Raw genomic sequence first — 57,671 nt, forward strand, 5'->3', positions numbered from 1 at the left:
GTAGCTTTTTAAGAGAAAAACTTTGAATTTTAGTCTCTAAAGCTGTGGCTCTCCAACCTACGCAGTTTAAGCTTTTTGGCGCTAACCCAAGTGTATTGCTATATAACTGTTGACTGTTAATTACAACTGAGGGACTCTTAGTATGTCACCCAACCAGATACAGGCAAAGCAACAAACTGAGAGTCCCTGAGTTTCAGAGTATGACGATCGCTCGTCTACATCTAGTCAATCCCGATTATTATGAAAGGGAGTTGATTACGTAGTCGAGAAGAGAGCGGAACTCAACCAACGCTTGAGGAGACAAGTCACGAGGAGAGCAAGCGCGATCGCGAGTGAAAGTCAACGCGGTAACATAAGGAGCTGTGGGCAGACCCAAAGAGCGATAAACTTCACGAGCACCTGCAATACCCCACTCATCCAGAGGACCAGTACCGCCCACAACTAAGCTATAGTTGATCAAGCGTAGGTAGTGCGTGATGTCGCGGAGGCACTTGTCTTTCTTAACTTGAGTGTCGCCAGCTTCACCTTCTTGGGTTAAGTAAGGATATTTCTTGAAGGCAGCATCATAAGCTTCTTTAGCTACGGCATCGATACCAGAAGCCAACTTTTCAGCAGCTTCTAGACGAGCAGTAGCACGCTGAATGCTACCTTGAACGGATTCTAAATCAGAGGTGCTTGGAAAACGACCTGCTGCATCGGCAGATCCAATAACCGTAGTGATAACTGATTTCATTGCTTTTTATACTCCAGATTAGATTTGATCGGGTTTTAATTTCAGTTTGCTTGGCTAATAGCCTTTAGCCATGAGCAATTAGCTCAGAGCAGAAATAACGCGATCGAAGTAGCTAGCAGCTTCAGCAGCTAGAGCAGAGCAGTCGCCTTGAACAACTTCCAGTTTGCGGAACTTTTTACCACCGTTAGCTTCAGTGTTGGTATTGGTGATGTGAGCGACGCTGATCGCTTTCAATATTTGGAAAGCCCGTACAGAAGAGCCAGTAGGTACGCCCAAAGCTGTGTAGGTTTCTTTCAGACCGTTCAAAGCCCGATCATCCAATACGGAAGGATCACCAGCCAACAGCGCATAGGTAACATAGCGCAGAACTATTTCAGCATCACGCAAGCAAGCAGCCATCCGGCGAGTGGGGTATAAGTTACCACCAGCTTGAATCAAACCTGTGTTTTCAGCAGCAATACCAGCGATCGCATCTGAAACTGCACAGCTAGCGTTGCTGGCGATCGCATTCACTGCATCAAGACGTTTGTTGCCTTCAGCAATGAAAGACTTAAGGGCTGCTAAGTCAGTACCACCGATAGGAGCGGTTTTGGCATCAGCCGCAATTACAGCTCTAGAAAAAGCATCAAGAACCATGAGTTCTCCTTAATATTCACAAATGGCGGATATTATTTCTGGCATCTCTCAATCAGAATTAACTGTGAGTAGCCAAACAAAAACATAGGGGATTAATAGTACCCTAGTCTTTACTATGAGAGACAAAGTAATAATCTGTAATATTTATCTTGGGCATTGGGCAATTCGATTTTGGATTTTAAATTTTGGATTAAATTTCAATTCTTTAATTCAAAAGCGTTCGACTGAGCGCTCACGCCGAAGTCTAAAATCTAAAATTCTTGCTCCCCCTGCCCCTCTGCCTCTTGTTCCCTATGTCCAAAAAATTAAGACTTACGCATTTCAATGGAACTCTGTCACTGCGTAAGTCTTAAGGAACGTGGATTAAATAAAATGCAAAACTTCATCCTGTCTCTAGCCTCCCTCTCCAATATATCGGAGAGGGATTGAGGGTGAGGTAAGCCAGGGACATAAATTATATGTTATTGAATTCTTATTCTTAAGGAAAGGATATTCTGTTTTTATTTGATCAAGCTTGTTTTAGCAGATGTTTGACCAAATTATCTTTCACCATCATCTGACGTAAAACTTCTAACAAAAATTCCTGAGCCTCTTCTTGACTCAAATTCTGTACCTGGTCTCTCAAGTTCTTTAAGCGAAACTGTTGCTCTAAGGTTAATTCGATTGGGAAATCCATTATTGACTCCTCGGATTGACTGAATCGAAGGGTATTTATTGTTACTGCTAGTGCGAACGCGTAGTCTGTCATATACATCGCTCCTTACCAGTATAGCACTGAGATATTAAACTGTCTACATTGTCAAGCTATATGATATCGTCACAATAAAAGTTTACAATTTACTAAAAATACATTTACCTAACCCTTTGTAGGGAATTTATTGAAGCTGGCCGCTAATGGCTGTAATGTTTAGAATGTTTATATACCAACAACTGTAAAAAGAAAAACAAGGTAAACATCATCCGCAGGAGTCATAAATAGGAGTCAGAAGATTGATAGACGCAATGGAATTTTTTCAACTAAGTGCAGGTAAATGGCGATCGCAACGTGCAACTCATCATCTGGCGTTCAAGCGCTCAGAGACGGGAGAATCGGATATACAGGTAGAAACTCTGGATGCCGATCATCCAGAAATCATTGAACTGTGCCAGTATCATCAGATTGACCCCAGCCTTTCAGTCGGAGGGTCGCGTGTGCGTTGGCTAGGCACAATGGCTTGGGATAGAGAGGGTGAGGATAACCATCAGGGGAAAACCATATTTGCGATCGTGCCTGATGGCGATAACCCAAGGGCTGGCAAATTACTCCGCGAAAGAGGCTACGCCGAAATTATGCCTGTAGTCGGTCTTTTTCACATGGATGATGAAGATGGACTAGTGTTGACAACCGAATACGAAACAATGAGTTCCATTGAGCGATTCTGGTTCGCCAGCCCAAATATGCGACTGCGAACCAGTACAGTCAAACGGTTTGGCGGCTTCAGCACTGCATCATTTTGTACAGAAAGCCGCATTGAAACTTCTGTTGAGGTTGCCAGCACAGAAGAAGTAACAGAAAGACTTGGGGAGGATGTTCGGGAAAAAACACAGTTTTATTCCGTTTTAGGCTGGTGAATGATCTCAAGCAGACCGATGCTTTTACTCGTGGGCGAGATTATCTTTATCTGGTACAGGGGCTAGCCCTAGAACCGGGGATGGTGGATGTGTTTGATAACTTGCGCGATCGCATCCCCATTTGCACTTGGATCGGCGAGAATATTAACACCGTAAACGCTCAGATCAACACCTATCTAGAAGTTTGTCATCAGTGCTTTCATCCCCAAGAGCGTCGTCACATCCAAATTTTTGCAGTACCTATAGCTCAATCCTTCGGCATAGATGGTCTGTGCAACATTCTCACAAATCCAATCACCATTTTGATAGATGTCGGTCGAATTGCACCTAGAGACTGGTTTGGTGTAGTCGTTCATGAATACGCCCATGCCCATCTAGGAGACTTTGGTCACAATCAACAGTTTGCTAGCATCCTATCTCATCTATGTTTAGGACTGGGATTGGAACCACCCTATTGGGAGGGAGGGATGGAAGCAACTTTGCGTAGTTGGCCTCACTGTAAGTCAACCATAGATCCCCTGGAATTTTGGATAGGTCGCTGATGGGGCAGGGGGCAGGAAGCAGGGTAAGATGAGGGAGAAGAATTAATAAGCTATGCCCAATACCCAATGCCCAATGCCCCATTTCTCATTAATTTCTTTTCTTAAATGTTAAAAATTCTTGCTTCAGTTAAAAAAAGTGAAACTCAATCTCCTAATCTGAAAGATGTGAACAAAGTTTTTTAGTCATTTACATACATAGCCATTAATCTGGAAGCTCCACTCCCTTTATTGATTAGCTATTGGTTAAATCCAGCAGGCTAATATTTCTTTCTACGAATACTTCAATCACTCTTAGTTAAGTTTCGTGAAATTTTATCAGAATCTGAAGTTATGATACAACTACTCCCTTAATATGTGATTTAAAGTTGTTAACTTTAATTAAGAACATGGAGGCTTTAGAGTGGCAATTCCTCTGTTAACGTATGACCCTTCAAGTCAAAATCAGCGTGTAGCTGGATATGAAGTACCGGGTGATGAACAGCCCAGGATTTTTAATACAGACAATGTACTTTCTCCGTCAGATTTAGGTGATCTGATCGAAGCAGCATATCGTCAACTTTTCTTTTATGCTTTCGCAGCCGATCGCGAAACATATTTAGAGTCCCAACTCCGTAATGGACAAATTACAGTGCGGGACTTTATTCGTGGGTTGGTTCTTTCCAATACCTTTAAGAAAAGCTTCTACGACCTCAACAATAATTATCGCTTTGTTGAGCAAGTAATTCAGCGCGTTCTAGGACGCGACCCATACAACGAGCGGGAAAAAATCGCTTGGTCAATTGTAGTCGCTACCAAGGGTATTGTCGGCTTTATTGATGAAGTTCTCAACACTGAAGAGTACCTGAGCAATTTTGGATACTCTACAGTGCCCTATCAACGCCGTCGGATACTGCCATCTCAATCTGAAGGTGAATTGCCATTCAACATTAAATCTCCGCGATACGAAGATTACCACCGTGCTAAACTGGGTTTCCCCCAAATCATTTGGCAGGTCGAAGTACGCAGATTCCTTCCACAAGAGCAAAAGCCCAAGGCTGGAGATCCATCTCTGTTCTTAGGTATGGCACAAAGTATCAATGCAAGTGGCAATACACCACAAAGGATCTCGTCATTCAACATCGATATCGAAAAATCTGTACCTTATCGGCAACTTGCTGGAATTAGGTAACGATTTTTGGTTGGCGGCGGCTACTATATCGCTTTGATCATTTTATAGCGTGCATAAGTCTTGGGTTATGTAGAAGTTTCATTTAGGTATAACTAGTGAAACAGACTCTATCCCATGTCTAATGCACGCTAGTTGTTTGTTTAGATGCACGTCTTAGCTCGACTTTATCCATTTTTGCGCTTAGGCGATCGCTATTGCTGAAACCTTTGTGGGACAGTAGTTTTACTTTTTTAACTTCATCAAGAATCTGTGACGTGGAAAAAGTATTTGCGAAAAAGCCAGGGTTTTTGCCGGATAAATAAAACCGAGTTCTTAATTTTGGATAAAGTCGAGCTTAGAAGTTGTTTAAAAAGTGTTTCGCTGTGACTTTAGGCACTTTGCCTAACTTTCTTGCCCGATCGCGGCTTAGTAGATTTGAAACTAAGTAAAGTCACATTTGAGTAGAATCAAATAGTGCCAAGGGTTTCTCATGCTGTGGCTGGATGGGGAAAATGGCTAAGAATCCTATAGAAACTAGAAGGAAGAAGTACTTCAAACTCAGTTCACAAATTGCTCAGTTGGATAATGCACAATTGCGTTCTCTGTTTGACAATAGTGAATCAAATGAGTCAAGCACGGGTTGGGGGATGAATCACGCCATCGTCCTTGGCGAATCCAAGGTGTTTGTGAAACGTGTTCCAGTTACAAATATCGAATTTGACAACCTGTTCTCCACCAGAAACCTCTATGATCTGCCAACTTACTGCAATTACGGCTTCGGTTCCACTGGTTTTGGAGTCTTCCGAGAACTTGTTACTCATATCAAGACGACCAACTGGGTATTGGATGAGGCAATTGCCAGCTTCCCACTGATGTACCATTATCGGATTATTCCCTTGAACGGGCAGCGTGTGGATGTGGATAGGTCGCGTCTAAAAGCTTACATGGAGTACTGGGGCAATAGTGCGAACGCCGGGAATTATATGTTAGATAGAGCGAACGCCAAGTATGAGTTAGTTCTGTTTCTAGAATACATACCGCATATTCTGGAAACATGGCTGCTTTTAAACCCGAACAAACTTCAGAAACCCCTGGATGACTTACGTACGACGATTACCTTTTTGAGGACGCAGGGAATCATCCACTTCGACGCACATTTTCGTAACATCCTCACCGACGGCGAGCAAATATATTTGACCGATTTTGGTTTGGTACTTGATAAGAGTTTTACGTTGACCAAAGATGAAGAGTCTTTCTTTAAGCAGAACATATTTTACGACTATGGCGAAGTCCTGCGGAATCTTAGTCACCTAATTCGAGCGCCTTATGATTTATGTTCGGAGAACGATAAATGCAGGATGATGGAAAAATATGGCATAAAAGAAGGCTTAAAACCTTATGAATTGAGGTCTATATTACTCAACAACATCGAGCAGATACATTCTGATGTAGACATGAAGTTAGATGAGTTCTATGTTGCCAGCATCGTCAAATACCGCAGCATAATTGCGCTGATGCAAGACTTCTTTTCTGATATGTGGGAAAATAAGCAGAAGGACACAAAACTTCGTCACGCAGAACTACTGCTACTGCTCAAAGAGACTGGGTTTCTTACTGGTACTCAAATCCACGGCGGACATGATTAAGACATTAAGGTAATTGCACTTTTGTCAAGAGATTGCACTTATCTAACAAAAATTGTTAGTTAAGTGCTTGAACGCGATACCTACGGTGAGCTACGCTAACGCACTTCACAACCAAAAACCCCGGCGTTAAGTACCGAAGTCAGGGCGAGATCGTTCCTCAAATCCGCCAGAACAAGAGTGCGATCACTTTTGAATAAAAGAACGTTAAAGTGTAGTTCGTCTTTTTAGCATCTCCAAAAGTTTTGTAAAGTGGGCGGGAGGAGTAGCTGTCACCTCAATCAACTCCCCAGATAGGGGATGCTGCAATTTTAGCCGCCAAGCGTGCAATGCTTGACCGGGCAAATTTACCCCCACTGAATGACCAGAACTATAAACTCGATCGCCAACAATTGGATGACCCATTTTGGCGCTGTGGACGCGAATTTGATGGGTACGTCCAGTTTCTAATTGGAAGTGAATTAAGGTGAAGTTACCAAGACGTTCTAGTACTTGCCAATGAGTGACGGCGACGCGTCCGCCTTCTTCAACGGGTATGATTGCCATTTTTTTGCGGTCTTGGGGATGGCGACCAATGGGCAAGTCTATAGTACCACTTTCAGTTTTTGGCGCACCGTAAACTACGCCTAAGTATTCTCGCCGTGCAGTTTTAGCTTTGAGTTGGGCTTGTAGGTGACGATGGGCAATATCTGTTTTAGCGATCGCGATCGCTCCGGTAGTATCCTTATCCAATCGATGGACGATTCCCGGACGCTGAACTCCGCCAATTCCTGGTAAATTGGGACAGTGAGCTAATAGCGCATTTACCAAAGTGCCATCTGGATGACCGGGCGCAGGATGGACAACTAAACCTGCGGGTTTATTGAGAATAAGTAACTGGTCATCTTCGTAGAGGATATTTAAGGGAATATCTTCTGCTAGTAGTTCTAAGGGTTGAACTTCTGGTATATCGAGAATAATGCGATCGCCTACCTTGACATTGATCTTCTTAGATGTGCAAACTTTATCGTTAAGTTGGACATTACCCTGTTCGATTAACTGTTGGATGCGAGAACGGGATAAATCTGGTAATTCTTGGGAAAGGTAACGGTCAAGGCGATCGCATGAAGTGTTGACGCAGTGTATTATACTCCCAAGGGGAAGCAAGCTAGGTGCAGCATCCTCCATAGGGAAAGACAAGCGATCGCTATTTTCTGGGATTTGTAAATTAAATTCGGTCACAATTGCTCTAGATTAATTCCCCGTTCTTTAAGTAAAGCGCGACTTTAGCTTGTTTTTCGGTAAACATCAAATCTGTTCTCTTACCCATTGTCGAAACCCTTTAAGTGCTGAACTCATTCCTGTGGTTCGCGCCATTTCCACAAACCGGGAAATAAGATCAGTTATAGAAAAATTAGGAAATGTGGGGCTTGTGAGAGACTTTACATATTGTTCACCTTGCAGAAAGCTAATTTCTAGATTTTTGCTTTCATATTGCCAAATTTCAGGGACTCTTAACGCCTGATATGCACTAATTTGGGTTTTAGAGGTGACATCAATTTCAATCGCCATATCAGGACGAGGATCAACTGTTAGGTCGATCATGTCTTTCCCGATCATTAGCTTATAGTTTTGAATATAAAAACAATCATCAGGTTCAATACCTGCACTTATATCTTTTCGCTTAAAGGTGGTTGAACCTAAAGACTCCCAATTCAGATTGAGTTCATCTAGCAAGGCTTTCACTAAGTCTCCGATGATTACCTTAGCTCGTTTATGTTCTGGTAATGGAGCCATAATTTCTAGCGTTCCTTGGCTGTATGCTACTCGACTCCCACGATGCTCTCCTAACTCGTTGAGGATTGCTTCAAATACTTCCCAACTCACATCTTCCAGTATTATTCTTTGTCCTGCTGGAACTCGAATTTGTTTGAGTTGAAGAGTAACCATAGCATATCAGTTGTTAAATAATTTCATTATGAATCAAACCCCTGACTTTTCATCTCTCTTTCTCCGCGTTCTCTGCGCCTCTGCGGTTTGTTCTTCTAAATCTATAACTTCTTGCGGCAACTCAAATAAACCATCTTCCCCAGCTTCAAAATCAATCACCTGATACACAGCATCAATATTTAACTCACCATAAACGTGAGGAAATAATTCGCCTATTTCAGCAGGTTCATAGCGAATTTCAGCTTGGACTTTATCATAATTAATAAAAAGCAGTACCAATTCTTTTTGATTATCAAAAAATCTATTTGCAACTTTGAGTATTTGCGTTGATTTTGAACAGTGCATAAAGCCTTCACTATCTAGCGAATCAGTGCGATAGCTACCGAGTATTTTCGCGTCTTCCCATTGTTGGCGTTTGGTGATGTGGAGGATAGTGTTCATGTTACTTCTATCATTTTGCGAATATCATCTAAAGGCGATTCGGGCTTAACGGCTTCATCAGAACAAAATTCCAGATATAATGTATATTTATTTGTGGTGACATTTGAGATATTTATTTGCATTTTCAATTTTCCTTTCTGCCAGCCTTTACCGGTAATTTTAAGTATCTGGCAATCTATAATCAAATTCAATTTAATTTCATCTATTTTGATAATCTCTTGACTAAGAGATATTTCCTTTAAAAATTCAGAAATTTGAGTGGTAGTCTTTTGAGTCATGTGATCAAAAGCACTATGACGTTCCCACTTGCTGCAAATCTGTTCCCGAACTAATTCCTTTAATCTGCTGACTTTAAAAGTGTCTTTTTGGAAGAGTACAACATCATCGTCACAGTCTAGAGTAATGAATTGATTATTCATTTGAATGTAGTTAATTCAGAGTGGACAATACCTACTTGATAATTTCAGCTTATTCTGGAATTTTGTTGACATCAATATGACTTACGCTCTGTACAAATTAACCATAATATATATTACGTAAAATCAACGTTTCAGCCACCCAACACAACCCTGATTTGGTCGCATATTGACTGTGTTGGATGTTACAGCTATTTTCATGTAAATAGACCACGCAGTAAGAGCACAGCATTGCTGTGCCCCTACGACAGATGTGGTTCAAATACTTGAATTATGCTGTAAATATGGCTTAAAAGCCCAAATTTCGTATAGTACATATGTATGATGCGTAAGTCCTAATCAAGTTAGTGAATATTAATCCTAGTAGTTAATGTAATTTAGTAAGTGTCTGCATGATAGTTTAAACTAATCAACTATCTTACTCCGCAATTATTAAAATTATTCCAGTGATAATACTTATATTTTAGCTACTAAAGATAATCACTTTACAACATCATTCTTGAAAATATTACGTAGGCAGGCAGAGTTTTTCTCAGTGCCTTTGCGTGAGGTTATAATTTCATAGATTCGGCGGAATACAAACATCTGGCGCACATAACCCCAGAAACTCTAGCGTTGTCACCTCAAGAGTATTTAAATCTACGCGGCGGATGGCATGATTATTGGTATCGGCAATATATAAAAAAGAAGCGATAGCGAAGCGCTGCTGCGTTCGCGGAGCGTCTCGCAGAGAAGCGCAGATCGCACTCAATCCCGAAGGTTCAAAAAAGCGGCTATTCTTACCTTGTCCATCTTGTAAACCAACAGTACCATCTCCCAAAACTGTTTGACAATTGCCACTAGGACTAACTAATTTAATTTTGTGATTATAGGTATCTGCTACCCACAGATAATTCTGAGCGTATTCCACTCCTAAACAGTGTTGTAAACGGACATCTTCACCTTGTCCATCTACATCACCAAAACCAAATAAATCCGCACTACCGCAAACGGTTCGCACTTGGTACGGTTTTACAATTCCCACACCGCGAATTGAACTAACTTCACTGTCAGCAATATATAATTCTTGCCCATTATTAGTAATACCGCTAGGTTGAGCAAAGGCAGATTCGATAAGTGAACCATCAATACACGCTTCTGCACCACTACCAGCATAAGTTTTGATGATGCCAGTTTCTAAATCCATTTGCCAAATTTGATGCAGTCCAGCCATTGCAATAAACAGGGTATTTCCCACCTTTACTAAATCCCAAGGAGAATTTAGCGCAGTTTCTAAACCAGCACCGCCATGAGGACGAATATTGCGGCTTTGTTCACCAGTTCCTGCGATCGCTTCCACTACTTGACGCTTTAAATCAACTCGCCGCAAGGTATGATTGTCTGTATCAGCAACATAAAGAATCTGATTTTCGGGATCAAATGCCATTCCCTGTGGTGCAAAAAATTGCGCTTCGTGAAAAGCACCATCAGTTAAACCTGATTTTCCAGTACCAATTAAATGTAGAATTTCTCCGTCGAAGCTACTCATAATCAGGCGGTGATGTCCTGAATCAGCGATGAATAAACCTGTTGGAGTAGCTAGAACTTTACCAGGAAAAGCTAGAGGTGTAATTAATGGTTGGCGCTGTTTTTCTAAAGTTAAGCTGAATTCTTGAAAATTAATTGTGCCTTTGTCTTGGTGTTGCTGAATTAACTTTTGAATCAACTCGTCTAAAGTGTCACGATTTGCTTCACCAGAAATCTGACCAATCACGTAACCTTCTGGATCAATAATTATTAATGTAGGCCAAGCACGTACAGCATACTCTTCCCAAATCCGAAAACCATTGTCAACTACAACTGGATGTTCAATGTCATAGCGCAGGATAGCTTGGCGAATATTTTCTGTTTCTTTTTCGTTGTCAAATTTGGCAGAGTGAACGCCGATAACGGTAAGGCTATCTTTATATTTTTGTTCTAAATATTTCAGGTTTGGCAGAATATGCAGACAATTGATACAGCAGTATGTCCAAAAATCTAAAATTACCACTCTACCCTTGAGTTTTTTAATAGACAAGGGTTTATCGGTGTTGAACCAAGAGTAATTTTGCGGTAATTCTGGCGCTCTGACACGGGGAATCATAAAGTATACTTTGCTCTTAGAGGATGTTTATACCAATTTTTTGAAATAGACCGATGAAAAATAATGATATATTACCGTGTGTTGCTACTAGAGACTTAGACAAAACCAAATCTAAGTTTAATTGCAGGAGAGTTAAATATTTAACCAGTAAATATGAAGTCAGAAACCCGCAATGTATTATTACAAGCTTACGCACAATTACAAGAAATCATTGATGAGTTGTATGAAGCTCATGACAGAGCAATAGCAAACAATGATTTTGATGATGCTAGCTTGCTGGCTAGTAGAGCAGATATACTTTATGAAGAAGCCTAAAATTTGGAAATTGTGATTTCAGAACAGGAGCAAAGATGAAAACAATTGAAGAATTAAAGACTCGTATTCAGGAACTCAGTAAACAAGCTGTTGAACTCATACAAAAAGCATCTGAAGTATATTTAACTAACCAAGAGCAAGCTAAACAGTTCAGGCAACAGGCAAGAGAAGCCAGTAAGCACTGCCAAGTATTGATATAAGAGTTAAAACGCCAACAAGTTTAAAGCTAAAAACTGGCTAGTCTTGAGAAATGCCAGTTTCTAACTTTCAGGAACCGCATAAATTAGAAATGTTTTTAGCGTTGCACCCCACCCCTTAATCTTTTAAAAACTTGCTTGCGATCGCCACCTCTGATCTGTGCTATTACCAGAACCGTTAAATCCAGATAGTTCACAATCGAAAAGTTGCAATGGCGCACCATTCGCTGTGCCAGGATCTCCAGCTACAGCAATGCATTTATCGGATTAAGCAAGGCAGCTTATCTGTTAGTACCTGTTGCCCATACAGGAACATCATAACTTGTATAAATTACCAAGTTTCCATCATCTTGAACTTGGAGACGACAATAAGAACCAAGCCCATTTGTATTAGTTGCCCACACAGGGCTTCCATCATATGTATAACTGACTAAATTGCAGTCGGTTTGCATGATGGTGTAGTCAACAGATGTGTTAAGAATGTTTGATGCCCACAGAGCAGTGTTGTTATCATTATCATAAAGAACAAAGTTTCCATCAGATTGCTGTATAGCTTCAAATTCCCCATCAGGTGAAATCAAGTATTGACCAGCGAATAAGTATTCGCCTGTATTAAGGGTAGATGTACCAGTACCCGCTAGAGCCTTGTTTTGTTGAATAAGCAACGTAGCTTGTGATGAAATTGCAAATGCTGTTGTTAAACCTAGAATTTTTGAGAGTTTAGATAATTTCACAAACCTACCTCCAATAAAGTTCTTTTTTCTGTAAACACTGCTGAAATGCGATCGCGGTAAAATCGCGCAATTAAGTAGTCCTTACAAAACAGTGCAGGGACGAAAAATATTCCGCTTTGAGGTTCAAAACAAAAAACAACGACCAAGAGAACATTACAGGTTATAGATGTTAACCTTGGTGTTTTGAGGCTATTATTAAAGTCTTAATCAACTTCCAAGTACAATATGGTTCAGTTAAGGCATCATGTAAAAATAAGTTGTACAAAATTTATTTGAAATAGCCTGCTAAGTCTAGCTTTCACATAAAAATTGTTCAGGTTATTTTTACAAAAATTTTAAGGCTAAGACTCTTTGTCAAAGTCAATTTTTTTAACCTATACGCAAAGCGGCTTGCCGCAGACTACCGCCATCTCTACCAGAGGCTGACGCCAACGCGCAGCGTCTCGCAGAGAAGGACGCAAAGAACGTAAAGAGAAAGAAGAAATACTTAACTGAACTGTATTAGTTGCTAGTATACTGTTAATTGCTATTTAAGAAATGAACTTATAGAAAAGTTACACTTTGAAAGTACTTGAAAAACTAACTAAGTAGGTAGACTCAAATAAACCGAACTATGTAACGAAATGTAAAATACCTAAAACTCTTGCAATTGCTTCGTTTGACTCAGTTTTACTCGCAATGACATAGTTAGAAATTTTTCCACCCACCTACTTACTACGAAGTTATCAGCTTGGATACAACTAGCCAAAATCCAAGCTGAACGAGGAAAAATTACCGATCGCATTCCGCACAATTAGCTTTAGCTAATCCTGATTGGTTTGCAGTTCATATCTGCTGTGAATCCGGACAAACTATCAGCTATGGGGATACATATTGCACCCCACCCCTTAATCTCTTAAAAACTTGGTTCCAATCGCCACCTCTGATCAGAGGACTCACCAGTATTGGTAACTCCAGATAGTTCGCAATCATAAAGTTGCAATGTAGCACCATTCACTGTGCCAGGATTTCCTTCTACATCAATGCATTTGTTGGATAATTGATTTCTAATAAATCCTCCATCAATGTATTTCCACTTCTGATCTGTAGGGCTACCAGTATTGGTAAATTCAGATAGTTCACAATCAAAAAGTTGCAATGGCGCACCATTCGCTGTGCCAGGATATCCAGCTACATCAATGCATTTATCTGATTAACCAAGGCAACTTATCTGTTGGTACCCGTTGACCATACAGGAATATTACCACTTGTATAAATTACCAAGTTTCCATTATCTTGAAGTTCCAGACGACAATAAGAAGCACGCCCATTTGTATTAGTTGCCCACACAGGGATTCCACTATATGTATAATTGCCTAAATTGCAGTCGGTTTTCATGATAATGTAGTAAATATATCTGTTAAGAATGTTTGATGCCCACAGAGGAAAAGGAGGGTTCTTACTATTATCATAAAGAACAAAGTTTCCATCATATTGCTGTATAGCTTCATATTTCCTATTAGGTGAAATTAAGTATTGATTAGCGAATAATTCTTCGCCTGGATAAAGGATAGCTGTACCAGCACTCGCTAGAGCCTTGTTTTGTTGAACAAGCAACGTAGCTTGTGATGAAATTGCAAATGCTGTTGTTAAACCTAGAATTTTTGAGAGTTTAGATAATTTCACAAACTTACCTCCAATAAAGTTCTTTTTTCTGTAAATACTGCTGAAATGTGATCGCGGTAAAATCGCGCAATTAAGTAGTCCTTACAAAACAGTGCAGGGACGAAAAATATTCCGCTTTGAGGTTCAAAACAAAAACAACGACCAAGAAAACATTACAGGTTATAGATGCTAAACTTGGTGTTTTGATGATACTATAAATATAAAGTCTTAATCAACTTCCAAGTACAATATGGTTCAGTTAAGGCTCCATGTAAAAATAAGTTGTACAAAATTTATTTGAAATAGCCTGCTAAATCTAGCTTTAACATAAAAATTGTTCAGGTTATTTTTACACAAATCCTGATGCTAAAACTCTTTGTGAAAGTCAATTTTTTTAACGTAGACGGAAAGCGGCTTGCCGCAGGCTACCGCCATCTCTACCAGAGGCTTCCGCCAACGCGCAGCGTCTCTCAGAGAAGGACGCAAAGAACGTAAAGAGAAAGAAGAAATACTTAACTGAACTGTATTATTTGCTAGTATACTGTTAATTGCTATTTAAGAAATGAACTTATAGAAAAGTTACACTTTGAAAGGATTTGAAAAACTAACTACTACGAAGTTATCAGCTTGGATACAACTAGCCAAAATCCAAGCTAAACAGGGACAAATTAGCGATCGCATTCCGCAATTAGCTAAAGCTAATCCTGGTTGGTTTGCAGTTCATATCTGCTGTGAATCGGGGAAAACTATAAGCTTTGGGGATACAGCTTGTGTGTTCCCGCTAATGAGCGTGATTAAGACATTCTCTCTACTTTATTTACTAGAACATTTAGGAGCAGAAAGAGTTTTTGGGTGGGTTGGGGTAGAACCATCGGATGCACCCTTTAATTCTTTAGAACAATTAGTTAGCGATCGCGGACGCCCCCGCAACCCAATGATTAATAGTGGGGCAATTACCCTCGCTGAGAAATTACCAGGAAAGGACGCAAGCGTTCGCACTTTATTATTTTGTCAATGGCTCAACCAATTAGCAGGTTGTCAACTAAGGTTAGATGAAGTCATGCTGGCTTCGGTGCGATTAACCCGCTCAAAAGCCAATGAAGCGATCGCTAATTATCTCGCCGAAACTGGCCATCTAGAAAATATTGAAATAGCACTTGACACCTACGAGCAAATATGCTGCCTGTCTGGGCGAGTTGAAGATTTAGCCCTGCTAGGAAAACTCCTAGCTTGCGAAAATGGCTGTATATCAGCACAAAATCGCCGGATTGTCAAGGCTGTAATGTTAACTTGTGGACTGTACGAAGCTTCTGCCGAGTTTGCAGTCAGAATTGGTTTACCGATGAAATCAGGGATTGGTGGTGGACTTGTAGCAATAGTACCAGGTGAGGGAGCGATCGCTTGTTACAGTCCTGGGTTGGATAATATCGGAAATCCTGTAGGTGCGATCGCATTTGTTGAGGCTTTAGCGCAAGAGTTGCAGTTGAGTGTTTTTGGTTAATTCTGGTTTTTCTGGATCGCGAGGTGTTGATTCAGGAGTTGGCGTAATTATTTCTGGCGCTGGAGACTGAATAATCTCTGGCAGCGTCGGTGGCAAACTAGGAGATGGTGCAATTGTTACTTTTGGAGTCGGTGTCTTGCCCGTCTGACGGTTAAAAAATCCGCCAAATCTAGGTTTTGTTGGCTGAGGCGCAACTTTTTCCGGTAACGGCGTTGATTCAGGAGTCGGCGTTATCTCTGGCTCTGGTTCTAGTGTTGGCGTAATTATTTCTGGTGTCGGAGACTGAATAATCTCTGGCAGCGTCGGTGGCAAACTAGGAGATGGTGCAATTCGTGCTTCTGGATTGGGGACTTTACCCGCCCGACGGTTAAAAAATCCGCCAAATCTAGGTTTTGTTGGCTGAGGCGCAACTTTTTCAGGTAACGGCGTTGATTCAGGAGTTGGCGTTACCTCAGGCTGTGGTTCGGGTGGTGTCGGTGACAAACTGGGAAATGGTACAGCAGTTGGAACTTCTAATTTTGGTTGTTCTGGCTGTGTTTTGGATTCTTTTGCAACTTCGGTTTCAGGAATGGGCTGTTTTTCTACCGTTGGTTGTATTTGGGGTGTTTTTTCAGCAGATGGCGTGGGTGCAAGTTTATAATTCGGGTCTACAATGCCCCGCACCTCATCTGCTGTGAGTTCTCCTCTGGTAATTCTCGACAGAGTATCTTTACCATTTGGCTGGTAGTCAATCACTCTGACTGTGGTATTAAAGGCATTTTTGAGAGGATTTCCCTGGTTATCGAGAAATTCCAGTTTTACCCAGTTTTTACCTGGACGGAAGCCTTTAAGATAAACTGCTTGCCAGCGATCGAAAATAAAGCTTTCACCATTAATTGTCGAGCGGATGCGCCAATCACTGAATTCGTCTTTAGGGTTTTCCTTCCCAACTAGGTGCAGGGGCGCGTTAGTTAGATAAAAGTCTAGTAAGATTGGTTCCGCTCCGTAGGTGCTTTGCGGACGGCTGTAAGTTAGCAGAGGTAATTTGCGATCTGGGTTGTTGTCGTCGGTTTTGGTGAAAACGTGAAATGTTGTCTGGGCATAAGCGCCCTCATTCTTAAAGCTTTCATGCCAAGGACGGGAGGCAAAGACGCGCAGGGTATGAGTACCTGGAGACACATCTGGCAAAGCCAAGGGCTGACTCAGGTCGTAAACCGGTATATAAGGTTGATTATCCAGAATTACGTGTAAATGGGGACCAAGTTGTAATTGTGGATCTTTAAATATTGGTAGATCCTTAACCTGAAAACTGGCTGTGACTTTGTTATCTGGGAAAACTTCATCAGGTTGTGGAGTCACAATTGTCACTTGTGGCTGATAAACTTCCAAGATCGGACGCAGTTCTTGGATCACAGATGGTGGGGAAATTTCCGAAAATTGCTTTGAAATTTGAGAAATCTGTGGAGGATTTTCTCTATAGCCAGTAGATACTTCCTGGCTATCGGCTTTCTCGCCACAACTGATCAAGCTTAATATCAGCACCAATGTCATTACCCACCTGAGAATCGGGAACCTCTCAGGGAGGAGCTTCTCTAATACCCTTTTCTGCCACGAGTTCATGTGTTGCACCCAGTGATAGTCTTCGACAATTGACTAGATTATTTTGGCTCAAACTGTCCATAGGGAACTATAGCCCAAAAGGTGAAATCTGCCTCACATCCCAGAAGTTTTGCTGTATATCTCAGCAAATGTACAACTTATTCTTAAAACCCCGCTTCCATTCCTCTCCTCGAAACGGGGAGAGCTTTTGATTCTTGCTCCCCAACGCTAGTACTCCGATTACCCAAAATCCTCCAAAACCTCACCCTGTCCTATCTTCAATCCCTCTCCTTACTAAGGAGAGGGACAGGTTTTACGTAGTAAAACCAGGGTGAGGTATCTCAGAGCATATGAGACTTAACCGTAAATGGCCTCACCAATGACTTGTGTGTACACCGTAGCCAACACTAGTAGGGGAGCGCCAGTGCCCATACGTGTCAACTTAAGCGCAAACCCTTTTAAAACCTCGTTTAAAACCTCGTTTAAAACCTAGTTTCCAGCCTCTGGCTGGAAATGCTGCTCCTGGCGGCTCTGCCGCCAGCAAGGGAGGCGGAGCCTCTAGAACGGCATTCCCAGTCGGAGACTCTTAACGAGACAATCTAAAAGCTGCTTCTAGACTGGCTTTCACGTTAAGTTGACACCAATGGCCAGTGCCTTGGGCGGCGAGCCACTCTTGTTGCACCTGGCGTAAGGGGTAGGGATTAGATTTGAGAGAAAGTTGCACACGGCGTGAATCTTAGGAAATTCTAAAAAAATCATATCATTTACAACTTTTTACTTATAACAATTGAAATATGACATAAATATTCACGAGTAATAGCAGTAAAAGCTGGAACATCGGCTACATACAGCCAAACCATAAATTTTGCGATTTGTTACCCTTTGTAAATTAAATGGATAATCTATTGACTTTTGGACAAAAGGTTTGAAGGTAAAAGCCAGATTAGGCAGGAATTCCAGCCAGATTTGAGCAAGTTTGAATTATTGTTAAAATATCTCTAACAAAGTACAAGTTAAGACTCTATAATTCAACGAGAAACAACAATCCACATCGGGTCTTGATCGCGGCTTCAGTAAAATTCTGGAACATGTGATAATGGTTCATTTTGTGGTATTCATGATTCCTCATTCCTTATCAAGAGAGGAGGTCGAATGACAATAAGTCCTCCGGAGCGAGAGGAAAAAAAGGCAAGAGTAATCGTCGATAACGACCCGGTTCCAACCTCATTCGAGGCATGGGCAAAACCTGGACACTTTGACAGAACCTTAGCCAGAGGTCCCAAAACCACCACATGGATTTGGAACCTGCACGCACTCGCCCATGATTTTGATACACATACAAGCGATTTAGAAGACATTTCCCGCAAGATATTCTCAGCCCACTTCGGCCACCTAGCCGTAGTGATGGTTTGGTTAAGCGGGATGATTTTCCACGGCGCGAAGTTTTCCAACTACGAAGCTTGGCTAACGGACCCGTTGAACGTTAAGCCTAGCGCCCAAGTCGTTTGGCCCATTGTGGGACAAGACATTTTAAACGGTGATGTTGGCGGTGGTTTCCACGGTATTCAAATCACCTCCGGTTTGTTCCAAGTATGGCGTGGTTGGGGGATTACAAACTCCTTCCAGCTTTATGTAACTGCGATCGGTGGCTTGGTATTAGCAGGCTTATTCCTATTTGCCGGCTGGTTCCACTACCACAAACGCGCTCCCAAACTGGAATGGTTCCAGAATGTGGAGTCGATGCTGAATCACCACTTGCAAATATTGCTAGGTTGTGGTTCCTTGGGATGGGCAGGTCACTTAATCCATGTGTCCAATCCGACCAACAAGCTTTTGGATGCAGGCGTTGCTCTCAAAGACATCCCCTTGCCCCACGAGTTCATCTTGAACAAAGACTTGTTGACCGAACTGTACCCTAGCTTTGCTGCTGGTTTAGCACCTTTCTTCACCTTGAACTGGGGTCAGTATGCTGACATCCTCACCTTCAAGGGCGGTCTGAACCCGGTAACAGGCGGCTTGTGGATGACTGATATTGCTCATCACCACTTAGCGATCGCAGTTCTGTTCATCATTGCTGGTCATCAATACCGTACCAACTGGGGTATTGGTCACAGCATTAAAGAGATCCTAGAAAACCATAAAGGTCCTTTCACCGGTGAAGGTCACAAAGGTCTCTACGAAAACCTGACCACATCTTGGCACGCTCAGTTGGCTACTAACCTAGCCTTCTTGGGTTCGCTGACCATCATCATCGCGCATCATATGTACGCGATGCCCCCCTATCCATACTTGGCAACTGACTACGCTACACAGTTGTGCATATTCACTCACCATATGTGGATCGGTGGCTTCTTGATTGTGGGTGGAGCGGCTCACGCTGCAATCTTCATGGTGCGAGATTACGATCCAGTTGTGAACCAAAACAACGTGCTGGATCGGGTAATTCGTCACCGTGACGCGATTATTTCTCATCTAAACTGGGTGTCTATTTTCCTCGGCTTCCATAGCTTTGGACTTTACATCCACAACGACACAATGCGGGCATTGGGTCGTCCTCAAGACTTGTTCTCTGATACAGGGATTCAATTGCAGCCAGTATTTGCCCAGTGGATACAAAATATCCACACATTGGCTCCTGGTACAACTGCACCCAACGCCATAGAACCAGTTAGCTATGCCTTTGGCGGCGGTATCTTGGCTGTTGGCGGTAAAGTGGCGATGATGCCCATTGCTTTGGGCACAGCGGACTTCCTAATTCACCACATTCACGCCTTCACCATTCACGTCACCGTCCTAATTCTGCTCAAAGGTGTGCTATACGCTCGTAGCTCTCGTCTGATTCCAGACAAAGCTAACTTGGGCTTCCGCTTCCCCTGCGACGGTCCTGGTCGTGGCGGTACCTGTCAAGTCTCTGGTTGGGATCACGTATTCCTCGGACTTTTCTGGATGTACAACTCCATATCGATTGTAATTTTCCACTTCAGTTGGAAGATGCAATCAGATGTCTGGGGAACCGTAGATGCAGCCGGGAATGTGACTCACATCACTGGTGGTAACTTTGCCCAAAGCGCTATCACCATCAACGGTTGGTTGCGAGACTTCTTGTGGGCACAAGCTACACAAGTCATCAATTCCTATGGCAGCGCGCTATCTGCCTATGGTCTACTCTTCTTAGGCGCTCACTTTGTCTGGGCATTCAGCTTGATGTTCCTGTTCAGTGGTCGCGGCTACTGGCAAGAACTGATTGAGTCCATTGTTTGGGCGCATAACAAACTGAAGGTAGCTCCAGCAATTCAGCCTCGCGCTCTGAGCATTATTCAGGGTCGGGCTGTAGGGGTAGCTCACTACCTCTTGGGAGGAATTGCCACAACTTGGGCGTTCTTCCATGCACATATCCTTTCAGTAGGGTAGAAATCAGTTATTGAGTGCTGAGTGCTGAGTGCTGAGTCAAAACTCAGAACTCAGGACTCAGACTTCAGGACTCTAGACGCTGATACTTGATGGCTAAAGGTCAGAGGATTTGTTAAACCTATGGCGACAAAATTTCCAAAATTTAGCCAGGATCTCGCACAGGACCCGACGACTCGTCGGATATGGTATGCGATCGCTACAGGCAACGATTTTGAAACCCATGATGGCATGACGGAAGAAAATCTTTACCAAAAGATTTTCGCAACTCACTTCGGTCACTTGGCAATCATCTTCCTGTGGGCATCCAGCCTCCTGTTCCACGTAGCCTGGCAAGGTAACTTTGAACAGTGGATTAAAGATCCCCTTCATATCCGTCCCATCGCCCACGCGATTTGGGACCCCCACTTCGGTAAACCAGCGATCGAAGCTTTTACCCAAGCTGGCGCTAGCAATCCGGTAAACATTACCTACTCTGGTCTCTACCATTGGTGGTATACCATCGGAATGCGGACGAACGGCGAACTGTATAACGGTTCAGTGTTCTTGCTGTTATTCGCGGCGATATTCTTGTTCGCTGGTTGGCTGCACTTGCAACCCAAGTACCGTCCCAGCTTGGCATGGTTTAAGAGCGCTGAACATCGTCTAAACCACCACTTAGCAGGTTTGTTTGGTGTTAGTTCTTTGGCATGGGCTGGTCACTTAATTCACGTTGCTGTCCCCGAAGCTCGCGGTCAGCACGTAGGTTGGGATAACTTCTTGAGTACCCCACCCCACCCAGCCGGTTTGACACCATTCTTTACAGGCAATTGGGGTGTTTACTCTCAAAACCCTGACACTCCTGGACATATATTCGGGACATCGCAAGGTGCAGGAACTGCAATTCTAAGTTTCTTGGGTGGCTTCCATCCTCAGACAGAAGCTTTGTGGCTGACTGACATAGCTCACCACCACCTAGCGATCGCAGTTCTATTCATCATTGCCGGTCACATGTACCGGACAAACTTTGGGATTGGTCACAGTCTCAAGGAAGCCTTGAATGCCAAGAATTTCTTTGGTATTCCTGTTGAAGGTCCGTTCAACCTACCTCACCAAGGTATCTACGACACCTACAACAACTCCCTGCACTTCCAATTGGGATGGCACTTAGCAGCGTTAGGTGTTGTTACTTCCCTGGTAGCGCAGCACATGTACTCCATGCCTTCCTACGCATTTATTGCGAAGGACTACACAACCCAGGCAGCGTTGTACACGCATCACCAGTATATTGCTGGATTCCTGATGCTTGGTGCTTTTGCCCACGGAGCAATATTCTGGGTACGTGATTACGACCCAGAGCAAAACAAGGGTAACGTCCTTGAGCGTGTGTTGCAGCACAAAGAAGCGATTATTTCCCACCTCAGCTGGGTATCCCTTTTCTTGGGCTTCCACACCCTTGGTCTGTACGTACACAACGACGTAGTAGTTGCTTTCGGCACTCCTGAAAAGCAAATCTTGATTGAGCCAGTGTTTGCTCAATTCGTCCAAGCTGCTAACGGTAAAGTACTGTACGGTTTAGATACTTTGCTATCTAACCCAGATAGTATTGCTTACACAGCATGGCCTAACTACGCTAACGTTTGGTTGCCAGGCTGGTTAGATGCCATCAACGCTGGTACTAACTCCCTGTTCTTGACCATTGGCCCTGGCGACTTCTTGGTACACCATGCGATCGCTTTAGGTCTGCACACCACCACCTTGATCTTGGTCAAAGGTGCTTTGGATGCCCGTGGTTCTAAGCTGATGCCCGATAAAAAGGACTTCGGCTATGCCTTCCCTTGCGACGGTCCCGGTCGTGGCGGTACTTGCGACATCTCAGCTTGGGATTCCTTCTACCTCGCTACATTCTGGATGCTGAACACCCTTGGTTGGGTTACGTTCTACTGGCATTGGAAGCATCTAGGTATTTGGCAAGGCAACGTCGCTCAGTTCAATGAGAACTCTACATATCTCATGGGCTGGTTCCGCGATTACCTGTGGGCTAACTCTGCTCAGTTGATTAACGGTTACAACCCTTACGGCGTGAATAACCTGTCTGTCTGGGCTTGGATGTTCCTGTTTGGACACCTAGTTTGGGCTACTGGCTTCATGTTCTTAATCTCCTGGAGAGGTTACTGGCAAGAGTTGATTGAAACCCTTGTCTGGGCACACGAACGCACTCCTCTAGCTAACCTAGTTCGCTGGAAAGACAAGCCCGTGGCTCTGTCGATTGTTCAAGCTCGTGTAGTTGGTCTAGCTCACTTCACTGTTGGCTACATCGTGACTTACGCCGCGTTCTTGATTGCTTCTACTGCTGGTAAGTTCGGTTAATTCGGCTGCTAGTTTTGTAGTTAAGTAATAAAAATCCCCTGCCGCAAGGTGGGGGATTTTTTAATCCTTTCACTTTTAGGCACAAGGCAAAGACGCTGCTCAAGTTGTAAAAGTTTAATTCACTACAGCTTGGAAAGATGCTGATACACTACTTGACATAGCCAAAATGTAAACATGATTATGAAACATTAGTTATTAGTTAGAGGCTAGTGGAAAACAACCAATAACTAAACAAAGGAAAAAATCAATCAATATGACTCAAATAGATATAACCTCTGATGCTGAAGTAGCTCCACCCATTGCTATGCTACAAATGATTTCTGGCTTTTGGGTGTCACAGGCAATCTATATCGCTGCAAAGCTTGGTATTGCCGACTACCTCCAAGAACAACCCAAAACTGTCGAGGAACTGGCTGCAATCACCGAAACGCATCCACCATCTCTCTACCGCTTACTGCGTAGCCTTGCCAGTGTGGGTATATTTGATGAGGATGAAAACCGCCGCTTTACCTTAACGCCCTTAGCGGCAACCTTGCAAACAGATACTCCTGGTTCTTTACGTTTTTTTGCAATCTGGGAACTGGGACAAGTCCATTACTTGGGCTGGGGAAACCTGCTACACAGCGTCAAAACTGGCGAAATTGCTTTTGATGATGTCGCTGGCATGAATATTTGGGATTACTACGCTCAAAATGCTGAAGCTGGCAAACTCTTTGATCGGTCAATGACCAGTGTTACCGCTACAGTACTAGAAGCAATTATAAATAACTATGATTTCTCTTCATTTAACACTGTGGTGGATGTCGGAGGTGGACAGGGTAGTTTAATTACTACCATACTCAAAGCTAATCTAAAACTCAAAGGCATTCTCTTTGATGTGCCGAACGTAATAGAGAATGCAAAACCTCGCTTGCAAGGAGAAAGTTATGCAGAACGTTGCACAACTATTGCAGGAAACTTTTTTGAATCAGTACCATCTGGTGGTGATGCTTATCTGCTCAAGTTCATCATTCATGACTGGGATGATGAAAAATCCGTTGTGATTCTGAAGAACTGTCATCAAGCGATGCCAGAAGATGGCAAACTCTTGCTTTTTGAACAAGTAATTACCCCTGGTAATAACCTATCCTCATCCTTTGGCAAGCTAATGGATCTGAATATGCTGGTGATGACAGGTGGATGCGAACGCACTGAAGCCGAATATCGATCGCTTTTAGCAGCAGCAGGCTTCAAACTCACTCGCATCGTTCCCACTTCTTTAGCAATAAACGTCATTGAAGCAGTAAAGCTATAGGACTAGGGACTAACGCTCTCTGAAGAAACACTTGGCGTAAAGCTTATGTAGCAAGGGTTGCCTCAATCAAGTGATGGCAAAACTTTGTTATACTTCTCAAACTGCAATTGCTATTACTTTTTTAGTCAGGACTTACGTAAATAGAACTTGAAGATACTATAAAAATAAATGGAAATAAAATGCAATTCCAACAAAAAGCTATTCTCAAAGAAAATTGGTGGCTGATGTGGTGTAGTTTTCCTAACTTAAATTGGGCAAGGTTAATAACTTACGATGATTTATCCTCTGAGATATTAGATTGTGATGGTTCTAAATACACATTTTCTAATGAAGAAGAAGCACGTTACTTCTTAATGGAGGATGAATTCACCCAATTTGAATTACTTGATCAAGAAGATGAACAAGAACACGGTATCTCGTTGCGTCTCATACAGATACCAAAAGTAAAAAACGAAAAGGAATTAATAGAAAAAATGTATGTAAAACAAACCGAAATACGAAATGAACACTAAACTTGTTGAATCACTGTTGCAACTTATTCTATCTCTCTCTGATGAGGAGCGATCGCTGGAGCAAGTTTGTGCTGAGGAACGATTTTTTATCACCCTTGATTTAGATTTCTCTGATATTCGCCGCTTTCCACCAGGCACTCATCCTGGAATTCTACTATTGCGTTCGCATAACCGTAGCCGTCAAGCAGTTCTAGAAATTTTGTCTGGTGTTGTACAGGAGCAATCTTTAGAAAAGTTGAAAGGTTGTCTTGTAGTGGCAGACGACATACAGACGCGAATCCGGCGATCGCCTAAAATTAATCTTTAGTTGTCAGCAGTCAAAATATGGAAGAACTGCAAATCTCAGAAATAGAACCTACCTTTACAGCGCTTGTTAAACAATGGCGTGAAGAAACTTTTGGGATATCATCTACTAACCAAATGTCGATGCACCATGCATACCAGCAAATTATTGGTATGGGAAAACCTGTAATCCCACTTTTACTTAGGGAAATGGAAAAGAAATCTGGACACTGGTTCTGGGCATTAAAATCCATCAGCAGAGAAGATCCGGTTCCTCAAGAATATAGGGGAAAAGTAAACGAAATGACTAAAGCTTGGTTGGGGTGGGGTAAGCAAAGAGGCTACTAATTGTTCATCACTGCATCCAATAGCACATTTGCATCAAAGCGTACGACATCAGTGCAAGGTAGCCCAGTTTCTGCTATAGTTTGAGCGATCGCTTCTTCAGCCGCAGATTCATCTAGATGGGCTGTGTTAAGCGCTATACCCACTACAGGAACACTTGCAAAGGCACCACCAGCACTAGCGACAGTTTCATAAAGCCGAATCACTTCTGGTAAAGGTGGAATTAGTACATGAGGATGATTACGTACATGAACTTGTCCCGCCCGATGTACCAACACCAGTTGGGTTGGTTGCGAACCACGGATTAGGGGTAAAGTTGCTGTTGAACCAGGGTGTAGCAGTGAACCTTGTCCTTCAATGTGCAAGATGTCGTAGTTTTTGCCATAGCGCATGATTATTTGTTCCACAGCACCGGCAGCAAAGTCTACCCGCACGGCATCTAAAGCCACGCCGTCCCCTTCTAACATTACCCCAGTTTGACCTGTGGCGAGGAATTTAGAACGCCAGCCCCGCAGTTTTGATGCCCAATGTAACTCTAGGCTAGTTGACATTTTACCGATCGCCATGTCGGTTCCCACTGTCAACACCCGCCGACAAGGAAGGGTACGTGCTATCCCACTAGCAACACTTATATTAGCTGGCTCTTTCCGTACATCCCAAATTAATTGTCCTGGTTTGAGCAGTGCATTTAACTCCGGGATGTTTGCCATTGGTGTATGTAAACCATTCACCAGCGACATCCCAGCCTCTAGAGCGTCTTTGATTTCATGCCAGTAATCATCTGGGATAGCGCCACCTCCTGGGGCAATGCCTATTACCAAAACTTCTGGCTTATATTCCAGGGCTGCGGCTACCGATGCCACAATTGGCACATCACGCTTGATACCTGTTAATTCTGGTAGGGATTTCCCAGCACACTCGCGATCGATTACGGCTACGATTGGGGCTTCACTATAACGTAAAATTGCTAGCCCTGTTTTGCCGTGAGTCCCAGTAGTTCCTTCATGCAGCAAGATAGCTACTCGTTGATTAAGTGGTAGACGCACTGTATTGTACCCCCAAACCTGGTAAATCGTTTGGCAAAACTCTCCCTTCTTTTAGCAATGCACCCGTAAAAGGATCATCAATTAAGTTAAGGTGACTGTCTAAATCTAGATAATCAGCTAGTGGTGCTAGCTGTAATGCTGCTGTATTAGCTAGTGAACTGTCAGAATAGCAACCGAACATTACTTGCAACCGATATGCTCGCGCTGTATGTACCATTCGCATTGCCTCGGTTAGTCCCCCTGATTTCATCAGTTTGATATTAATGCCATCCACGTAGTTTGCCAAATCAGGTATATCGGAGCTTGTGAAACAACTTTCATCGACAAAGATGGGTAGAGGAGAGTGTTCTTTTAGTTTTGCTAAACTTTTTTCCTGCCCCCGTGGCAATGGCTGTTCTACATACTTTATACCTAAATCAGCCAGCCAATTGCACATGGCGATCGCATCTGATAAACTCCAACCCCCGTTAGCATCAACAAAAAACTCTGGTTCCGGTGCTTCTTCTTGCACTGCTAATAGCATTTTTTTATCTGCATCTATTCCATCTGGACTACCTAGCTTCACCTTGAAAAGGCGGACATCGGTAAATTGTAACCAGTCTCGCGCTCTAGCCCTGGCACCTTCAGGGGAATTAATCCCAATTGTGACAGAAGTCGGGACTATTTGATTGCGATCGAGTCCCCAAATTTGCCACAAGGGTAATCCGACGCGCTTACCGAGCCAGTCGTGCATTGCTATATCCAAGGCTGCTCTAGCAGCAGAAGGAACCTGAGTTTGTGTTAAAACTTGCTCAATTTGCTGTCGTTGTAAGGGGCTGAATGTTTGCAACAGTGGGATAACTTGCTCTAAAGCGTCTTTGATCCTATCAGTTGATTGCCGATGATTACCCACACCGAATGGCGATGCTTCCCCCCAGCCTTCGATGCCATCATGTGAGATCCGCACCCATACATTCGTTGTCTGTGCTGTTGTACCTCGACTAATGGTTAACGGAAATCTCTTGTTTACTGTAAATAAATTTATATTTATTTGCATACTTATTCCCCATATTATGTTATTGCAAAAGCCAGTGTAAGTTCAAAATTTAGATTATCGGATGTATCTGTTATACTTTTTTACATTCATTGCTTGACTCCTAAACTTTTTATCCAAAATTTTATTTTTTACTTAATTTATGACCAACTTAAAAAAATGGAAAACTTTAAAATCAAAAATGGTCTTAGATCATTACTGGTGTAAGGTAAGGCAAGATGAAATAGAATTGCCCAACGGTAAAATTATCGATGATTATTTTGTCAGTATTAAGCCTGACGTTGCGATGGTTTTACCTATTACTAGTAATAGAGAAATTATTTTCGTCCGGCAATATAGACACGCTGTAGGTGAGTTTTTGTTGGAATTGCCAGCAGGGAATTTTGATTCCACAAAAGAGAGTGCCGAAGTAGCAGCAATTAGAGAACTAAGAGAAGAGACTGGTTATATTCCCCAAGAATTTAGAAAAATCGCAACTCTATACGATAAGCCGAGTAAAGATACTAATCAAATACATTTATTTTTAGCAGAGAATGTGAACAAAGTTGGAGAGCAACAACTGGATATTACCGAAGAGATTGAAGTTGTATTAATTCCCGTTGAATCAGTTTTAGAGAAAGTCATTCAAGGAGAAATCTCTGTGGCGGGAAGTGTAGCGGCTCTTTTTTTAGGTTTAAATTTTCTAAATTGTTAATAATCTAAGAGTTAATTATTATGTTTGTCTTTACAGTGACTGCTGATACTTTCCTCAAAGTTAGTCAAAGTGAGTTAGCGGAACTAGCTGAAGATGAAAAACTTCTCATTCAAGCGATCAGAGCAACTAAATTTATTTATGGGGTTCTTCCTCCAGCTAAGAACCCCCTGCTCCCTTTCCTGTTCATTGACTTTTCACAGTATCTGGAAAACCTCCCCCCATTTTCCCTAAAAGGGGAGAATAGGGTTAGAGGAGATAACTCAGGGTAATTTCTAGCTTTCTGAAGTTTCCTGGGAGAACTTCTTATGGATAGTTCTAGTGGATTCCCCGTCAGCAGCTACCGTTATCAGATAGTCCATTAAACCATCTGAAAAGGGGAGACGTAAGTGGAAAGTACCATCGGGTTTGATTTTGATCGTATGACCACCAATGTTTACGGTTGTGTTTGGTTGGGTTGCTCCGTGAATAATTAACTCAGCATCTGCCACAAACCAAAAATCTCCCTGAGCATGACTGAAAATCCGAACATTAGGTGAACGGGCGATGAGTAACCAACGATCGCCATCAGCAATATAGCCAATTTCAACCATGTAGTCGCAATCGCTGACGGGAATAGCCACAAAGCGATCGCGTGCTACCTCTTCACATTCATACTGCTGGACAAGTTGGGGACTTTGATAACTCAAGTCAATCCCAGTTACATCGTATAGCCGCACTAACAATTGGGAGCCGCCCTGTTGTTGCAGCGCTTCGTTCTGAGCTTTGGAAATGTACCAAGAGACATAAGCCCACTTGGGAGTACGGGGTGTTACCACAATACTGCTCTCTTCTTCACTACTATTTTCTTGGGCATCTACCAAGCCAATAGCTGTTTCGCTTGTTAACGCTACATTTTCAACTGTGGGATCTGTTGTGGGATCTGCATGAACAGGACTGAAGACACGAACGATCGCGGAACGGGCGATAAGTAACCAGCGATCGCCATCAGCAATATAGCCAATTTCAGCCATGTAATCGCGATCGCTGACGGGAATAGCCACAAAGCGATCGTGTGCTGTCTCTTCACATTCATACTGCTGGACAAACTGAGGACTTTGATAACTCAAATCTATCCCAGTTACATCGTAGAGCCGCACTACCAATTGAGAGCCGCCTTGTTGGTGCAGCGCTGCTTTCTTAGTTTCTGAAATCTCCCAAGAGACATCAGCCCATTCGGGAGTGCGGGATGTTAGGACAATACGGCTCTCTTCTTCAACTCTGGGATCGGGATGAACAGGACTGAAGACACGAACGATCGCGGAACGGGCGATAAGTAACCAATGTTCGCCATCAGCGACATAGCCAATTTCAGCCATGTAATCGCGATCGCTGACGGGAATTTCCACAGAGCGATCGTCTGCTGTCTCCTCACATTCATACTGCTTGACAAGTTGGGGACTTTGATAACTCAAATCTATCCCAGTCACATCGTAGAGCCGGACTAGCAATTGAGAGCCGCCCTGTTGTTGCAGCGCTGCTTTCTTAGTTTCGGAAATCTCCCAAGAGACATCAGCCGATGTATCAGTATGCGGTGTGAGCAAAATACTGCTCTCTTCACCCTCAATGCCCAATGCCCCATGCCCCATGCCCTCTTCTTCTGCATCCCCCCAATCAATATCTGTTTCATCTCCAATCGGCAGATCATCAACTATCGGATCTGGATGAACAGAACTGAAGACACGAACGATCGCGGAACGGGCGATAAGTAACCAGCGATCGCCATCAGCGACATAGCCAATTTCAGCCATGTAATCGTGATCGCTGACGGGAATTTCCACAGAGCGATCGCGTGCTGTCTCCTCACATTCATACTGCTGGACAAGCTGGGGACTTTGATAACTCAAATCTATCCCAGTTACATCGTAGAGCCGCACTACCAATTGAGAGCCACCCTGTTGGTGCAGCGCTGCTTTCTTAGTTTCGGAAATCTCCCAAGAGAGATCAGCCGATGTATCTGTATGCGGTGTGAGCAAAATACGGCTCTCTTCATCCTCAATGCCCAATGCCCCATGCCCCATGCCCTCTTCTTCTGCATCTGGCCAATCAATATCTGTTTCATCCGCAAGCGGCACATCTTCAACTATCGGATCTGGATGAACAGAACTGAAGACACGAACGATCGCGGAACGGGCGATAAGTAACCAGTGTTCGCCATCAGCAATATAGCCAATTTCAGCTATGTAGTCGTGATCGCTGATCGGAATTTCCACAGAGCGATCGTGTGCTGTCTCTTCACATTCATACTGCTGGACAAGCTGGGGACTTTGATAACTCAAATCTATCCCAGTTACATCGTAGAGCCGCACTACCAATTGAGAGCCACCCTGTTGGTGCAGCGCTGCTTTCTTAGTTTCGGAAATCTCCCAAGAGACATCAGCCGATGTATCTGTATGCGGTGTGAGGACAATACGGCTCTCTTCTTCAACGATGGGATCGGGATGAACAGGACTGAAGACACGAACGATCGCGGAACGGGCGATGAATAACCAATGTTCGCCATAAGCGACATAGCCAATTTCAGCCATGTAGTCGCGATCGCTGACGGGAATTTCCACAGAGCGATCGTGTGCTGTCTCCTCACATTCATACTCCTGGACAAGCTGGGGACTTTGATAACTCAAATCTATCCCAGTTACATCGTAGAGCCGCACTACCAATTGAGAGCCGCCTTGTTGGTGCAGGGTTGCTTTGTTAGTTTCGGAAATCTCCCAAGAGACATGAGCTGATGTATCAGTATGCGGTGTGAGCAAAATACTGCTCTCTTCATCCTCAATGCCCAATGCCCCATGCCCCATGCCCTCTTCTTCTGCATCCCCCCAATCAATATCTGTTTCATCCGCAATCGGCAGATCATCAACTATCGGATCTTGGGATTCTGATGGCAAAGTGGTAGCCCAGGCGCCAATCCCTGCACCTGCTGCTAAAGCCGCAGCAGCAGCAAAATCTGTGGAGTCAGTTTCAGCAACACCTTCCCCAACAGTCGGCTCTGCTTGTGATTCCTCCTCTAGCAAAAAATTGAGAGTGGGTTCGGCCTCGTCCGCGATCACATTCAATGTATCTTCTGGGAATTCTGGCAAATCGAGCAGTGAGGCTGTTTCTGCCTCTGACGGTTCCACATCTGCTGCCAGTTCGCCAGACTCTGATAAAGGTAATTCATCTACTGAGGCTGTATCTTCAGTTGAGGTGATGCTCTCTAGCCAGTTCAATTCTGCCTGAAGTTCCTCATCTATCTGATTTTCACTAACTTCTGTGTCCCAATATCCAAAATCAGATGTTATTTCTGGCACATCTGGTAATTCCGCGAGTGGGGCTGTCACGTCAGCTGAAGGCAGTTCCACATCAGATGTCTCTTCTGGAAGATTACCCAGGTGAGGATATGAAGTATTTACTACAGCCGCCGGGGCTTCTATCTCCCATGCAATTTGATCAGACTCTGGAGGGTTTGTCTCCATATAATTATTTAGCTCGACTGTATCATCAATCGCGTATATTTCTGTTTCTTTGTTGTTAAAAGCAGACCAGGTAGTTGCCCCGATGCCCGTTGCTAGAGCCGCACCACCCGTTAAAGCTGCGGCTCCCAAGTTGTTATTTTCTGATCCATTATTAGCTACGCCTGATTTTGTGCCTTCATAGAAGTTAGAGCCGCCATTAGTTGCCTCTTGTACGAAATTTGATGTCCCCTGAGTAGCGTTCTCGGTCAGATCAGATTGTGTTTGAGCATAGATGTTGAAAGGAGTGCGATCGGGGGTTTCTTGCTCTTGAAAGTGCGATACTGGCTGCTCCTCAAGCATTGCTCCGTTACCATAGTGAGCTGTGCTGGCATTGAGTACCGCCGTTTCTCCATCTTCTGGACTGGGTGGATGAGGATTTGATTCTGGTAAGTTGTCTGTTTTCTCAGTAGGCAATGGGCGTTTTACCACAACCCACCATAGTAACCCTCCAGCTAGAGGAATAAAAAACAAAGGTAGCAGCAACCACAATGGTGTTTTCTTGTCTACAATTGGACTCTCTTGTGCAGGAGCAGCCACAAAGGGCTGTTCGCCAAATACAGAAGTAGTCGCACTAGGGGAAGGCGTAGCAGCAGGTGTCGTTTGGGCACTAGGGGAAGGCGTGAGAGCAGGTTGTAACACGCTGGCGGCGATCGCCTCTGCTTCAGTAGTTCTAGCTTGTTCTATAGCTTGCTGTCCTGGGGGTGCAAGGGTAAAGCCGAGAAAATCGACTATGCTTAAGCTGGGATTTTTTTTGTAAACGTAAACCAAAGGTTGCGAGAAGGGATATTTCGCATCATCTGGCAAGGCTTGATGTAATTGCAGAACTCGTACATCTTTCAGCTTCGACACCTGATTAGCTAATACATAGCTGATGCCGTCTTTGCCCAGTTGTTTGATAATTTCTGCGGTATTATCCTCAGTTACTTGGGTAGCATTGGGACCTGTAGCAAATTCACCAGTCTTGAAGGCTGGATAAGTGCGAAAAGTATTGCGAGTCTCACTAGTGTTCGGGTGATCGATTAACCGAATCTTCCCTGGAGGACCGCCCAGTTGTGACCAATTTGTAATTTGTCCCCGGAAAATCCGGGCGAATTGCCTACTCGTCAAGCTTTGCTTGAAAGGATTATCTGCACCAACCACGATCGCAATCTTCTCACGGCGCAAGCGAACTTGCTCTAGTCCTTGGGCTTTTTCTGCTGGTGTCAACCCACGCCCAATTGCTGCTATGTCAATTTTGCCATCTAGCAAATCTTTCAGTGCCGTACCAGTGCCGTTAGCAGCAATTTCAACCTTTGTGCCGGAAAACTGTTTTTCAAAACTTTCTTTCAGGCTTTGGTTGATTGCAGCCAAGCTACTTGAACCGTCAATCCGCACTGTCGCCCCATTCTGTACCGTTTGCGGCAGTGGAAAAGAGGGAGCTTCAGGTGTAGATTGTGCCAGCATCGGTGCAGATCCCACCAGAGTTGCTGCGATCGGGGTCGTAGCTAAGGCAACCCATAATACTAGTCTGACTATTGAAGTATCTTTTTTTTCTTGTTGCCACATATGCCCTTGATTAAAGTAAAAAATAGAAAGCCTGCCAATCCTAAATCGCAATCTTTTTAGAGATAATGGAGGAGACGCGCTAATTATACATCTGAGTTATCTTTACTTCTAATTCTTTCACCGCACTTATATTGATTTATACTTCTCCGGAGTTCGTATAGCATGATAATTTATACTCTAAATTGCCAAAGTGTGTTTACTATAAATTTTTCTAATTTATATTGCAACTTATACCAAGTTAGTAGCTTATGGCCACAATTATGAATTATTGAATTGCTAAAACTGGTAAAGTGTAGCAAATTCAATATTATTTAACAATATTATTTTCCGAGACGTAGCACTGCTACGCTTCTACAAGGGTTCTACATCTTTGAGATAACAATGACAATGTGGCTTATCAATTAGTGACTCCACCAAGGCATTTAGGGCAGTTGCAGCTAAAGCGCCACCTCCCAAAGTTCCTTCAACTGTAATAAAAGGTATCCCTTGTTGCATCAGTTGTCGCTTGGCGGCGGGAGCATGGCTAAAGCCAATGGGCATTCCAATTACTAATGCTGGCTGAATTTTCTGGTTAGCGATCGCCTCACAAGCTTCCAGAAGTACTGAGGGAGCATAACCAACTACCAGCACGCAACCCTGACTTACTTCATGCAATTTTTCTCGCCATTCTCGATGCTGCCAAAAGGCGAGTTCCGCCTCTGTGGCGGTGGTAATATGGGGATTATCAATCAAGGTTTCGATGTGGCATCCCAAGTGAAGTAATCGGGTTTGATCCAAAGCAGCCGCAACGGTTTGGGTATCGACAACAATTTGACAGCTTGAAGATAGGGCTTCTCGACTAGCAGCGATCGCATCTCGACTCAATTTGATAAAGGACACCAAACTGACATCGCCACAAGCCAAAACCAACTGAGAAATTAAGTGTTGTTCAATTTCCGAACGATGAGACAAATCAGGTAATAAACGTTGTAGCGATTCTGTAAAAGCTTCCGAATGTGTATGAATTTCGGCATCCAAGCCACTCCACAGGTTTTCCAATCCCCCCAATCCAGCTTGGGTTTCGACATCGAGTAATTTGAGTTGTGCCAAAACTTCCGCCTGGATAATTTGACAATGGCGATCGCGCCCCAATAATCCTTCTAATGCTGATGCAGTTTGCCGCAGTTGAGAAATTTGTTGCATCACCGCCCGATATTGCTGCTGGAGTTGTCCCATCAGGTTAACAGTTGTGTCGGCTTCTGGTTCCACCTCCAAAATTTGACGGATGTGGTTTAGCTGAAACCCTTGCTGTTTAAGTGCTACAATCCGTTGCAACCGGAGGACATCTTTTTTGGTGTAGAGACGGTAATTGCTACGCGATCGCACTGGTTGCGGTAGCAGTCCCAATTGATGGTAATGTCGCACCATGCGCGGAGTTAAACCGCCGCCTACCAAGTGCGTTAACTGCTTAATTGTTAGATCGCTGCTTTTGATTTCCACGAATTAGGGTATTAAAGAGGTTAATTATTGCCGAGGGGATATTTAAGAAAGGCGATGTCTGACGACAAGCCACTGCGTGTCTACGCTTTTAACTTAGCTTAGTTAAACTATCTGCTAGCTGATAATTTTTTCTGTATATTAGCTGCTTGGATGACGTTGTTGTTGCTCGTAAATACCTGAATACCTGGAACAACAGCATAATCCATGTCATGTGTGATAATTTGAATTTTCCCTGCTCCTGCTCTGCTAATAGCTTCGAGAAGTAGTAGGTCATAGCCATCAACAGCTTGAGTTTGGAATCTGTTTAGTGCTGCATCGGTTGTTGCATCATCTACTGTCAGATTAACAGGAACAGCAAGCGCCTTAACTTGACTCCAAGCTGACTGAACTTCAGCAACAACATTCATTCGTTCATTTAGATCATTATGGCGGTATTCCTTAAGTGGCAGATGACCATGAGACTGCATATAAATCTTATATTCAGTTCTCTCAATGATATGAGCAAGCTCTGCCAATATAAGTCCAGAGTAGGTTAGTGTCGCTCCATTTACAAGAGCTTGATTGAGATATGTTAGATAAATACTGACTTGGGAAGCGTTAGCACCAGATCCAGCATTTTTTGTATAAGTCTGCCAAAACCAGACGTTGGTATCTACAAGGAAAATATCATCCTGCTGAGGATTATCAGTTTTGATATCGATGATATCAGCTTGGATATTAAGGTTGACCACCATGCTTTAAAAAGTTGCAGCCTGCTCTGTGATTACTGCATCAACCGCATTACGAAATTGCTCATCGGAATAGTAATGCTTTGCATTGGCAATCACACGCTCAAGAACATTCCACCCCTCAGAACTTATAGCGGTGAACTCAACCAGTCGATTCAGGTTATCTGCTGGAATATCCTTCAACAGATGACCGATCGCCAAGTTGAAAAAGGGAGACGCAAAGACCTGAACTCCTGTAAAATCCAATTCTACACGGTTGCCAGAAAGCAGAACTGGATGAATCTGGTCATATACCTTCTGTCCACTCTCAGCGCTGATGGCGTATTTACCGACGAGATCAAAAATTTTGTATGCCATTCCTCTATCTCCCTCTTTAAAATAACCGCTTCTTAAGTTGATGAGCTTCAGTTGCTAGGCAGTAGCAAGATTCATCACACCGAATTGCAATATTAATCAGGGTTCCTCTAAAATTAGTACATTTGTTCTCATATATAATATTATCGCCTATATTGACATATCCGTCATTACTAAAGATTGTAAGGTTTCCATGATTTTTTACGATGAACTCCTGCAATAAATTTAAGCCTGCGCCACGGGAGATACTGTCTTGCTTGGTGCTATTTCCAGGCTCGAACGCCCACTGTAGAGCCTCATTAGCAGTCTTGTCTAAGTTCTGAGGTAGAGAGCGAACACTACTAGGGATACCAATACCAAAGTCGATGACTGTTAGATGAAGAAAACCAAGCTTGGGGTAGTGCTGACCGCAGCTGAACACCCCTACAACAGATTGACTATGATCAAATGCATTGAAATATATCTCTAAGACTCGCCCTGTAATTGCATCTTGTAGTCTTGGACTGATGTTGACCCAACCTTTGCCCAGCCAATTATATTTCAGGTAATCTGCAATAGGACTCATATCCTGCTGAAGATCATTCCGGTAAGGTATTGAGTTGCCATCCCACGGTTTCGTGTTAAAACCGAAATCATACAAGAAGCCATTCTGAGCTAAGTTCATCCGAATTTTGTCTGGAAGTGTATTCCAATCGAAAGCGAGAGAGCCGCCACGAGCTTCGACAAGACGGAATAGTCCCCCCAAAAAAGCAACGCCGTAGTGTCCCAAGAATTCGCAGTAGTGAAAATCTACCTTGATATTTAAGCAATCTTGGGGTAATTGCTCAATTTGATCCCTGAGTTTGAATAATTTCTTAAAATGATGGGGATTGTCATCAATCTTGCTTACATAAAGAATTAAATTTGGCTGGTTTTTAGTCTCTAAGAGCAAAATAACTCCGACTATTACAGATATTTATTAGTTATTTATATCTTGAACTTTAACACTGGTATCAACAAGATTTAGCACTTTTTGCGATCGTGGAGCGTGCCAGAGGCTATTGGTGTCAGAGCATTTTCCGGCTAAACCTTGACATTAACATTAATGTCAAGGTTTAAGGTAAAAGAGTCCCTGTTAATTCACCTCTGATGCTCTACCCCCAGCGTTTCACCCAATTCACCAGAGAACACGCAGATACCGTAGCCGCCCTTTTGTGTGGCTTATTGCTATTTCTCGGATGGTTCGCCTTGCATCTTGGTTGGTTGGGATTAGCATTGCTGCTGCTACCTGCTGCTTACGTGATTGGTGGTTACGAAAGTGCGCGAGAGGGATTGACTACTCTCTTCAAAGAAAAAGAACTCGATGTAGATTTGCTGATGATTGTGGCGGCGATTGGTGCTGCTAGCCTCGGCTTATGGCGAAGAGAATATCATTTAATTATTGATGGGGCAATTTTGATTCTGATCTTTGCCATCAGTGGCGCACTAGAAGGCTATGCAATGGCGCGAACTGAGCGGAGTATCCGCAGTTTGATGAGTTTGACACCAGATACAGCAAGGGTTTTGCATCAGGGAAGAGAAGCGGAAGTTTCCATCAGTCAGCTAAAAGTGGGTGATGAGATTGTCGTCAAACCTGGAGAACTAATTCCTACTGATGGGATAATTTTATCTGGTTACAGCACGCTCAATCAAGCTGCGATTACAGGCGAGTCTTTACCTGTAGAGAAAACAATCGGTGCAGAAGTATTTGCTGGCACCCTCAACGGCTATGGTGCATTGCAGATTAAGGTACACAAACCAGCCCAAAGCAGTTTAATTCAGCGTGTGATTCGCTTAGTAGAACAAGCGCAGACTGAAGCACCACCTTCGCAAGAGTTTATCGATCGCTTTGAAAAGGGATATGCCAAAGTCATTGTAGTAGCCGGGATATTACTGGCAACTTTACCGCCATTTCTTTGGGGTTGGGATTGGGAAACGACGATTTATCGTGCCCTTACTTTCCTAGTGGTGGCTTCTCCCTGTGCGTTGATGGCGGCAATTATGCCCACACTGCTTTCGGGAATCGCCAATGGTGCAAGACAGGGGATTTTGTTTAAGAATGGGGCGCAGTTGGAGAAAATTGGCAAAGTCCGAGCGATCGCATTTGATAAAACTGGTACTCTCACAACAGGACAGTTGCAGGTATTTCAGGTTATTTCAGCTAGTGAATACACTCAAAGAGATGTATTAAAAGCAGCAGCTAGTGTAGAATCATCTTCTGAACATCCCATCGGTAAAGCGATTGTGCAGGCGGCTGGTGATTTGGATTGGGTTGGTGCAACCCAAGTGCAAGCTATGCCTGGACAGGGAATTGTCGGAATTGCCCAAGAACAACAGATAATTGTGGGGAATGACCTTTTTGTGCAAAAGTATGTGACAAATTTACCTGAAGAATTGCGAGAAATGGCTCAAATTTTGGAGCAAGAAGGTAAAACTGTGGTTTGGGTAGCGAAGAACCCCACCCCACAAGCGAGGAGGGGAGCCGGAGATGTGATTGGTGTAATTGCGATCGCAGATGAAGTAAGATCGCAAGCAGCCGCAACCATTACCCGGTTAAAGAAACTAGGAATTGAGCAAATTGTCATGTTAACTGGGGATAATAAAGAAACTGCTCACAGTGTCGCCAAAGCAGTCGGAATTGATCGGGTGTATGCTCAACTTCTACCAGAAGATAAGCTGGATGTGATCCGTCATTTACAGCAACAATATCAAACTGTGGCAATGGTAGGCGATGGGATCAATGATGCACCAGCTCTAGCGCAAGCATCTGTAGGGATAGCGATGGGAATATCTGGTAGTGATGTGGCATTGGAAACCGCAGATATAGTACTGATGGCAGACAGGTTAGAAAAAATTGCCGTGGCGATGCATTTGGGTAGGCGATCGCAAGCCATAGTCAAACAGAATATAGTCGTAGCGTTGGGTTTCATAATGTTGCTTTTGGTGGGCAACTTTCTGGGAAATATTAACCTACCCATTGGCGTTATTGGGCATGAAGGTTCCACAGTGTTAGTTACCCTCAGTGGTTTAAGATTGCTCAAATAAACGACTCACCGAATTTACGATGTTTAAATTTTGGATTTTGGTGAAGCAGCGCGATTCCTGCTCCCTCTCCAAAATCAAGATTCCTGCTCCCTCTCCTTAATAAGGAGAGGGCTGGGGTGAGGTTTACGCTTTCTACGAAAGTGAGATGCTCCCTTTCTAATTTACATAAGGCGTAACATCGTAAATTTAATGCATTTCTCTTGAAAAAGCGAATTGAAACGCGAGAATAATTCTATTATCCAAACATCGTAAATTACTTGACAGAGCTAATGACTTGATTGCTGGGGTCAATCTAAAATCTAAAATCTAAAATTGATTGACGGGATCTGGAAAGTCAGAAAGTATCACAGACGACAAAACTTTTCTCAATCACCGCACCCAAGAAAACTTTTCGAGTTACTCAACACTGATAGGATTGATTCAAAGACTTGTGGAATCTGCTCTTCCTAAACAACCTAGACTTGCATAAATTACTATCAACAACTTGCGACTCACATCATGAACCGCTTTACCTCAATTTTTCTGGCCGGCTTGATAGCATCTGCTTCAGCTTTGGCTATTTCTCTAAAAGCTGATGCGAAAGCACCAGTGTCTTATCTTGCTGAGTTAGATAACTACAGCTATGATTATCATCGCAACGATGATGGTAACTACGAACGTGAGAGTCGTTACCACAGAGATGGTAATTATGACCGCGAGAATAACCTTCGCAACATTAATGACAATGAGCGCGAGCATTATCGCCGCTATGAGCGTGAGCATTATCGCCGCAATGAGCGTGAGAATTATCGCCGCAATGAGCGCGAGAATTATCGCCGCAATGAGCGCGAGAATTATCGCCGCAATGAGCGCAACAATAACCTTCGTTATCAACACGAGCAGGACTGGGGTCGTGGCTAATCCCTCGGCCTTCATTTACATTTAGTCCCTGAAATACCTCACCCTGGTTATGCTACGCAAAACCTGTCCCTCTCCTTATTAAGGAGAGGGATTAAAGATAGGACAGGGTGAGGTTCTTTTATTATGGGCAATTCAGCGGACATGATATGAGACTGATTAATGAATAGTCAACGGAGTTGTGAGTTTAAATTTTTGATGCCGTCGCACTTTGCTCTAGCTGTCTAATCCGCTCTATTTGCAGCAGATTCCACTCATCATCAGAATAGGGTGTGCTAAACCAAGCATCTAATATTTCTTTAGCGATCGCTTCTGTAGTTGCGCGTAAACTTAATACAAGGACATTCGCATGATTCCAGATGCGGGACCCGCGTGCAGTCTCGGCATCATGGCACAATGCTGCACGTATCCCAGAGACTTTGTTGGCGGCAATAGATGCGCCGGTACCAGTCCAACAAAAGACAATGCCCTCATCTGCTTGCTGGGTTGTCACTGCCAAAGCAACTTTACTACAGCTGAGAGGCCAATCAACTTCAGGATCATTCTCAGCTAGGGAACCAAAGGGTATAACTTCATGCCCACGCTGCTTAAGTTCTTCCAATATCCTGTCGGTAAGGTTGGTGCGTTCATCACTGCCAATAGCGATTCTCATGACTGTTCACGCTTTCCCTTTTAAAAATGTAAATTTATTCAAAATAGGGACTATTCATGCCAATATTTGCTTACTACATTGGTTTTTTTCACCAAATTACCTGATCACAAAAGTAGACAATAGTCTAGATTCCGACAGGAAGAAAACGGCGATGTCTCCAACATCAAGTCCAGCAACATAGGATTATTACTAGCCAAACAAATCAATATTACTAGATCAATTTGACCGAAGAAAGGCAGAGGGCAGTTATTGCTGGAGGCAGGAGATTTTAGAAAATAATTCTTCCCCCTGCCAAAAGGGTTTCAGAACAAGTAAATTTATTTATAACGATTCCTTCTGCCTCCTTAAAGTAAACATCATGAGAAAATGGGTAGATAGAAATTGAGTACGTCAAGACTTCGGACTAGGACTAGCCGCTTCATCAGGTGCAGGACTGATGGGAGCGCCATTGGTGAGGCTGAGAATACCGGAAACAACAATTTTGTCCCCAGCTTTTAGTCCTTCGATAACTTGATAATTATTCCCCTCAATAGCTCCCAATTTCACGGGCTTTTGTTGAGCTACTAAAGATGGCACTCCAGCTTTAGGGTTTTGTGTTGGTGCTTCAGCTTTAGGCTTTTGGGGCGGTGCTTCAGCTACAAACACAAAAGTCTCCCCACCCAAGCGAGTTACTGCTGTAACTGGAATTAAGATTCCTGGACCTTTATTCCAGATCACTTTGGTTTGTACTGACTGAAGATTAAGCAGTCGATTTCTCAAATTGCCAAAGTTAGCTTTCACCAAAACTGTCTGCGAATCTGAACTGGCATTTGGGGCGATAAAACTTATCTTACCCGTTGCTGTGGGTTGGCCTTGGGCATCCAGCATTTGCACGGGTAATCCCAAGCGCAACTTTCTGGCTTCATTTAGCGGAATGGATATATTCAGGTCTAAAGAGTCATTTTTGGTCAATGTGGTCAGCTGATCCCCTTGTCCCACATACTGTCCTAGCTTGACTGGGATATTACCAACAATACCTGTGAAAGGAGCTAGGACTTTTGTGTATTGCAGTTGGACTTGAGCCGACTGGACTTCAGCCGCTGCTTGGCTGACTTGCGATCGCCCTTGGGCAATATCTTCGGGGCGGTTGCCGTTCACCTGCTGCCTATAGTATTGTTTCTGTTGTTCTAAGGCAGCACCTAGCTGCTGGATATTTGCAGTTCTGCTTTTGCGGAGTTGCTCTAAGTTTTTCTGGGCTGCAACCAGCGCCGCTTCAGCACTACCTTTATTTTTGACGTATTCATCTAGGCTATCTTGGGAAGTTGCCCCTTCTTTTGTTAATTGTTCGTATCGCTTTGCTCGTGCTTGTGCTAACACTAGATCGGATTGGGCGGAATTAACTTGAGCTTCAGCCTGCTGAATTTGCTGTGGTAGCGATCCAGATACGGCATCTTGATATTTTGCTTGGGCTTGATCTAACTGGGCTTTGGCTTGGGAAACTATTTCTCTTCGAGTCCCGGCTTTGAGTTCGGCAAGATTTGCCTGTGATTGTTCTAGTGCTGCTTGTTTTTGTCGTAGCTGGGCTTGGGCATCATCAATTTGTAGACTAATAATTACTTGCCCTTGTTGAACACGGTTGCCCTCTTTGATGTTAATCTGGGTAATTCGCCCTCCAACCTGTGGCTTGATTGGTACAGACTGTGATGCCTCTAAGGAGCCAATAAATTGCGAACTCTCCTGCACAGTTTCACTTTTCACAGTTGCTAGCTTGACGGCAACTGCCGGTTGACTAGCCCCTGCTTCAGCACCCGATGGTGCATTGCTAGCATGACTAGTTTGCCACCAGCGCCAACCAAAACCAACACCTGCAACTAACAAAACGATTCCTAAGATTAGAGGCCAACGCCGCTTTTGAGGTGGCTTAGGCGATCGCTTTGGCAATGGTTGCAAGTCTTGACTAGAATCAGTAACCGCAGGCTGTTCTATTTCAACGGGAAGGCGAGAATCAGGGAACTCAGAATGGGTCATCATTTTCTCGTTTTGTGGATTTAAACTTGGGCAATCTACTTTTTTTCGCTAAAAAAACATTGAATTAATAGTTTTTTAGCCTTTTTTCTCTATGTTTGGTGACAAATATCTTTGGGTATTTGGGCGATCGCTCACAATGTCTAGCACCTAAAACGCACAAATATCCTCTATCCCTTTATGGTTAATTTGTACATTACTTAACTCCGAGCATTTTTCTAATTGTAATTTATAAAACATTTTTAGTCCGTATAAACCCAGTGCCTTAGCTCCGAGAGAAAGCACGGTTCATCTTGTTCTTGCAGGCGAATCAACTGAACCTACTGCCTGCTGCGTTGCAAACACCTTAGTTCCTGACTTTCCCAAGCGGGGACGAGTTTGTGCCGTCCTTGATGCTAAGTTTTCCATGAGCGTTTGCAAGCGGTTGCTTGCAGATGTAAGTGCTTGCTTGCATTATAACCACATAGAAGAAAATATTGATATAAGTTACAGATGAGTTTATCGCTCTTGAGTAGTAGTGAATACTGAATCTTAGGGAAGAGAAGCCTATGGAGCGATGCCTTCTCTTCTCTACGAGAGGCTACGCCAACAAGACGCTTCGCAAACGGCGGGCTACGCCTACGCTGATTAATTCAGATATATAGCAGTTCTCAATTGCATGGAATACAGCAGCCCGTCGCGTGGGCGGGTTTTCCGACTTGGGCGAACTGGTGGCGTACCACTCGTAGAGACATACCATTGCTGTGCCCCTACCATCTGTTGCATGCATAGACAGGGTACCAGAACTGCTTTATTAATCAAGGTTGCGAGTTTCATCGACTTATCCTCACCAAAAACGACGTGCAATCATCAATCAGTATCCTCTAGAGTCCTATTTTTGAGCAGTCTCAACTTCCTACACTTAGTTCACCCAATCGGTTGATTTTTAACTCACCCAAATGGGTGATTTAATTTATCCTAAATTAGGGTTTTCTTGTATGCCCCATGCCCTTCAACCATCGACAACTGATTTTTTAGAATTCAATTTCGGTAAAATACCCACAGTTGATTTTCGGTTAGCAACAATATGAGAAAATAGCCACTCATATCGATCAAGTGCTTGCTCCAAGGAATAGTTTTCTTCGGCAAACTGTCTTCCTCTGTTACCTAGCCTCGCCCCTAGAGCGGGATTAGCATACAAATCATGCACCGCAGCAGCCATTGCATCGGGTGATTCTGGCTCAACAATTATCCCTCCACCACTGAGTTGGATTGCTTTAGCAGCAGTACCAGTGGCGGGGACTGAACCCACAATCGGGCGACCACTCGCCAATAGCAGTGGTATTTTTGAAGGCATATTGAACGAAATCACATTGCGCTTTTGCACAATTAGGCCGACATCAGATCCTGCTAGCATTTCGGGTATTTTTTCTCGCGGCTGCAATGGTAGCAACAAAACATTATCGGCTCCATTTAATAGACAATATTCCTGCAATCTGTGCAATGCTATTGATTCGCCAACGATCACAAAGACAATTTCCCTGATATGACGTAAGCAAACTGCTGCGTCTATTACTGTCTCTAAACCTTGGGTTAGAGCAATGTTACCCGAATAAAGTACTACAAATTTCCCATCCAGTTGATGGCTACATATCCAGGAGTTGTTCTCTTTCGGTAAAGGGCGGATGAAATTTACATTCACCCAATTGGGAATACAAACGATTTTATTAACAGGTACTCCCTTATTCACTAAATTTTCACGAAACCCATCGGCGATGACGCTAATAGTGTTTGCAGTCCGATATGCAAATTTCTCTAGGGCTGCAAGAGTTCGGATCATCCACTTATTTTTCAATAGCCCAATATTCACCGCAGCTTCTGGTAGAATATCTTGCACATTCAGAACTACTGGGCAGTTGTATAACCAACCAAATATTGTTGCTGGTAACGTACCTAAAAGAGGTGGAATTGTTAAGATAATCACATCGGGACGTTTGCCTTTAAAGGCTTGGGGTAAGCTGGTGAAAACAAAGCTCAACTCCAATAAAAGCCGATCCACGAGGTTGGGTTTAGACCGAATCCGCAGGTAACTTCGTTGAATGGTGACGCCATTTTTATGTTCAGTAACGTACCATTTACCCCGATATCCATCGTAAATCTCACGCTGAGGATAGTTGGGCATTCCGGTAATCACCCGCACTTGATGACCTCGCTTTACTAATCCTTCTGCCAATTCAGTCATTAAGGGAGCAATTCCAATCGGCTCTGGATGATAGTTGTAGGAATAAATTAAAATCTGCATGAGCTATTTGTAAATTTTGTGAAGACAGCATGAAATGAGCGCATTTATTGCTAATTTCAGTAGGCGCTCTACTTTGATTATTTAATTTAGGTTCTGAGCAGGTGATTATTTTTTGAAATCACAATTGCAAGCAAGACTGTTTAAGACTTTTCTGGGTGGATTTTAACAGTTATTATTTATTAATTATTAGTTATCAATTAGCAATTATTAGTGTTCACTGATAATTGCTAATTGATTTAAGTTTATTATCATACGCCTGATAAGTTTTCACTAATTTCAAAGGAAATCTAATACTTAAATTTACACTTAGAAAATTGTAGCATTATATTTAATCTCGTGTAGCAAACCTACATTCCAGCTTGTAAAGTGGCACATTAAGTATTTTTAACCAAGTCATCAGTATTGGATTCAATGGTCAGCATCCTACTTTTTTGAGTAGTTCAAAAGCACGAACTTTTCAATACTAGTGTCCTGTGTAGCTTCGTATTTGAAGCTGTTATATTGCCTTTTTATACTTGAAATCAACAGCTTAATCTGGGCTATTGCCCAGCGATGCCTGTGGTGGTAACAGAACGCGGCCGTTGTGCGGGCTACGACTAGGCAATGGTAAAGGCGATTTTGGCGAAAATGTTTTTCATTGTGATCACTCGAATACTTGTGTTAATAGGTATTCGAGCGATCGCAAATCGATAAGTTTGAATGATCAACTCATCAGTTCACTGAACTATTGGGGCTAGAATAGAAATTCATTAAACTAAATTTGGCAACCTCTAACTAGGAAGCCCTACTTTCTAGCAAGAGGCTTGCTTTTTCTTCAAAGTTGAACCTAAACCCAACATCCCAAATGCCAGTAAACCCACGATAGAAGCAGGTTCAGGGACTTTGGATACTTGAATGGAACCAGAATTTTGATCTAGCGTTATTTCTTTTCCCTGTTGATTCACATCCTGACGTAATGCCAAAGAGTCGCCAAACCTTCCGTGCAAGAAATATTCTCCAATTACACCCGTTCCTCCTCCTATATCAAAGAGGCCAAACAATTTCTGAGTGGAAGTATCAAAGTTGAAAGTGAAGAACTGAGATTGTGACACTCCACCATTAACGGTGTTATAAGTTCCCAAAAGATTTTTAGATGGGTCTAAGAAAGAGACATTCAAGGATTGTAAAAATTTGGTCGCTCCACTACCACTTTCGGAAATAATTGTCGGTGCTGTAGCCTCATCGTAGCTGAATGAACCTACTGCTGAATAACCGGCATTACCTAGCCAGTTAAAGTTTAAATCAACAGCTTGGGCTGGGTTGTTAGTACCAGCAGCGATCGCTACACTAAGAGCAGTACTGGTTGCTGCGATCGTAGCAATTTTGGCGAAAATGTTTTTCATTGTTATAACTCCAGAGTTGATTGAAATCATGCAGATATCAATCTATAAACAAGACTAACTTTATGATAAAAAAATGTATAAGTAAATACTGCATTAAACTACGGTAGTAGTTGTAAAAAATTAATGAAGAGAAACACTTTTTTATGAAGTTTTAGATAAAATGTCAAATCTATCTAACAAACCTAAGCTCGACTTTAGGCATTAAAGATGTATCTGGCAAGGCTGACTAAAAATCACGAGCGATCGCCAGATAATAACTGATAAAGTTGAGCTACGCAAAGTTGAAAACAGTATCTTATGCCTGGGTTTCTATTAGAAGTTGGTACAGAAGAACTACCTGCAAGTTTTCTCAGTGATGCTTTAGTGCAATGGCAGCAGCGCATTCCCCAAAGCCTGGAAGCAAACAGCCTCAAGGCCGAAAGTGTCCAGGTGTACGGTACTCCTCGGCGGCTGGCGGTAGTAATTAAAGGTCTACCATCTCAGCAACCAGACCGAGAAGAAGAAATTAAAGGTCCCCCAGCCCAAGCTGCCTTTAAAGATGGTCAGCCGACAGCAGCAGCAGCAGGCTTTGCTAAAAAGCAAGGTGTGGAAATGGATGCGCTATTTCTTCGCCCCACTGACAAAGGGGAATTTGTCTTTGTTCTCAAAAAAATTCCCGGTCGTCCTGTGGCGGAAATTTTGACAGAACTTGTTCCCCAGTGGATTTGGGGTTTAGAAGGTAAGCGGTTGATGCGTTGGGGGAATGGGGATGCGAGATTTTCCCGACCAATTCGCTGGCTGGTAGCTTTGTTAGATGAGACACTGCTACCCCTAGAATTAGTGAATGGTTCTAAAACGATTAATAGCGATCGCATTTCCCAAGGTCATCGTGTCTTACATCCTGAACCTGTGACAATTGCCCAAGCTACTGATTATGTTACCGCCCTTAAGTCTGCTTATGTCACCGTTGACCCAGAAGAACGGGCAAATCTGATCAAAGAGCAAGTAAATGCAGTAGCAAAGAATTTAGGCGGGTATACAGTAATTTACCCCGATTTGTTAGCGGAAGTAACCAATCTTGTAGAATATCCTTCCACAGTTGTCGGTAAATTTGAAGCAGAATTTTTGGAATTACCAACTGAGGTAATTACTGAAGTCATGGTTACTCATCAGCGTTATTTCCCTGTATTCAAACCAGGTAGTTTTGAGCAAGAATTATTGCCTAATTTCATTACTATTTCTAACGGCGATCCCCAGAAATCAGATATTATTGCCGTCGGGAATGAAAGGGTAATTCGTGCCAGATTAGCTGATGGGAGATTTTTCTACGAAGCTGATTTAACTAAGCCTTTAGAAAACTTTTTACCCCAGTTAGAAAAAGTCACTTTTCAAGAAGAATTGGGTTCGGTGCGTACTAAGATAGATAGAGTAGTCAAGATTGCCGAGCGAATAACCACCCAATTAGAATTAGAAGAAGACCAAAGCCAAAGAATCCAACGTGCTGCTTTATTATGTAAAGCAGATTTGGTTACACAAATGGTGTATGAATTCCCGGAATTACAAGGCATTATGGGAGAAAAATATGCCTTAGCTAGTGGTGAAGATGCCGAAGTAGCAAAAGCTATTTATCAACATTATTTGCCAACGGGAGCCGGTGACAATTTACCCGAAACACTCACGGGTCAAATTGTCGGTTTGGCAGATAGATTAGATACCTTGGTAAGTATCTTTGGTTTAGGTTTAATTCCCTCTGGTTCCTCTGATCCCTTCGCCTTGCGCCGTGCTGCTAATGCTGTAGTTAAAATTGTTTGGTTTGGTAATTTACCGATAAATCTAGATGATTTACTAGCACAAATAGCGACAGATTTTGCAGCAAAATATCACAAAGATCAGGCATCATTAACCGCAGCATTACAAGATTTTTTCTTACAACGTATCCGCACCTTACTGCAAGAAGAAAAACAGATTGATTACGACTTGGTAAATGCAGTTTTGGGAGAAAATGATCCAGAATATACAGAACGGACATTAAAGGATTTATTGGATGTACGCGATCGCGCCTTATACTTACAACAAATCCGCAACGACAGTACCTTAGATAACATCTACGAAACCGTTAACCGTTCTACACGATTAGCCGCCCAAGGTGATTTGAATACAAAACAGCTAGAACCGACAACCGTAGTTCGTCAAGAATTATTCCAAAAACCCTCTGAGGCAGCTTTGTATAATGCCTTAATCGAATCAGTACCGCTTACCTGGGCAGCACAGCAGACACGAAATTATCAACTATTAGTAGCAGCACTAACAAAAATTGCTCCGACAGTTAGTAACTTCTTTGATGGACCAGATAGCGTTTTAGTTATGGACTCCGATCCAGAAGTCAAGCGGAATAGATTACACTTACTGGGATTAGTTCGCAATCATGCCCGTGTTTTAGCTGATTTTGGTGCGATCGTCAAAAATCTGTAGCGTAGGTTAACAAAAACCTGTGTAATTTTTGCCAATAAACGCTAATATAGGGACTGCTTAACCAGGGACACTCTGCTGCAATCTATGCCTAGAGCTTCTGTAATTGGATTGGGAAAGTCCGGTGTTGCTGCGGCGAGATTGTTGAAATGGGAAGGTTGGGAGGTAGAGCTGAGTGATGGCAACACCTCCGAAACCCTCCAACAACAACAACAACAACTCGCAGCCGAGCAAATAACCGTTAAACTAGGCCAATCCCTAGAATTGAATGGTGCTAATTTACCCCAATTAATAGTCGTTAGTCCTGGCGTGCCTTGGGATATTCCCGTATTAGTTGAGGCACGCCAACTAGGTATTGAAACCATTGGGGAAATGGAACTCGCTTGGCGAAATTTGCAATTCGTACCTTGGGTAGGAATTACTGGGACTAACGGCAAAACTACTACCACAGCTTTAATTGCTGCCATTTTCCAAGCAGCAGAATTAGATGCACCTGCCTGCGGTAATATTGGCTACGCCGCTTGTGAAGTTGCCCTATCTTGGAGGGGACAGGGCGATAAGGAAAGAGATAAGGAAACTCCAATCCAAAATCCAAAATCTAAAATCCAAAATTGTATTGATTGGGTGATTGCGGAAGTTAGCAGCTATCAAGTAGAATCTTCAAGTTCTCTTGCACCCCGTATTGGTGTTTGGACGACTTTCACACCAGATCATCTCAGTCGCCATCAGACTTTAGAGAACTATTACAACATTAAAGCCAAGTTATTACGTCAGTCCGAATTGCAAGTGTTGAATGGTGATGATGCTTACTTGAGGAAGCAAGGTTTAAGTAATTGGCCTGACGCTTATTGGACAAGTGTCAAAGGAAAAGATTTCCTGATTAGTGAAAAAGGCTTTTACATCGAAGACGACTGGGTTGTGGAAAAATTGACTGCAACCTCTGCACCAGAACCGATTGTGAAAGTATCAACTTTGCGGATGGTGGGAGAACATAATCAGCAAAATCTCTTGATGGCAGTAGCAACCGCACGATTAGCCAGAATTAATCGTGATGCGATCGCACAAGCGATTCGAGAATTTCCTGGGGTTGCCCATCGTTTGGAGCATATCTGCACTTGGGAAGGTATTGATTTCATTAACGACAGCAAAGCTACCAATTATGATGCTGCCGAAGTTGGTTTAGCATCTGTGAAAAATCCAGCAATTTTAATTGCTGGTGGAGAAGCCAAAGCAGGAGATGATACTGGCTGGCTAGCACAAATTCAAACCAAAGCTGCTGCTGTGTTATTGATTGGCTCTGCTGCACCCGCATTTGCTAAACGTCTCCAAGAGGTGGGGTATTATACATACTATATTGTGGAAACTATGGAGATGGCAGTTCCGAGAGCAGCAGAATTAGCCAAGGAATATCAAGCGCCTGTGGTGTTGCTATCTCCTGCTTGTGCGAGTTTCGATCAATATCCAAATTTTGAGGTGCGGGGCGATCGTTTCCGTCAGTTGTGCCTTGCTTGGGCGAGAGGAGCGAAATATACCAGAAGAGAAATTCCAGATGCGGAAAATTCTGCTTCGGTAGGTAGTAGCAGTTCAAGACTCAGGAGTGAAGACTATAGAAAGAGCTAATTGATAGAGTTGGCGACGGGGAAGGGAAGTAAATTTTGCTAACTGACGGCTAGCTTGCGATCGCGATATTCCCTGACTAATTAACTGTTTCAATTCGGCTTTCAATTCCTCTTCTGTGAGTTGGGGCTGACTGGCTGGAATTCCCGCGACTACTAATGTATATTCACCTTGGGGTTCTCGTTGGCTGTAATGTGCGATCGCTTCAGCAATTGTCCCTCGCCAAAATTCCTCATACAATTTAGTTAACTCCCGTCCTAGCACAATTTGGCGATCGCTTCCCCAAACCTCTGCTAAGTCTTGCAAAGTATCTCGCAAGCGGTGGGGCGATTCATAGAAAATCAATGTGCGAGATTCTGTTTGCAGAGATTCTAAATGTTGTTGTCTCTGTTGACTTTTAGATGGCAGAAAGCCTTCAAAGACAAACCGATCCGTTGGTAGTCCAGCTGCACTCAATGCAGTAATTGCTGCACTAGCGCCAGGAATGGGAACTACTGAAATTCCCGCCTCAATACAGGCTTTCACCAGTTCATATCCAGGATCGGAAATTCCAGGCATCCCAGCATCGCTCACCAGAGCGATCGCTTTATCATTAACTAAATGCTCTAATAATTCTGGGATGCGGCTGGTACGATTATGTTCGTGGTAACTCACCTGGGGTGTCTTAACTTGAAAATGCTGTAGCAGTTTCCCTGTGTGACGCGTGTCTTCCGCAGCAATGATATCAACAGTCTGCAAAATTCGCACCGCTCGAAAGGTCATATCTTCCAGGTTGCCAATTGGTGTGCCGACAATGTAAAGTGTTCGTGGTTTTGGATCGGTTTGCATGAGTGAGAAGTTTTAGTAAAACTTGTTTACATATTTAGGAAGAACGAACACTGTTAGAAGCAAGTCTGATTAATTCTTCAACATTGTTTGAGATTGTATTGCAAATCGCATTTAAAGGTAAGTCATTGGGATCAAACCCGAAAGGTTCTTCGATTTCTGAGCCAATTTGTTCAATACTTAATAATGTAAAACTTACAAAAGCCATTACTATACCAGTCCACCAATTTAAAAAGCTCACAATTTCCAAAGGTAATATTAGACAAAAAATTAATAATAGTTGTCTGAGTTTAATAGTATATATCAAAGGCAGTGGCGTTTTTAAAATGCGTTCACAACCACCTAAAATATCTACTAAATCATCTACGCAGTTATGTAGAGTAGTCAGTTGATAGACATTTAGACAATTATGGTCATGTTGATACTGCAAGTAATCTCCTATCCAATAAGCAATTTGTAGTGAGGGGTGATTAGTATCTTGGAGTTGTAAATATTGTTTTTCAGACATTAAGGATGCTAACTGAGTGTCTAAAGGTACTGATCTTAGATGTAACTTCATTGCAACGGCAAAAGCAGTTACTAACCGAAGTATTGCCTCTTTCTCTACTCTATCTTGCGGTGTCTTGTCTTTAACTATTATCCAAATTCCGCGAGTTAAGTTCCGAGATGTATTAACTAAAGATCCCCATAGTTGACGACCTTCCCAAAATCTCTCATGGGCTGTATTCGTCCGAAAAACTAATAGTAATGTAAAACCAATATTAAAACTTAAAACAGCATTAGTAATAATACTGTTGGGATTGGAAAATGCTATTGGTACTCCTAAATGATATAAAAATGATATTAAAAATCCATACGCCGTACAAAAAAGTACCCAAGGAAAAATCAGAGAAATAATTGACCTTTCAAGCCGAAGAGTTACTTGAAGCCAGTTCAATTTTTCGCCTTTGTAAAGGTGATACTTTTCTATTAAAGAGTTTTTAGAATTATTTTGAAAATAGTTAGGTCGTTTCATATTGGTAAGGTTTGACGATTACATCAATTAGGAAACTAGCTTTTTTAGCTAAAGTTATCGTGCTTAAGCAAGATATATGCAAGATGTAGGTTTGCAGATAGCGACTCTCATACAACTATAATCAACATAAATTCTAGTTTTAACATTAATATTTATTTATGTGAACCCTCTTTAGGTAAGAAAATTAATGACTGTCTTCTAATTCTTGACCATCAACTTGCTTTTTTGCTTATATTGGTTAAACTTCGTGGTATTTAACTGATTTATGGGATAATTAGGCAAAATTTAGATTTATTTACCGTAAATACTCACTTTTTCTCACAGATAGAGCGATCGCATTTGGGTTAATAATTAATATAGTGTAATTAGATAACGTTTATCTCTCAAGCTATAGCGTTTCCCAATAAGAGTGAAGTTACATCTCAAAACCTCACCCCCAACCCCTCTCCTTACTAAGGAGAGGGGAGATAAAGCTTATTGTTTATGGGGTGAGTTTTGGAGAGGAGTTTCTAGTATATCTTGCAACTTTTCAAACATTCTCTCAGATAAGTCTGAAATCTCAGCAGATTTTAAAATTACTATTCAAAGACTTTTTCATAGGACAAAGTGATGTCATTATTAGATGATTTGGTTAATAATTATCTTCATCAGGATTTAGCACAAATTTTTACCAAAGTTGGCATTGAATCTGACAAGATTTCTGATATAAATCGGCAGATTCTAAAAGAAGTTAATCTCGCTCAGTGGTTGCTAGAATCTGCGATAGGCGAAAGTTATCTTGCTGTCAATGCTAATAATTTTGCTGGATTGAAATGGCGAGATCCTGATATGAAGGGGTTTGCCAAGCCTTTGAAAATGAAAGTTACTTCCGAGTCAGAAGAAGTTGAATTCTGTAAATTCCCAGATGTTGAGGCTTTTATTATTGGTTATTGGAAGTTTTTAACTCGTTCTCCTTATAAAGGCTTAGAAGAACATACAAATACGCCAGAAAACTTCCTTGGCTTTCTCAAAGCTAAAGGCTATTCAACTGATCCTAACTATGTCAGTAAAGTTGTAAACTTGCTTCCAGAAGCTCAGAAATTGCTGGCTAATGCAGAGAGAGTTGTCATTCCCATATTAGTGGAAAAACTTCAGCTAATTCGTGCGCCTCAAGAAGTGGAAGTAGGGCAAAGTGTCCGAATTGAAGGTATAGCACGTTTAGCCGATAGTGGTAAGGTTTTGTCGGTGATGATTGATGATAAATTTCCAGCCCCCAATGTACCAATCAGAGAAGATGGTAGGTGGAAATTTGATTTCGTCTTTAAGCAAGAAGGCGATCGCCGGATCATAATGGCGATCGATGATCAAACTCTCAAGATCCACATGAAAGTTATTCTTCCTTTCGATCATCAGGACGATGAGAAGACTCAACAACCCAGAGCATCCAGTTTATCAGGAGCAAAGGTAATTAAACTCAGTGGTAGTGTTGGAATTGGCGGAGTAAATAAAGCTGATGATGTTAAGGCAGTTAAAGCGCGATTGCATGAACTAGGCTACACATGGGTAGGCGATCGTAACAGTGCAGACAGAGACAGAGGACTATTTGACGCGATTAAACTATTTCAGTCAATCATTGCAGGTCGCAGTACTGTTAATGGTGATGGTCGAGTTGATGTTGGTGAAACGACTCATCGATGGTTGCAAGCAGCTAACGCACCACGCTGGGTATTAATGCCAAATAGTGATCCTGACAATGGTTTGGTTAACGGTGAACTAGCCGACATCCAAGATAACCACGATTATGGGACACACTGGTTAGCTGATGTTATCAAAGAAATTGCCCAAGACTATCAAAATAGTTATCGCAATACTCATCCGAAAGCTGCCTTCTTTGCAATTAATGATGTTAGCCTTCCTCATGGAGGTGATACTCCCGACCATCATGGACATGAAACTGGCATGATGTGCGATGTTTTCTTGCCCCAAAATAATGGGACTTTTGGCGGCATTTTTTGGTCGAGTTCTGAATATGATCAAGATACTACGCGAGCTATTCTCAAGTCTATTCGCAAGCAAAAGCTGGTACAGGCGGGGGCGGTTTTCTTCAACGATAAAAAGCTAATTAAAGAGGGGCTTTGTACTGCGATGATTGGTCACGATCATCATATTCATTTTGAAATTAACCCACCAATCAAAAGCTAGATGAAACCCGACTTTAGCAGAATGACTCGCCAATAACTGAGAGCATACATTTTGGCGCATTGAGAGGATATCGATTGTAACTTCTGGTCTACAATAAAGTGAGGAATCTAGCAAATTACTAACATTTTATATTTATTAGGGTGCTTCTCAACCAAGAACTCATAAAATTGAACTAGGTCTATCACAAGAATGTGAGCAATTCTGCTATGAAAACCCTGGCTAAATGGTCTGTAAACGACTATCACCGCATGGTTGAAGCGGGCATTCTGCGTAATGCGACGGCTGAGATTCAAGAATATTGGGTTTTAAATTTATCTGCTAAACAGATGATTGTGTTCAGAAACCCTCAAAATGGTAAGTATGTTGAAAAATATACTATTGGGGAAGGAATGATTACCCCATTAGCATTCGCAGACGTTTCAGTGTCCGTTCAGAGGCTTTTATCATGAGACAATTACCATATATGTGATTTTATTTAGCAAAAAGTCTTCAAACCAAATTTTGTACTTTATTTAATCCACATTCCTAATTACTGGAGTTTAGACTAAGCCATGCAAAACAACTCAGCAGAGTTGAGTTAATCACAGACGTAGTGAAATTATGGATAATCTTGAAGATAAAACAGCAATTGATGGTTATTTAAATGGTGGTGTTACTGTTTTTTTAACAATGGGGCATCGGTTTTTACAGTGAGGCTTTTTTCCGGGTTAAATCTTCATTTACAAGTGATATTATCATTCAGTAAAATTCCTTTACAATAGTACATCAATGGAAATACCATCTATCAGTGGTTTATACGAACTTGTGATTGCAGCAACAGCAGAGTCTGAATCTGTCCTTATTCAATATTGGCAACAGTTTGGTTTTACTGTAGGAGAATCTGGTACTTTGAATGCAAAAGGAGCCAATCAATTATATGGGATCAATTCCGGTTTGCGATCGCTTCGCCTTTATAATCAAGTTACAGATAGAAGTTTGCTCCGCTTGATGATATGGGAGAAAGCAATTAACGAAGGATTAGGACTGACTCCTTTAAAAGCCGTGGGTAGCCGTTGGGGAACTAGTTTATCTTTGGATGTGTTTAATATTGCCAACCATGCTGAAGATGCGATCGCTGCTGGTTTGCCTGTATATTATGTTCCACCTCAGAGAAATTTAATTAATCGTTCTGAGTCATTTGAACCATTTATACAAGCTAATCCCTGCGTGCATGAAATGGTTCTTATCCAACCGTTAACACGACAAGTTCTTTTTGAGCGCCATGATTATACTATCCCTAATTCCGGCATTGTCAACCAGGATTCTCACTTCAAAGGTTCGGAGTTCGTTCACGTTGGACTGATTGTTGAGTGTGAGCATGAAAAGTTAGATTTTTACGACCAAGTGCTTGGTTTGCATCGTGCTGTAAATAATTGCGAAAGTAAATACGATGAAGCTTCTCGCCGCATCCTTGAGCTAAAAGGACCAGAAAATGGGGAGCAGATGCTGAATTATTACTTTACTGCTCCTCTGCCCTCTACTACAGAGCAACCCAAAATTCGTTCGGGGAACATTGAAGTTTTCCGGTTTGAAGGTAGCTTACCAAATAAGCTGAGTTACTCTCGTCCCGGCTGCTTAGGGGTTTGTTTATATACTATGAAAGTAAGGCATATTGAGTCCTATCACCAGCGCGTTAGTAGTAGCGAAGCTACGGAGGTGACGCAGGTGTATGAAAACGAGTTTGGCGAGAAGAGTTTCTCTTTTGTCGCTCCTGACGGATATTTTTGGACTTTATTAGAGTAAGTTTCAACGGGAGGTTTGAAGCAAAAAAATGTATCTATTGATACTATTGCATTTAGCTCAACTGGAAGTTTTATAGTTAGGATGTTTTCACAAGAGAGGACACGCTCAATCCGGTATTGAAACAACGTAAAATCAAGAGTTTTCAAACACCTGCGTAACATAACTTTACAACGTGTCCCATTTTGCGGGTATCTCGGCGGCTACCCTAAACACTATTAACTGTCCCATTAACAATCAAAAGTGGGACAGTTAACTAAATCTGTTGCTCTTATTTTCTGTTTGCTTCCATTTAGTCTAGTTCCCGGTGCGAAACTCCAGTAATTATGCAAGGCTAGTTTTTTCAATGCCTGAGAATCTTAGCTGTAACTTGTGGTATTGTGATAGCCCTTTCGGTTGACTTCTGACTTTTAACTCCTGCCCAAATGGTGAGTGGCTGTCCGACTTGCTTATACAGCAAGCTTTCTAAAATCACGCCATTATTGTTAGCGGTGAGGGTTTTATTCGGCTGACGCAGGGATTCATAAAAGCCGTTGTACCAGCCATCTTTTGACTTGAGGTTGCCTTGGACAAAATTAAATAACTGGCGGGTATAAGCAGTGTTGTAAAGCACATGCCAGCCGATCGCAGCTTTGGCACTGAGGAATCGTAAATCGTTGTGCTGTTCTCTGGTATCTGCGATCGTTGCCCAAGGTTCTCCGTTGACAAACAAGCTGCTGTAGACAAAGTATGGAGGGCGATCTAAGTTATCTTCGGTAACGGCAGTTAATTGTTTTGTGGCTTGATAACGCGCTACTTGAGCAGCTAAAATCCGATCAGCATAGGCTTTAGGCAAAGCTTGAAACCCAGTTTCGATGCCATCTAAAATATAGGGTTCGCTAAGAACGTAGTTATTAGCTCCAGAGTTTTTATAGTCGCGGCGATCGTAAGGAATTCCCTGTCCGTAAAGATCAACAAAGGCAGCATAAGACTGATAATCTAAGGCTTGCTTAACATCCAAGCCCCAAAGCTTCAGACCATAGGCAGCATAATTCTCATAACCCAAGCGACCTTCTTGGTTATACTGTTCTTTGCCTTTGATCACCGCAGTACCGTACATTTGGCCATTTTTAGTCAGACGCTTGACTTGCCAATGTTTCCAAACTGCTGCTGTTTCTAGTCGCAACTGTGGATACTTTGCCCCGACAATCTTCAGCCAGATTGCCATCCTGCCTAAATCGATGGCTGACCAACCAATTTCTTCCCGTTTTTCTAGTTGACCATAATTAACAGGTACAAGAGTTTTTGCATTGTAGACCTTATTAGGTAGTTCCCCTTTGTATAAGGGCATAGATGCCAGCGTTTTCAACATTTTGCTCATTTTGGCTTCAAATTCAGCCGCAGGCACGATATTGAGTTCTCTGGCACTGACCAAAGCTGCGATCGCAGCTGTCTGATCCCACATACTTACAGAGGCAAAGCCATCAACGGAATTGACCAAGCCAGTTTTATCGTTCCAGTTGCGTTGGAAGTATGACCAAGCCTGACGGGCAGTTGTGGTTTCCTCTGGGGTCAGTTTTCCAACTCCAGGAGCAATATAGGGAATTATCGCTACTGTTAGTTGGTTCTTAGGAATGGGTTTACCTGGCAAAACTACAGATTTCGCATCAAGGCTGGCAACTATTTCAGCTTTTTTAGCACCAGAGATCGGTCCTTGGGGTTTCTTTGGTTGTAGCAACTGCCGTGAAACCGTTTGGGAT

General features: G+C 42.7%; 51 protein-coding genes (2 of these 51 cut by a window edge). 23 read left to right on the forward strand and 28 right to left on the reverse strand.

What is annotated here, in order from left to right:
• Positions 1 to 12, forward strand: the 3' end of a protein-coding gene (locus tag V7K31_RS16415) for a hypothetical protein (protein WP_335095378.1). The gene continues 198 nt to the left of window position 1, outside the view; only the last 12 of its 210 coding nucleotides appear in the window; its start codon lies off the left edge, out of view; it ends in the stop codon at positions 10 to 12.
• 226 nt (positions 13 to 238) lie between these two features.
• Here V7K31_RS16415 and V7K31_RS16420 read toward each other — a convergent pair whose 3' ends face one another.
• The 3 genes from V7K31_RS16420 to V7K31_RS16430 form a co-directional block, all read right to left on the reverse strand.
• Positions 239 to 733: a bleomycin hydrolase gene (locus V7K31_RS16420; RefSeq protein WP_335095379.1), complete on the reverse strand. Its 495-nt coding sequence runs from the start codon at positions 731 to 733 to the stop codon at positions 239 to 241.
• A gap of 78 nt (positions 734 to 811) precedes the next feature.
• Entirely contained in the window at positions 812 to 1,369 is a 558-nt protein-coding gene (locus tag V7K31_RS16425; RefSeq protein WP_335095381.1) for a bleomycin hydrolase, read from the reverse strand.
• Positions 1,370 to 1,877: 508 nt separating this feature from the next.
• Entirely contained in the window at positions 1,878 to 2,045 is a 168-nt protein-coding gene (locus tag V7K31_RS16430) for an NblA/ycf18 family protein (RefSeq protein WP_335095383.1), read from the reverse strand.
• A 317-nt stretch (positions 2,046 to 2,362) separates the two neighbouring features.
• Between V7K31_RS16430 and V7K31_RS16435 the strand changes: the two genes are divergently transcribed.
• The 4 genes from V7K31_RS16435 (at position 2,363) to V7K31_RS16450 (ending at position 6,315) form a co-directional block, all read left to right on the forward strand.
• Positions 2,363 to 2,980 carry a phycobiliprotein lyase gene (locus V7K31_RS16435; protein ID WP_335095456.1) on the forward strand — a complete coding sequence of 206 codons (618 nt, stop codon included), beginning with the start codon at positions 2,363 to 2,365 and terminating at the stop codon, positions 2,978 to 2,980.
• Complete coding sequence (locus tag V7K31_RS16440) at positions 2,977 to 3,522, forward strand: hypothetical protein (protein WP_335095384.1); 546 nt, start codon at positions 2,977 to 2,979, stop codon at positions 3,520 to 3,522. Before V7K31_RS16435 ends, V7K31_RS16440 begins: the two co-directional genes overlap by 4 nt.
• A gap of 400 nt (positions 3,523 to 3,922) precedes the next feature.
• Entirely contained in the window at positions 3,923 to 4,690 is a 768-nt protein-coding gene (locus tag V7K31_RS16445; RefSeq protein ID WP_335095385.1) for a phycobilisome rod-core linker polypeptide, read from the forward strand.
• A 491-nt stretch (positions 4,691 to 5,181) separates the two neighbouring features.
• A complete protein-coding gene (locus V7K31_RS16450; RefSeq protein ID WP_335095386.1) occupies positions 5,182 to 6,315 on the forward strand; it encodes a hypothetical protein in 1,134 nt (377 codons plus the stop codon).
• A 204-nt stretch (positions 6,316 to 6,519) separates the two neighbouring features.
• Here the strand turns inward: V7K31_RS16450 and V7K31_RS16455 are convergent, their stop codons facing one another.
• The 5 genes from V7K31_RS16455 to V7K31_RS16475 all read right to left on the reverse strand — a co-directional run bounded on the left by V7K31_RS16455 (position 6,520) and on the right by V7K31_RS16475 (position 11,220).
• Complete coding sequence (locus tag V7K31_RS16455) at positions 6,520 to 7,533, reverse strand: RluA family pseudouridine synthase (protein ID WP_335095387.1); 1,014 nt, start codon at positions 7,531 to 7,533, stop codon at positions 6,520 to 6,522.
• Positions 7,534 to 7,599: 66 nt separating this feature from the next.
• Positions 7,600 to 8,241, reverse strand: a complete 642-nt coding sequence (locus tag V7K31_RS16460; protein ID WP_335095388.1) for a Uma2 family endonuclease — start codon at positions 8,239 to 8,241, stop codon at positions 7,600 to 7,602.
• 33 nt (positions 8,242 to 8,274) lie between these two features.
• Positions 8,275 to 8,682: a DUF952 domain-containing protein gene (locus V7K31_RS16465; protein WP_335095389.1), complete on the reverse strand. Its 408-nt coding sequence runs from the start codon at positions 8,680 to 8,682 to the stop codon at positions 8,275 to 8,277.
• Positions 8,679 to 9,101, reverse strand: coding sequence for a KGK domain-containing protein (locus V7K31_RS16470; RefSeq protein ID WP_335095391.1), 423 nt, complete (start codon positions 9,099 to 9,101; stop codon positions 8,679 to 8,681). Before V7K31_RS16470 ends, V7K31_RS16465 begins: the two co-directional genes overlap by 4 nt.
• Positions 9,102 to 9,657: 556 nt before the next feature.
• A complete protein-coding gene (locus tag V7K31_RS16475; protein WP_335095393.1) occupies positions 9,658 to 11,220 on the reverse strand; it encodes a thioredoxin-like domain-containing protein in 1,563 nt (520 codons plus the stop codon).
• A gap of 153 nt (positions 11,221 to 11,373) precedes the next feature.
• Between V7K31_RS16475 and V7K31_RS16480 the strand changes: the two genes are divergently transcribed.
• Entirely contained in the window at positions 11,374 to 11,535 is a 162-nt protein-coding gene (locus V7K31_RS16480) for a hypothetical protein (protein WP_335095395.1), read from the forward strand.
• Positions 11,536 to 11,570: 35 nt separating this feature from the next.
• Positions 11,571 to 11,735, forward strand: a complete 165-nt coding sequence (locus V7K31_RS16485; RefSeq protein ID WP_335095396.1) for a hypothetical protein — start codon at positions 11,571 to 11,573, stop codon at positions 11,733 to 11,735.
• Between the two features lie 278 nt (positions 11,736 to 12,013).
• Here V7K31_RS16485 and V7K31_RS16490 read toward each other — a convergent pair whose 3' ends face one another.
• The 3 genes from V7K31_RS16490 to V7K31_RS16500 all read right to left on the reverse strand — a co-directional run bounded on the left by V7K31_RS16490 (position 12,014) and on the right by V7K31_RS16500 (position 14,131).
• A complete protein-coding gene (locus V7K31_RS16490) occupies positions 12,014 to 12,466 on the reverse strand; it encodes a hypothetical protein (protein ID WP_335095397.1) in 453 nt (150 codons plus the stop codon).
• A gap of 895 nt (positions 12,467 to 13,361) precedes the next feature.
• Complete coding sequence (locus V7K31_RS16495; protein ID WP_335095458.1) at positions 13,362 to 13,646, reverse strand: RICIN domain-containing protein; 285 nt, start codon at positions 13,644 to 13,646, stop codon at positions 13,362 to 13,364.
• A 26-nt stretch (positions 13,647 to 13,672) separates the two neighbouring features.
• Positions 13,673 to 14,131 (reverse strand): hypothetical protein, encoded by a 459-nt coding sequence (locus V7K31_RS16500; protein ID WP_335095398.1) that lies wholly within the window; start codon positions 14,129 to 14,131, stop codon positions 13,673 to 13,675.
• 565 nt (positions 14,132 to 14,696) lie between these two features.
• Here V7K31_RS16500 and glsA point away from each other — a divergent pair.
• A complete protein-coding gene (glsA, locus tag V7K31_RS16505; protein ID WP_335095399.1) occupies positions 14,697 to 15,611 on the forward strand; it encodes a glutaminase A in 915 nt (304 codons plus the stop codon).
• Here the strand turns inward: glsA and V7K31_RS16510 are convergent.
• Together V7K31_RS16510 and V7K31_RS16515 are read right to left on the reverse strand one after the other, a co-directional pair.
• Entirely contained in the window at positions 15,576 to 17,210 is a 1,635-nt protein-coding gene (locus tag V7K31_RS16510; RefSeq protein WP_335095401.1) for a hypothetical protein, read from the reverse strand. The two genes, glsA and V7K31_RS16510, sit on opposite strands and share 36 nt — an antisense overlap.
• A gap of 565 nt (positions 17,211 to 17,775) precedes the next feature.
• Positions 17,776 to 17,913, reverse strand: coding sequence for a hypothetical protein (locus tag V7K31_RS16515; RefSeq protein ID WP_335095403.1), 138 nt, complete (start codon positions 17,911 to 17,913; stop codon positions 17,776 to 17,778).
• A gap of 428 nt (positions 17,914 to 18,341) precedes the next feature.
• Between V7K31_RS16515 and psaA the strand changes: the two genes are divergently transcribed.
• The 6 genes from psaA (at position 18,342) to V7K31_RS16545 (ending at position 25,382) form a co-directional block, all read left to right on the forward strand.
• The gene (gene psaA, locus V7K31_RS16520) at positions 18,342 to 20,600 is read left to right on the forward strand and encodes a photosystem I core protein PsaA (protein WP_335095405.1); all 2,259 of its coding nucleotides are present in this window, start codon (positions 18,342 to 18,344) and stop codon (positions 20,598 to 20,600) included.
• Between the two features lie 120 nt (positions 20,601 to 20,720).
• Positions 20,721 to 22,946 (forward strand): photosystem I core protein PsaB, encoded by a 2,226-nt coding sequence (gene psaB / locus V7K31_RS16525; RefSeq protein WP_334825193.1) that lies wholly within the window; start codon positions 20,721 to 20,723, stop codon positions 22,944 to 22,946.
• A 253-nt stretch (positions 22,947 to 23,199) separates the two neighbouring features.
• Positions 23,200 to 24,240: a methyltransferase gene (locus V7K31_RS16530; protein WP_335095407.1), complete on the forward strand. Its 1,041-nt coding sequence runs from the start codon at positions 23,200 to 23,202 to the stop codon at positions 24,238 to 24,240.
• Between the two features lie 179 nt (positions 24,241 to 24,419).
• The gene (locus V7K31_RS16535) at positions 24,420 to 24,752 is read left to right on the forward strand and encodes a hypothetical protein (protein WP_335095409.1); all 333 of its coding nucleotides are present in this window, start codon (positions 24,420 to 24,422) and stop codon (positions 24,750 to 24,752) included.
• On the forward strand, positions 24,742 to 25,059 hold the full coding sequence (locus V7K31_RS16540) for a DUF5615 family PIN-like protein (RefSeq protein ID WP_335095410.1): 318 nt from the start codon (positions 24,742 to 24,744) through the stop codon (positions 25,057 to 25,059). The genes V7K31_RS16535 and V7K31_RS16540 overlap by 11 nt, the downstream gene beginning before the upstream one ends.
• 17 nt (positions 25,060 to 25,076) lie before the next feature.
• Positions 25,077 to 25,382, forward strand: a complete 306-nt coding sequence (locus V7K31_RS16545; RefSeq protein WP_335095412.1) for a hypothetical protein — start codon at positions 25,077 to 25,079, stop codon at positions 25,380 to 25,382.
• On the opposite strand, the gene V7K31_RS16550 is transcribed toward V7K31_RS16545, so the two are convergent.
• Together V7K31_RS16550 and V7K31_RS16555 are read right to left on the reverse strand one after the other, a co-directional pair.
• Positions 25,379 to 26,425, reverse strand: a complete 1,047-nt coding sequence (locus tag V7K31_RS16550; protein ID WP_335095413.1) for a DUF1611 domain-containing protein — start codon at positions 26,423 to 26,425, stop codon at positions 25,379 to 25,381. The genes V7K31_RS16545 and V7K31_RS16550 overlap by 4 nt on opposite strands.
• The gene (locus tag V7K31_RS16555) at positions 26,409 to 27,461 is read right to left on the reverse strand and encodes a dipeptide epimerase (protein WP_335095414.1); all 1,053 of its coding nucleotides are present in this window, start codon (positions 27,459 to 27,461) and stop codon (positions 26,409 to 26,411) included. The genes V7K31_RS16550 and V7K31_RS16555 overlap by 17 nt, the downstream gene beginning before the upstream one ends.
• 139 nt (positions 27,462 to 27,600) lie before the next feature.
• On the opposite strand from V7K31_RS16555, the gene V7K31_RS16560 reads away from it, so the two are divergent.
• Both V7K31_RS16560 and V7K31_RS16565 read left to right on the forward strand, forming a co-directional pair.
• Positions 27,601 to 28,152: an NUDIX hydrolase gene (locus tag V7K31_RS16560; RefSeq protein ID WP_335095415.1), complete on the forward strand. Its 552-nt coding sequence runs from the start codon at positions 27,601 to 27,603 to the stop codon at positions 28,150 to 28,152.
• A 20-nt stretch (positions 28,153 to 28,172) separates the two neighbouring features.
• Complete coding sequence (locus tag V7K31_RS16565) at positions 28,173 to 28,421, forward strand: hypothetical protein (RefSeq protein ID WP_335095416.1); 249 nt, start codon at positions 28,173 to 28,175, stop codon at positions 28,419 to 28,421.
• A 3-nt stretch (positions 28,422 to 28,424) separates the two neighbouring features.
• Here V7K31_RS16565 and V7K31_RS16570 read toward each other — a convergent pair whose 3' ends face one another.
• The 5 genes from V7K31_RS16570 to V7K31_RS16590 all read right to left on the reverse strand — a co-directional run bounded on the left by V7K31_RS16570 (position 28,425) and on the right by V7K31_RS16590 (position 36,719).
• On the reverse strand, positions 28,425 to 33,227 hold the full coding sequence (locus V7K31_RS16570) for a DUF4912 domain-containing protein (RefSeq protein WP_335095417.1): 4,803 nt from the start codon (positions 33,225 to 33,227) through the stop codon (positions 28,425 to 28,427).
• A gap of 351 nt (positions 33,228 to 33,578) precedes the next feature.
• On the reverse strand, positions 33,579 to 34,700 hold the full coding sequence (locus V7K31_RS16575; protein ID WP_335095460.1) for a precorrin-8X methylmutase: 1,122 nt from the start codon (positions 34,698 to 34,700) through the stop codon (positions 33,579 to 33,581).
• Between the two features lie 113 nt (positions 34,701 to 34,813).
• Positions 34,814 to 35,440, reverse strand: coding sequence for a hypothetical protein (locus V7K31_RS16580; RefSeq protein ID WP_335095418.1), 627 nt, complete (start codon positions 35,438 to 35,440; stop codon positions 34,814 to 34,816).
• Positions 35,441 to 35,443: 3 nt separating this feature from the next.
• Positions 35,444 to 35,791, reverse strand: a complete 348-nt coding sequence (locus V7K31_RS16585; protein ID WP_335095420.1) for an STAS-like domain-containing protein — start codon at positions 35,789 to 35,791, stop codon at positions 35,444 to 35,446.
• 16 nt (positions 35,792 to 35,807) lie between these two features.
• A complete protein-coding gene (locus V7K31_RS16590; RefSeq protein WP_335095422.1) occupies positions 35,808 to 36,719 on the reverse strand; it encodes an ATP-binding protein in 912 nt (303 codons plus the stop codon).
• Between the two features lie 197 nt (positions 36,720 to 36,916).
• On the opposite strand from V7K31_RS16590, the gene V7K31_RS16595 reads away from it, so the two are divergent.
• Together V7K31_RS16595 and V7K31_RS16600 are read left to right on the forward strand one after the other, a co-directional pair.
• Positions 36,917 to 38,851, forward strand: a complete 1,935-nt coding sequence (locus tag V7K31_RS16595) for a heavy metal translocating P-type ATPase (protein WP_335095424.1) — start codon at positions 36,917 to 36,919, stop codon at positions 38,849 to 38,851.
• A 498-nt stretch (positions 38,852 to 39,349) separates the two neighbouring features.
• Positions 39,350 to 39,751 carry a hypothetical protein gene (locus V7K31_RS16600; RefSeq protein WP_335095426.1) on the forward strand — a complete coding sequence of 134 codons (402 nt, stop codon included), beginning with the start codon at positions 39,350 to 39,352 and terminating at the stop codon, positions 39,749 to 39,751.
• A 184-nt stretch (positions 39,752 to 39,935) separates the two neighbouring features.
• Here the strand turns inward: V7K31_RS16600 and V7K31_RS16605 are convergent, their stop codons facing one another.
• The 5 genes from V7K31_RS16605 to V7K31_RS16625 form a co-directional block, all read right to left on the reverse strand.
• Entirely contained in the window at positions 39,936 to 40,400 is a 465-nt protein-coding gene (locus V7K31_RS16605) for an RpiB/LacA/LacB family sugar-phosphate isomerase (RefSeq protein WP_335095428.1), read from the reverse strand.
• Positions 40,401 to 40,790: 390 nt separating this feature from the next.
• A complete protein-coding gene (locus tag V7K31_RS16610) occupies positions 40,791 to 42,410 on the reverse strand; it encodes an efflux RND transporter periplasmic adaptor subunit (protein ID WP_335095430.1) in 1,620 nt (539 codons plus the stop codon).
• A 574-nt stretch (positions 42,411 to 42,984) separates the two neighbouring features.
• Positions 42,985 to 43,173 (reverse strand): hypothetical protein, encoded by a 189-nt coding sequence (locus V7K31_RS16615; RefSeq protein WP_335095432.1) that lies wholly within the window; start codon positions 43,171 to 43,173, stop codon positions 42,985 to 42,987.
• 222 nt (positions 43,174 to 43,395) lie between these two features.
• Positions 43,396 to 44,685 carry a glycosyltransferase family 4 protein gene (locus V7K31_RS16620; protein ID WP_335095433.1) on the reverse strand — a complete coding sequence of 430 codons (1,290 nt, stop codon included), beginning with the start codon at positions 44,683 to 44,685 and terminating at the stop codon, positions 43,396 to 43,398.
• A gap of 791 nt (positions 44,686 to 45,476) precedes the next feature.
• Positions 45,477 to 46,067 carry a PEP-CTERM sorting domain-containing protein gene (locus V7K31_RS16625; protein WP_335095435.1) on the reverse strand — a complete coding sequence of 197 codons (591 nt, stop codon included), beginning with the start codon at positions 46,065 to 46,067 and terminating at the stop codon, positions 45,477 to 45,479.
• A gap of 297 nt (positions 46,068 to 46,364) precedes the next feature.
• On the opposite strand from V7K31_RS16625, the gene glyS reads away from it, so the two are divergent.
• Both glyS and murD read left to right on the forward strand, forming a co-directional pair.
• Complete coding sequence (gene glyS, locus V7K31_RS16630; RefSeq protein ID WP_335095436.1) at positions 46,365 to 48,518, forward strand: glycine--tRNA ligase subunit beta; 2,154 nt, start codon at positions 46,365 to 46,367, stop codon at positions 48,516 to 48,518.
• Positions 48,519 to 48,602: 84 nt separating this feature from the next.
• Positions 48,603 to 50,135, forward strand: coding sequence for a UDP-N-acetylmuramoyl-L-alanine--D-glutamate ligase (gene murD, locus V7K31_RS16635; RefSeq protein ID WP_335095438.1), 1,533 nt, complete (start codon positions 48,603 to 48,605; stop codon positions 50,133 to 50,135).
• Here the strand turns inward: murD and rsmI are convergent.
• Positions 50,100 to 50,960, reverse strand: a complete 861-nt coding sequence (rsmI, locus tag V7K31_RS16640) for a 16S rRNA (cytidine(1402)-2'-O)-methyltransferase (protein WP_335095439.1) — start codon at positions 50,958 to 50,960, stop codon at positions 50,100 to 50,102. The genes murD and rsmI overlap by 36 nt on opposite strands.
• Before the next feature lie 34 nt (positions 50,961 to 50,994).
• Complete coding sequence (locus V7K31_RS16645; protein WP_335095441.1) at positions 50,995 to 51,972, reverse strand: bestrophin family protein; 978 nt, start codon at positions 51,970 to 51,972, stop codon at positions 50,995 to 50,997.
• A 609-nt stretch (positions 51,973 to 52,581) separates the two neighbouring features.
• On the opposite strand from V7K31_RS16645, the gene V7K31_RS16650 reads away from it, so the two are divergent.
• From V7K31_RS16650 to V7K31_RS16660, 3 genes are all read left to right on the forward strand, one after another.
• Positions 52,582 to 54,153, forward strand: coding sequence for a glucosaminidase domain-containing protein (locus V7K31_RS16650; protein ID WP_335095443.1), 1,572 nt, complete (start codon positions 52,582 to 52,584; stop codon positions 54,151 to 54,153).
• Positions 54,154 to 54,359: 206 nt separating this feature from the next.
• On the forward strand, positions 54,360 to 54,602 hold the full coding sequence (locus V7K31_RS16655; protein ID WP_335095444.1) for a hypothetical protein: 243 nt from the start codon (positions 54,360 to 54,362) through the stop codon (positions 54,600 to 54,602).
• A gap of 319 nt (positions 54,603 to 54,921) precedes the next feature.
• Positions 54,922 to 55,935 (forward strand): VOC family protein, encoded by a 1,014-nt coding sequence (locus tag V7K31_RS16660; protein WP_335095446.1) that lies wholly within the window; start codon positions 54,922 to 54,924, stop codon positions 55,933 to 55,935.
• Positions 55,936 to 56,275: 340 nt separating this feature from the next.
• Here V7K31_RS16660 and V7K31_RS16665 read toward each other — a convergent pair whose 3' ends face one another.
• Positions 56,276 to 57,671, reverse strand: partial view of a DUF3131 domain-containing protein gene (locus tag V7K31_RS16665; protein ID WP_335095448.1) — the 3' portion only. The gene runs 149 nt beyond the window's last position; the window shows 1,396 of its 1,545 coding nt (coding positions 150–1,545); its start codon lies off the right edge, out of view; the stop codon is at positions 56,276 to 56,278.

It is taken from the genome of Nostoc sp. (assembly GCF_036917675.1).
GTDB lineage: Bacteria > Cyanobacteriota > Cyanobacteriia > Cyanobacteriales > Nostocaceae > Nostoc.

Excerpts from the sequence above, each read along its gene's own strand:
- V7K31_RS16420 (WP_335095379.1), bottom strand. The coding sequence starts at position 733 with ATGAAATCAGTTATCACTACGGTTATTGGATCTGCCGATGCAGCAGGT.
- V7K31_RS16425 (WP_335095381.1), bottom strand. The coding sequence starts at position 1,369 with ATGGTTCTTGATGCTTTTTCTAGAGCTGTAATTGCGGCTGATGCCAAA.
- V7K31_RS16430 (WP_335095383.1), bottom strand. The coding sequence starts at position 2,045 with ATGGATTTCCCAATCGAATTAACCTTAGAGCAACAGTTTCGCTTAAAG.
- V7K31_RS16450 (WP_335095386.1), top strand. The coding sequence starts at position 5,182 with ATGGCTAAGAATCCTATAGAAACTAGAAGGAAGAAGTACTTCAAACTC.
- V7K31_RS16460 (WP_335095388.1), bottom strand. The coding sequence starts at position 8,241 with ATGGTTACTCTTCAACTCAAACAAATTCGAGTTCCAGCAGGACAAAGA.
- V7K31_RS16465 (WP_335095389.1), bottom strand. The coding sequence starts at position 8,682 with ATGAACACTATCCTCCACATCACCAAACGCCAACAATGGGAAGACGCG.
- V7K31_RS16470 (WP_335095391.1), bottom strand. The coding sequence starts at position 9,101 with ATGAATAATCAATTCATTACTCTAGACTGTGACGATGATGTTGTACTC.
- V7K31_RS16475 (WP_335095393.1), bottom strand. The coding sequence starts at position 11,220 with ATGATTCCCCGTGTCAGAGCGCCAGAATTACCGCAAAATTACTCTTGG.
- V7K31_RS16480 (WP_335095395.1), top strand. The coding sequence starts at position 11,374 with ATGAAGTCAGAAACCCGCAATGTATTATTACAAGCTTACGCACAATTA.
- V7K31_RS16485 (WP_335095396.1), top strand. The coding sequence starts at position 11,571 with ATGAAAACAATTGAAGAATTAAAGACTCGTATTCAGGAACTCAGTAAA.
- V7K31_RS16510 (WP_335095401.1), bottom strand. The coding sequence starts at position 17,210 with ATGAACTCGTGGCAGAAAAGGGTATTAGAGAAGCTCCTCCCTGAGAGG.
- psaA (WP_335095405.1), top strand. The coding sequence starts at position 18,342 with ATGACAATAAGTCCTCCGGAGCGAGAGGAAAAAAAGGCAAGAGTAATC.
- psaB (WP_334825193.1), top strand. The coding sequence starts at position 20,721 with ATGGCGACAAAATTTCCAAAATTTAGCCAGGATCTCGCACAGGACCCG.
- V7K31_RS16530 (WP_335095407.1), top strand. The coding sequence starts at position 23,200 with ATGACTCAAATAGATATAACCTCTGATGCTGAAGTAGCTCCACCCATT.
- V7K31_RS16535 (WP_335095409.1), top strand. The coding sequence starts at position 24,420 with ATGCAATTCCAACAAAAAGCTATTCTCAAAGAAAATTGGTGGCTGATG.
- V7K31_RS16540 (WP_335095410.1), top strand. The coding sequence starts at position 24,742 with ATGAACACTAAACTTGTTGAATCACTGTTGCAACTTATTCTATCTCTC.
- V7K31_RS16545 (WP_335095412.1), top strand. The coding sequence starts at position 25,077 with ATGGAAGAACTGCAAATCTCAGAAATAGAACCTACCTTTACAGCGCTT.
- V7K31_RS16555 (WP_335095414.1), bottom strand. The coding sequence starts at position 27,461 with ATGCAAATAAATATAAATTTATTTACAGTAAACAAGAGATTTCCGTTA.
- V7K31_RS16560 (WP_335095415.1), top strand. The coding sequence starts at position 27,601 with ATGACCAACTTAAAAAAATGGAAAACTTTAAAATCAAAAATGGTCTTA.
- V7K31_RS16565 (WP_335095416.1), top strand. The coding sequence starts at position 28,173 with ATGTTTGTCTTTACAGTGACTGCTGATACTTTCCTCAAAGTTAGTCAA.
- V7K31_RS16570 (WP_335095417.1), bottom strand. The coding sequence starts at position 33,227 with ATGTGGCAACAAGAAAAAAAAGATACTTCAATAGTCAGACTAGTATTA.
- V7K31_RS16580 (WP_335095418.1), bottom strand. The coding sequence starts at position 35,440 with ATGGTGGTCAACCTTAATATCCAAGCTGATATCATCGATATCAAAACT.
- V7K31_RS16585 (WP_335095420.1), bottom strand. The coding sequence starts at position 35,791 with ATGGCATACAAAATTTTTGATCTCGTCGGTAAATACGCCATCAGCGCT.
- V7K31_RS16595 (WP_335095424.1), top strand. The coding sequence starts at position 36,917 with ATGCTCTACCCCCAGCGTTTCACCCAATTCACCAGAGAACACGCAGAT.
- V7K31_RS16600 (WP_335095426.1), top strand. The coding sequence starts at position 39,350 with ATGAACCGCTTTACCTCAATTTTTCTGGCCGGCTTGATAGCATCTGCT.
- V7K31_RS16605 (WP_335095428.1), bottom strand. The coding sequence starts at position 40,400 with ATGAGAATCGCTATTGGCAGTGATGAACGCACCAACCTTACCGACAGG.
- V7K31_RS16610 (WP_335095430.1), bottom strand. The coding sequence starts at position 42,410 with ATGATGACCCATTCTGAGTTCCCTGATTCTCGCCTTCCCGTTGAAATA.
- V7K31_RS16615 (WP_335095432.1), bottom strand. The coding sequence starts at position 43,173 with ATGCATGCAACAGATGGTAGGGGCACAGCAATGGTATGTCTCTACGAG.
- V7K31_RS16620 (WP_335095433.1), bottom strand. The coding sequence starts at position 44,685 with ATGCAGATTTTAATTTATTCCTACAACTATCATCCAGAGCCGATTGGA.
- V7K31_RS16625 (WP_335095435.1), bottom strand. The coding sequence starts at position 46,067 with ATGAAAAACATTTTCGCCAAAATTGCTACGATCGCAGCAACCAGTACT.
- glyS (WP_335095436.1), top strand. The coding sequence starts at position 46,365 with ATGCCTGGGTTTCTATTAGAAGTTGGTACAGAAGAACTACCTGCAAGT.
- murD (WP_335095438.1), top strand. The coding sequence starts at position 48,603 with ATGCCTAGAGCTTCTGTAATTGGATTGGGAAAGTCCGGTGTTGCTGCG.
- rsmI (WP_335095439.1), bottom strand. The coding sequence starts at position 50,960 with ATGCAAACCGATCCAAAACCACGAACACTTTACATTGTCGGCACACCA.
- V7K31_RS16645 (WP_335095441.1), bottom strand. The coding sequence starts at position 51,972 with ATGAAACGACCTAACTATTTTCAAAATAATTCTAAAAACTCTTTAATA.
- V7K31_RS16650 (WP_335095443.1), top strand. The coding sequence starts at position 52,582 with ATGTCATTATTAGATGATTTGGTTAATAATTATCTTCATCAGGATTTA.
- V7K31_RS16655 (WP_335095444.1), top strand. The coding sequence starts at position 54,360 with ATGAAAACCCTGGCTAAATGGTCTGTAAACGACTATCACCGCATGGTT.
- V7K31_RS16660 (WP_335095446.1), top strand. The coding sequence starts at position 54,922 with ATGGAAATACCATCTATCAGTGGTTTATACGAACTTGTGATTGCAGCA.